The following is a 56,932-nucleotide window of genomic DNA, read 5'->3' on the forward strand; positions in this document are numbered from 1 at the left end:
CGGGCTGATCCGGACCGGGAAATCACGCATGCGGCATTTTCTGGTCCGGAAGCGACATAGCGCTTGCAAGGTCGCCGAATTCGACATAAACATATGTTTATATCTTTTCAAAGAGAATACGCTGATGCATGTCTCGCTCGACACCATGGTGGATACGCTGAAGGCGGCGGCCGAATCCAGCCGCCTGCGCATATTGGCATTGTTGTCGCGTGGCGACCTCACCGTTTCCGACCTTACCGAAATTCTCGGCCAGTCGCAGCCGCGTGTCTCGCGCCACCTGAAGCTGCTGCTCGAGGCGGGGCTGATCGGCCGCTACCAGGAAGGGTCGTGGGCGTTCTTCCGCCTGTCGGACGCCGATTCGGCGCGAGACTTCGTGATGAGGCTGGTTGCCGGCATTCGCGGCGCCGATCCGCAGGTCGAGCGTGATCTGGAGCGACTGACCTCGGTCAAGCGCAAGCGCCAGGACCGCGCCACCGCGTACTTTTCGCAGAACGCCGCAAGCTGGGATCATATCCGCTCGCTGCATGTGCCCGACCGTGCGGTGGAGGCCGCGATGCTGAAGCTGGTCGGCAAGCGGCCGTTCCAGTCCATGCTCGACCTTGGCACCGGCACCGGGCGGCTGCTCGAAATCTTCTCGCCGCTCTACCGGCGGGGGATCGGCATCGACATGTCGCGAGAGATGCTGACCGTGGCGCGCGCCAATCTCGACAAGGCCGGCGTTTCGAACGCGCAGGTGCGGCAGGGCGATATCTTTTCGCCGCCGGTCGAGCGCGATGCCTTCGATCTCGTCACCATCCACCAGGTGCTGCACTATCTCGACGACCCGGCCCGCGCCATCCATGAGGCGGCGCGGCTGCTTCGGCCGGCCGGCCGTCTCGTCATCGTCGATTTCGCGCCGCACACACTGGAATTCCTGCGCGACGAGCATGCGCATATGCGGCTGGGCTTTTCCGACCGGCAGATCGGAGAGTGGTTCTCCGAAGCCGGCCTCGATCTCGAGGATGCCCAGGAGTTCGAACCGCGCGGCGGCAACGAGGCCAGGCTCACCGTCAAGCTTTGGCTTGGCCGCGACCGGCGCCTGCTGATCGCCGATCCTGCCAATGCCAGCCAGCAGACCAGAGTGAGCTCGATAGGGGAAATCGCCTGATGAACCAGTTTCGTTTTTCCCGCCGGCCCGATATCGGCGACAAGGTCAGGGTTTCGTTCGAGTTCTTCCCGCCGAAGAACGACGAGATGGAGGCAAGACTGTGGGATACGGTCACAAGGCTCGAGCCGCTGCAGCCGAAATTCGTCTCGGTGACCTATGGCGCCGGCGGTTCGACGCGTGAGCGCACGGCGCGCACCATCGGCCGTATCCTGAAGGAGACCAGCCTGACGCCGGCCGCGCACATGACTTGCGTCGACGCCGCTCGCCATCAGGTCGACGCCGTGATCCAGGAATTCACCGACATGGGGGTGAAACGCTTCGTCGCCTTGCGCGGCGATCCGGCGGAAGGCGTCGGCGCCGCCTACCGACCGCATCCGGACGGCTACGCCAACGGCTCCGAGCTGGTCGGGGCGCTGAAGGACGCCGGCGATTTCGACATCTCGGTTTCGGCCTATCCGGAAAAGCATCCGGAAAGCCCTGACTTCGCCACCGACATCGACATGCTGAAGCGCAAGGTCGACAACGGCGCGACGCGGGCGATCACCCAGTTCTTCTTCGACAACGATCTCTACGAACGTTACGTCGAGCGCGCGCGCCGCGCCGGCATCTACATCCCGATCGTTCCCGGCATCCTGCCGGTGCACAATTTCACCCAGGTCGCCAATTTCTCGGCGCGCTGCGGCGCGCTGGTGCCGGCATGGCTGGCCGAGCGTTTCGACGGCCTGCAGAACGACCCACAGACGCATGCGTTGGTGGCATCCGCCGTCGCCGCCGAGCAGGTTCTGGACCTGGTCGAGCGTGGCGTGGGCGATTTCCACTTCTACACAATGAACCGGGCCGACCTCGTCTTCGCCGTCTGCCATATGATCGGCATCCGCTCGCATGAGGTGGCGGGCTCCGCTGCTGCCTGAGGGTCAGTCAGGTAAGCAAAAGGCCGGGTAAAAACCCGGCCTTTCGAATCGGTTGGACTATTTGCTGCTGGTCTTCCCCGTCTTGGCGGGTTCAGGGAAGGACGCCCATAATGAGGGCGCCGATGAAAGCAAACGCAGCACAAATCATCAATGCGTTGATTGGCCTCGTAAGTCCCATGACATAGCCTCCTCTTAAAGAGCTATGCCCTGGAGTCTAGGTTCATTTGTGCCACAGGCAAGCGGAAAATGTGCTGCATTGCGACGTGATTGTGGATTTTGCGACTTCGGTTTCGCCGTTAGCCGTTGAAACTCCTTGGCAAAACCCGCTTCATGCCTGTGAATAAATTATGGCGGTGGCGTGTCGATGCTGTGTCATGGCAGCGCTACCCTCGCGAAAGTCGCCTTCGACTTTCGCGATTGCACATGCCGAGCTCTAACGCCGTCCGAACACTCGCCCGTCGATTGTCAGAAGACCAAGTCCGATCAGCACCACACCGCCGATCTCAAACGATTCCAGCCGCTCGCCAAGGAAAAGAAAGCCGAGCAGCATGGCACTGGCCGGCACGATCAGCGTGACCAGCGAGGCGTTGGTTGCCCCGGCCGAGGCGACGAGGTTGAAGTAGAGGATGTAGGCGAAGGCCGTCGAAAGAAGCGCCAGCGCCAGCACCGCCGCCCACACCGGCGCCGAGGCGGAGAACAGGCCGGCCGGGCCATGGGCGAAGAGCACGATCGGGATCATGATGATGGTCGAAGCCGTCAACTGCCCGGTGGCGACGACTGGCGAGGGCCCGCCCTTGAAACGGCGGGCGACCATCAGCGCGATACCGTAGGACAGCGAGGCGCCGATCAGCGCGAATTTGGCCCAGACAGGGCCGCCGAGCCCCGCCAGCAGGCCGGGACCGATCATCACAGCGGTGCCGGCGACACCGAGCCCAATGCCGGCGAGCTTGTTCCAGGACAGCTTTTCATCTGATGTCAACGCATTGGCCAGGAGCAGCGTCCAGAACGGCGTCGTGGCATTGAGGACGGAAGCGACGCCGGCCCCCAATTGGGTTTGACCGGCAAAGATCAGCGAGAACGGGACGACATTGTTGGTGAAGGCCAGTAGGAAGAACAGGCCGGCATGCGGCAGAGCGGCGCGGAAGGACGGTCCGCGCAAGCCGAGATAGAGCTGCAGGGCTATCGCCGCGATGGCGACGCGAAACAGCACCAGCACCAGCGGTTGAAGCTCCGCCACCGCGATGCGGGCGAAGAAGAACGAGCCGCCCCAGATGGCGCCGAGCAGCAGCAATTGCCCCCAGTCCCTGAGCGTCATCGGTCCGCGTGGCGCAGATGCAGCGGTCACTGCCATATGAATCCTCTCCAGACAGCCGGAATGCCAGCCGACAGGCGGAAGCCATATCTGGTCCGGGGGCAAGGGCCACCCGAAACCCCACCGGCAGCCAAGCCTTTCGGCAAAGGCCAGTGCCGTGCCGTCAGGAGCACGAGACACAGAATTGTTTTCGTTGCAGCGCCGCGCGCCTCCAGAGATGCGCAAAGGACGCTTGCAAGGCTCATCCCTGGCGCATGATCCCTTCCGAAGTCGAAATTAACTTTCGGGGTCATGCGCTAGCCGCTAGCTTGGATTAATTGTGCGAGCTGAAGTCGAGGATTCGTCCATGCAGCGATTCGAGAATGCAAGCGAGGCTGCACTGGTGCTTCGCCCGGACGACCCGGTCTACTGCTTCCGCCCGCAGGTCTTGAAGGCGGATGCGAAGCAGTTCATGGGCATGTTCCCCGGCAAGACCGCCTACGCGGTCAAGACCAATGGCGAGCAGATCGTGCTGAAGACGCTGGTCGAGGCCGGCGTCACCGCCTTCGACGTCGCTTCACCAGGCGAGTTCGCCGCCGTGCGCGCCGTCTCGCCCGATGCGGAGATGCTCTACATGCATCCCGTCAAGGCGCAGTCGGACATCAAGCTGGCTTTGGAGAAATACGGCATTCGCGTCATCTCGCTCGACCATGAGGACGAGATCACCAAGCTGACCCGCGTGGTGCGGGCGCTCGATATTGACCCGGGCGCGGTCAGCGTCTTCGTGCGTGTGCAGACAAAGGGCCATGCCGCCTACGAGCTGTCCAAGAAATTCGGCGCCGGGCCTGCCTATGCGGTCGAACTCGCCGAGCGGCTGAACCGCACCGGCTACAAGGTCGGCCTGTGTTTCCATGTCGGCAGCCAGATCGAGGATCCCGACACCTATGAGCGGGCGCTGGCCTCGGCCGACTGGGTGCGCAACCGGCTGACCTTCGACATTGCCGGGCTCGATGTCGGCGGCGGTTTCCCGGCCGAATATGGCCATGATCCCAACCGCAAGCAGATCGAAATGCCGTCGCTCGGCCAGATCATGTCGCGGCTGTCAGGCGACCTGAAGGAGTACCAGTTCGATCAGATACCGCTGGTGGCCGAGCCCGGCCGGGTGATCGTCGCGCGCTGCCTGTCGCTGATCGTGCGCGTGCTGTTGCGCAAAGGCAAGCGGCTCTACATCAATGACGGTATCTGGGCGTCGCTGTCGGATTCGTGGACCGGCAAGATCACGCTGCCGGCGCGGTTTATCCCCGATCCGGCGATCCGTACGCGCAATGGCGACGAGAACAAGATCGTACCGTTCAAGGTGTGCGGGGCGACCTGCGATTCCGTCGACATCTTGTCGCGGCCGTTCTGGCTGCCGGAAACCGTCGACACCGGCGACTGGATCGAGATCGGCCATATCGGCGCTTACTCGCTGTCGCTCAGAACCCGCTTCAACGGCTTCTATCCCGACACCTTCGTCGAGGTCACGACGCCCTTCGACGAGGGCGACGCGCCGGTGGGGTTTGCAAGTTTGGAGACGATGGCGGATTAGGAAAAAAGGTGTGAGTAGTCAGTAGTCATGAGTAGTCAGTCGTCAGCAGGGAATCTCTATATCCCACTACCCACTACCCACTACCCACTACTCGCTCTCTTCACAATTTTCCCAAAAGCTCCGGGGTCGGCCAGCCATCGACCGGCATGCCGAGGCGCATCTGCTCCTTGCGGATGGCTTCACGGGTGTTGGTGCCCAAAATGCCGTCGACGGTGCCGACGTCGTAGCCCCTGGCCTCGAGCTTGGTCTGCAGTTCTTTCATCTGCTCATTGGTGAGGCCGGGCTCGGGATTGCGCGGGTCAAGCGGCGGCGCGCCCGCCAGCCGCGCGGCGAGGTTTGCCGCCGTCAGCGCGTAGGTGAAGGACTGGTTCCATTCGAGATAGACGTCGAAATTCTCGTAGGTGAGGAACGCCGGGCCCTTGCGGCCCATGGGCAGCGCCAGGCCGGCCTTCAGCCCCTTGTCGGCCAGCGGCGAGCCGTCGGGATTGGTGACGCCCCACTGCGCCCACTGCGTCAGCGGCAGCTTGTTGGTGCGCCCGGTCTGGTCCCACGGCATCTCTTCGGGCACGCGCACTTCCTGGATCCAGGGTTCGTCCCGTTTCCAGCCGCGCGACAGCACCTTGTTGCCCGTGGTCATGATCACGTCGGGCACGGAGCCGCGCAGATCGATTTTGCCGTCGCCGTCGCCATCGATGCCCCGCGCGAGATAGTCGGATGGCAGGATCTGCGTCTGGCCGATCTCGCCGGCCCAGGCGCCGGTGACGTCGGTCGGCAGCACGCCGCGATCGATCAGTTCCAGGAGCGGCACCAGTTGCTGGCGGAAAAGCTGCGGGCGGCGGCAGTCATGCGACAGCGTCACCAATGCGCTCAGCGTATGGAAATCGCCCTGCACGGCGCCGAAATCCGTTTCAAGCGCCCAGAAGGCGGTGATGACCGGGGCCTGGACGCCGAACTGCTGGTCGGCGCGGGCGAAGATGTCGGCGTATTTCTTCATGTTCGCCGCACCTTGCTTCAGCCGGTAGGCCGAGATCATGCGGTTGGAAAACTGGACGAAGGTTTGCGTGAAGACGCCCTGCGCACGGTCGCGCGCCAGAGCCCTCTCATCGATCCTGGCGTCCTCCAGCGCATCAAGACCGACCGCGCCGACACCGGCAGCCTTGGCTTCCGCCGCCACACCCTGCTTCCAGGTTTCAAAATCGCCGCCGCATTCCTGCGCCATCGCCGGCAAGGCCGTGGCGCACAAGAACAGCGCCGCGAGGGCTTGGGAACGCAGTCGCATCAGCTTCCTTTCGAAACGAGAGGGCATTGTCGTGCCTGAAAGCGCAACGCCCTGAATTACCAGCGGTTGCACCCTTTAGCGCTGGCTGTGTCGAAAGCAGGCGGCAGGCCCGGTGTCAACGGGTCTTCTGCCGCAACCACCATTCCCGCGGCCTCGCTGCCGTTGCCACGGTGTCAACGGCTGATCTGTCGCAATCACTATTCCCGCGGCTTGCTGCCGTTGTCACGGTGTCAACGGGTCTTCTGCCGCAACCACCATTCCCGCGGCCTCGCTGCCGTTGCCACGGTGTCAACGGCTGATCTGTCGCAATCACTATTCCCGCGGCTTGCTGCCGTTGCCACGGCGTCAACGGGTCTTCTGCCGCAACCACCATTCCCGCGGCCCCGCTGCCGTTGCCACGGCGTCAACGGGTCTGCTGCCGCAGTGCCTCTCCAGGCGGCTTGCTGCCGTTGCCACGGCGTCAGCGCGTGTTCTGCCGCAGCCACTTGTTCCAGGCGGATTCGGAGCCGTTGAAGACGTTGATGTCGGACTTGCCGGTCATGCCGGGAACGATGCCGGTTCCGGTGTACTGCCAGAAGGTGAAAGGGTGGCTGCCATATTTCTCGCGCGGGTGTCCGGCGACTGAGCGCAGCCAGTAGGGATAGCCGCGGAAGGTCGACAGTTCATTGTCGTCGAAGAAGTCGACCGAGGTGTAGATGATCGGCTTCTTGCCGTAATGCCGCTCGACGATTTCGAGGAAGGTCGTCATCTCCGCGCGCACCGTGGCGGCGTCGGGGCGCAGCCGGCAGGTCGGCGAGTTCGGGTTCCATTCCATGTCGAGAACCGGCGGCATAGCGGAGCGGTCGACGGGGACATTCTGGATGAACCAGCGCGCCTGGGTGGCTGCCGGAGTGCAGAAATAGAAGAAATGATAGGCCGCGCGTGGAATCCCGTTGGCTTTCGTGCGCGCCCAGTGTTCGCTGAAATACTCATCGAAACGGTCGCCGCCTTCCGTTGCCTTGATGAAGGCGAAGGAGATGCCGCTGGCCTTGGCCGCCGGCCAATCGACCGAGGTCTGGTATTTAGAGACGTCGGTACCATGGACGGCATAGTTCCACGGCGCACCGCTGTCCCACTCATGCGGCTTTGAATCGGCAAAGCGCGGCGCGCGCACGGCCACCGTCGGGCTGCTCGACGCGGATGGCGACAGCGGCGAGAGATCGTCCACGGTCGAGCAGGCGCCGAGCAGTGTCAGCATGAAAAGGGCCGCAAGACGGCGCATCGCAACTTCCAAGCCGGAATCAGCCGGTCGCTGATGGGTCTGTGCACTGATGGCCGAAGCTGGTCTGGCCCCCTCCAGGCGATCGCCCCACGCATCGCCTGGCATATTCGTTTTTCGTGCATGTCGTTGTCCCAAAACCGCTGAGCGCTTTTGGCCGACATGCACCCCTGTGATCGCCGATCATGGTTGATATCTGGTTTATGGCGGTCGACAAGAGGCCCGATTTTGCGGAAGCAATGGCGGCAATTCGATGACATAAGCGTCAGGCGAATGCCTGGGAGGCAATGGGATGCGGTTCGTCGTCAAGATCGTCAAATGGCTGCTTGGCCTGATCGTGCTGGCTATCGCCGCGCTGTTTGCCTGGCTCTATATCGCGCCGCCGGAACTGATCCGCGTCGGCTCGGGCTATTCGGCCAAGATCGTCTGCTCCAACGTCTTCATCGCCGGCCGCGACGCCAACGAGGTGCTGGCCGTCGATGTGCAGGCGCCGGGCCACCCGCTGCTGCGCTTGATGCGGGTTTCGGTCGACAAGAACCGGGGGACGGTTTCGGCCGGCCTGCTCGGCTTCCTCGGCAAGAGCGAGGCGGTTGCCCGCGACGGGCTGGGCTGCGCCTCCGTCCCCGACGGCGATGTCGGCAAGGCGCGGCGCACGGCAATCCATGCCTCGCCATCGCCGACCAATCAGGACGCGCTGTGGCCCGAGGGCGAGCGAGTCGATGCCTCGCAGAAGCCCGAGGTCTCGAAGATTGTCGGGGACGCCGCGCTGGCCGGCACCGGCATGCGCGCGATGGTGGTGGTCAAGAACGGCCGTGTCGTCGCGGAACGCTATGGCGACGGCTTTTCCGCCAGCACGCCGTTGCTCGGCTGGTCGATGACCAAGACGGTCAATGCCGCCATAGTCGGCACGCTGGTCAAGGACGGCAAGATGGCGATGACCAACCAGGGCCTTTTCGCGCCCTGGAAGGCCGATGGCCGCGCCGCGATCAGCGTTGCCGACATGATGGCGATGTCGAGCGGGCTGGAGTTCAACGAGGACTATGGCGACGTCGCCGATGTGACGCGCATGCTCTATCTCGAACCCGACATGGCCGGTTTTGCCGAATCCAAGCCGCTCACCGGCGAGGTAGGCAAGGTGTTTTCCTACTCGAGCGGCACGGCGGTGATGCTGTCGCGGCTCTGGCAGGATGCCGTTGGCGACAAGGCCAAGGCATTGACATGGCCGCGCACCGCGCTGTTCCAACCGCTCGGCATGCACAGCGCCGTGCTCGAAACCGACGAGCAGGGCACGTTCGTCGGCTCATCCTATCTCTACGCCACCGCCCATGACTGGGCCCGCTTCGGCCAGTTCCTGCTGCAGGGCGGGGTGTGGGACGGCAACCAGATCCTGCCGGCCGGCTTCGTCGACTGGATGCGCGAGCCGGCGTCGGCCTCGAAAGTCTACAGCAAGGGGCAATTGTGGATCGAAGCGCCGGGCGACGAGGAAAATCCCGGTGCCGGCGTGGCGGCAGGCCTGCCCAAGGACACCTACTGGATGGAAGGTCATGACGGGCAGACCGTCGCCATCATTCCGTCTGAGCAATTGGTGGTGGTGCGGCTCGGGCTTACGCCGGCCACGTTCAACTACCGCCCGCAAGCAATGGTGGGGGCGCTCGTGAAGGCGCTGCATTAAGCGGCAGTCGGTTGCTGTAGAGTTTCTTCTAGGCCGCGGTCGCCAAAGGCTTGGCGCGATCAATCCGCGCCCGCTCCTCGGGTGAATTCATGACCTGCCAAAGATCGCTGCGGCGCTGCACGTTGAGCCAGAAATCCGGGCTGTTGCCAAAGACCCGCGCCAGAATGAGCGCGGTCGCGGCCGTCACGTTGCGGCGGTCGTTGCACAATTCGTTGACATGCTTGCGCTGAACCCCCATCGCTTCCGCCAAAGCAGCCTGTGTCAGGCCAAGTGGTTGCATAAATTCTTCCGTGAGGATTTCACCCACCGTTGCCGGCTTGCGTGTGGTCATCAACATGTGTCGTCTCATCTGTAGCTATGATCGTCGAGATGGATATCCGACGCTTCACCACGGCCGCCATTCCACCGAAAGATCAGCCGCCATTGGTTGTTGACGCGGATTGAGTGGAAGCCATCGAGACTACCACGCAACTTTTCGAAATGATTGCTCGGCGGTACGCGCAAATCCTGATCGGTCGTCGCGTCATCGATCATCTGGAGCTTGCGGAACAACCGGCCTTCAAGATCGGACGGAATGTTGCGGGAATGGATGTCTTCCACGAAAAAGGCTCGCAGCCATCCGTCCCCGAAACCCGACGATCACTTTCTATCTCCAGCATGGAGATAATGTACCACCCTTTGGGTCATTCTGCAATCGCGAAGGGCGAACCCTGCTGATCGCGTTCACCGGATTGACCTTGGAATTGGAGCGTTGGGCCGCCGATGGCGAAAGCGCGCCGGGTTCTACGGCTGTTTTGTCTGCGATGTCAGATGCCGAGCTTGATCACAGCCAGCCAGGAATAACCGTGATAAAGCGTGCGGAAACGGAAGGTTGCGCCGGTTCGCTCGGCTTCCGATTCCAGAACGTCGCGCAGGGATTCACGCGGCGTGACGTGGAATTTTTTCAGCCAGCCGCGCAGCAAGGTGCGGAACCAGCCTGGCAGACCTTCCTGCTGGCCGAAATCGACGACGTGCAGCGAGCCCATCGGGGCCAGCGCGGCAAGTGCTGCCGATACCGTCTTCTCCCAGCCCGGGATCATCGACAGCGAATAGGATACGAAGACGCGGTCGAAGCTGCCTTGGCCAAACAGCGCCTTCGCGTTGAAATCCGTGGCATCGCCCCTTGCCAGCATGACGCGATCAGAGAGGCCTTCGCGGGCAACCGCGGCGCCTGCCGTCTCCAGCATTTCGGCCGAAATATCGAGGCCGAAGAAGCGCGCGTCTGGATAGGCGCGGGCGGCGAGGATGATGTTGCGGCCGGTGCCGCAGCCGAGTTCCAGTACGGTGCCGCCCGATGGCACGTCCAGTCCCGATATCAGCTTGTCGCGGCCGAGCAGGTAGTATTTGCGGGTCAGGTCGTAGATGTGGCGCTGCCAGCGGTAGACGCCGTCCATCAGTTCGGCGTGGCTGGCCGGCAGCTCCGTCGTGCTCATGCCGCGCGCTTCACATAGAGGTGGAAGCCGCCATAGATGGCCGAGCGGTCGCGGGCCGAGAATTCGCGCGAGGCCTCGTTCTGGTAATCCCACTGGTCGAGAAGCGAGGTGGAAACGCGGCCCGGCAGCAGGCTGGGCTCGGCAGCGGTGCGGAAAATGACGCGCGCCCCAGTGGAGGCGGAGCGGGTGATTTCCGACCACAGTGCATTGAGCTGGTCATCGGTCATCCAGTCCTGCGCGTCGAGCAGGATGAAGCGGTCGACGGCGCCGGCATCCTTGCCGGCGAGGAATTCGATCAGGTTGGCGTGATGGATGGCGACGCGGTCGACATTGCCGCGGATGGTCTCGTAATTGTGCTTTTCCAGATAGGCGGGCAGGGCGGCCTCGCCTGGTTCCGGGTAGCGGCGAGCAAAGGCCTGCCAGGCGAAGTAATTGTTTTCCAAGGGGAAGTCGCAGGCAAGCTTTTCCAAGCGGGCCTTAAGCACGCTGGCCATGGTGCCGTCGCCGGAGGTGATCAGCGAATCATACTGCGCCGGCGGAATGCCGAGACCGAACAGCGAGGCTTTTCGCGAGGTCGCCCATTTCAGAAGCTTCCTGTCGAAGACCGGCGCCAGCTCCTCGTTGAAGAAGCGGCGCTGTTCGCCGATATTCCTGGCTTCCATCATGCGGGCCGGGTTGACGCCGAACAATTTCGCCGTGCGGTGGCCCATGGCGATGAACAGGCCGAGCAGGCCGGTCTGGTAGAAATTGCGGTCGAAGACACCAATACGCCGGCGGCCGCGCCAGTTGCGGTGTTCCCAATAGTGGCGGCTGACCGGGTCGAGATGCGGCGCGATGAAACGGTCGTAGGCTTCCGAATTGTGGCTGGTGTCGGCGGCGCCGAAGAAGCGGAACAGGTCGCTCTGCGAAGGCAGATGGCGGACTGCCTCAAGCTTCATGCGGTTCAGCGCGATGTGAGCGGCGTTGAGGTCGACAGCGTCGATCCGTGCCGGCGAACGGGTAAGGTAGGCCAGGATGTTGCAGCCGCCGGAAGCGATGGTGACGACGCGATGACCCTGGCCAAGTTGCATCGCGTCCATGTCGACGTCAGGATCTTCCCAGATCTGCGGATAGACAAGGCCGGAAAACAGGAAGGCGAACAGCCGCTCGGAAATGCCAGCTTTCGAAAGCGCGCGGTTCTGGTAGACGGCTTTTCCAACTTCCTTGCCGCGGCGAAAAACCAGGTCCGAGGAGACGTCCGTCATGGCAAAGTGATTCCCCATTTGCTTTGCCGCAAGCGGGTATCGCAGGGTCATGACAGGCCGGTGACAGCCTGTTGACGTCTCTCTTACAGCTTGCCAAACCCGCCCGGCGTCGGCGTCGTCACGATGACGGCCTCGCCAGCGTCGAGAACGGTCTGGTCGCAGGCCTTCAGCACGTCGACCGTGCCGTCGTTGCGGCGGACCTTGGTCGAGCCGACTTCGCCGTCGCCGCCGCCATCCAGCCCCCGTGGCGGGCGGTTGCGGTGCGAGGACAGGATCGCGCATTCCATTTTCTCGAGGAAGCGGATGGTGCGTTTGGTGCCGTCGCCGGCGTTCCATTTGCCCTTGCCGCCCGAGCCTTCGCGGATGTGAAAATCCTCCAGCACGACGGGAAAGCGCAGTTCAAGCACCTCCGGATCGGTTAGGCGCGAATTGGTCATATGGGTGTGCACGCCGGAGGTGCCGGCAAAGCCGCGGCCGGAGTTCATATGGCCGGCCGGCGAGCCGGAACAGATGGTCTCGTAATATTGGTACTTCTTGTTGCCGAAAGTCAGGTTGTTCATCGTGCCCTGCGCATTGGCCATCGCGCCCATGGCGCCGAACAGCGCATTGGTTACGTGCTGCGAGGTCTCGACATTGCCGGCGACGACGGCGGCAGGATAGGCGGGCTTCAGCATGCAGCCGTCGGGAATGACGATGTTGATCGGCCTGAGGCAGCCGGCATTCATCGGGATCATGTCCTCGACCATGACGCGGAAGGCGTAGAGCACGGCCGCGCGCGCCACCGGCTCAGGGGCGTTGAAATTGTTCTTCATGACAGGCGACGTGCCGGTGAAGTCGACGGTCGCCTCGCGCTTTTGGCGATCGACCGTGATCTTCACCTTGATGACCTGGCCGGTATCGGTCGGATATTCATATTCCGACGTGTCCGGCAGCCGCTCCAGCACCCGGCGCACGCTCTCGGCGGCATTGTCCTGGACATGGCCCATATAGGCCTCGACGACATCAAGTCCGAAATGGGAGACCATCTTGCGCAGTTCGGCGACACCCTTCTCGTTGGCGGCAATCTGTGCCTTGAGATCGGCGATGTTCTGGTGCGGGTTGCGGGCGGGGTAGCGATGATCGGTGAGCAGCGTATGCAACTCCGTCTCGCGGAATTTTCCGCCGTCGACGATGCGGAAATTGTCGAACAGAACGCCTTCCTCGTCGACCGTGGTGGCGAGCGGCGTCATCGAGCCCGGGGCGGTGCCGCCAATGTCGGCATGGTGGCCGCGCGAGGCCGCCCAGAAGAGGATGTTTTTCCTGATGTCGTCGAACACCGGTGTCACCACGGTGATGTCGGGCAGATGCGTGCCGCCATTATAGGGGGCATTCAAGGCAAAGACGTCGCCGGGATGGATGTCGCCGGAGTTGAGCCGGATAATGGTTTCGACCGAACGGTCCATGGAGCCGAGATGCACCGGCATGTGCGGCGCATTGGCAACCAGCGCCCCGGTGTGGTCGAAGACAGCGCAGGAAAAATCCAGCCTTTCCTTGATGTTGACGGAATAGGCGGTGTTCTGCAGCGTCACGCCCATCTGCTCGGCGATCGACATGAAGAGATTGTTGAAGACTTCGAGCATCACCGGATCGGCTTGCGTGCCCAGGGCAGCGGCGCGCGCTTTCTTTTCCGTGCGGCGTATAACGACGTGATTGAGGTTGGTGATTTCGGCCCGCCAGCCCGGCTCGACGACGATGGTCTGGTTTGGCTCGATGATCAAGGCGGGGCCGGCGACCAGATTGGACGGTCCGAGGGTCTCGCGACGGTAGGCGCCAGCTTCATGCCACTGGCCTTCCGTGAAGATTAGCCGGGTCTCGGAAGCGGCTGGATGGACCCTTGCCGGTCCGGCAGGCGCATGGGCCTCGGCGCTGGTCTGGCCGGTTTCGGTGCCCTCGACGCCGACGGTCTCGACCACCATCGGCTTGTCGTCATAGACGAAACCGAATTGCGCTTTGTGGGCGATTTCGAAATCGCGCTTTGCCTGGAAAATCGAGTCGTTCTCAAAATTTACCGGCAGCGTCGTATCGGTGCCGTCATAGCGAATGTGCAGCACCGGCCTGGTGGCAACCGCGTCCTCGGCGATGCCTTGCGCCGCCAGCTCCGCGATAACGGCCTTTTTCAAGGTGGCGACGAGGCCGCCAATCTCCGTTCTGGACTCTTCGGCGAGCGGCTTGAGCAGCGCCTGCTGGCGCGAGGCGAACACCGAGGCCAAGCCGATGCCATAGGCCGAAAGCAGGCCGGAGAAGGGATGGATCAGCACGGCCTCCATGCCAAGCGCGTCCGCGACCAGGCACGCGTGCTGTCCGCCGGCGCCGCCGAAGCAGTTCAGGAGGTATTCGGTGACGTCGTAGCCGCGCTGCACGGAAATCTTCTTGATCGCATTGGCCATGTTCTCGACCGCGATGGTGACGAAGCCCTCGGCGACCGATTCGGGCGGCCGGCCATCGCCGATCTCGGTGGAAAGTGCCGCGAATTTCGCACGCACGGTTTCCGCGTCGAGCGGCGCGTCCTGGCTGGAACCGAAGATCGACGGGAAGAAGTCGGGCTGCAGCTTGCCGAGCATCACATTGGCATCGGTCACCGCCAACGGGCCGCCGCGCCGGTAGGCGGCGGGGCCGGGATTGGCGCCCGCGGAGTCCGGTCCGACGCGGAAACGCCCGGCCTCGTAGTGCAGGATCGAGCCGCCGCCGGCGGCGACCGTGTGGATGCGCATCATCGGCGCGCGGACGCGCACACCGGCGACTTCCGTGTCGAAGGCCCGTTCATACTCGCCGTCATAGTGGGCGACGTCGGTGGACGTACCGCCCATGTCGAAGCCGATGACCTTGTCGAAACCGGCGAGCTTCGCCGTCTCGACCATGCCGACCACGCCGCCGGCCGGGCCCGACAGCAATGCGTCCTTGCCCTGGAACATGTCGGCGGCGGTGAGCCCGCCAGAAGACATCATGAACATCAGGCGAGGGGATTCGTTGTTTTTTCCCGCCGCACCCGGTTCTCCCGCCACCCCCAGTTCTCCCGCCACCCTTTGCACATAGCGCGACAGGATCGGCGACAGATAGGCGTCGACCACCGCGGTGTCGCCGCGGCCGACCAGCTTGATCAGCGGCGAGACCTCGTGGCTGACCGAGACCTGTCCGAAACCAAGCTTGCGGCAGACCTTGGCCACCGCCTTCTCGTGATCGGGATATTTCCAGGCATGCATGAAGACGATCGCCACCGCATCGATGCCATCGGCTTTCGCTTGTTCTATGGCCGGCCGGCAGGCTGATATGTCGAGCAGCCGTTCGACGCGGCCGTCGGCGAGCACACGCTCGTCGACCTCGATGACGCGCTCATAGAGCTGTTCGGGAAGGATGATCTCCTTGGCGAAGATGTCCGGTCGCGCCTGGTACGCAATCCCTAACGCATCGCGAAACCCCTTGGTGATGAGCAACAACACGCGGTCGCCCTTGCGCTCCAGAAGGGCGTTGGTGGCCACGGTCGTGCCCATCTTGATGTCGCCGATCAGGCTGGACGGGATCGCGGCGGTCGCTTCAAGGTCGAGCAGGTCGCGGATGCCCTGAATGGCCGCATCGGCATAGGCTTCAGGATTCTCCGACAGCAATTTGCGAGGATGCAACCCGCCTTGCGGGTCACGGCCAATAATATCGGTGAAGGTGCCGCCGCGATCGATCCAGAAATCCCATTTCGCGGTCATGCGGCTGTCTCCGGTATTTCGTTTCCGTTATCGTTGTTAAAGCGCCTAAGCGCCGGCAGCAATGTCGCCTGCATGCCATTGATGTTACAGGCGGAAACGCAACGTTATGAAACCCATGGCCGTCCGGGGCATTTCTCCTTCGACCGTTCACCGCAACGTGAACGTGTGTTGAAGGAGAGACGTAATGAAAAAGCTCATTCTTGCTTCGGTGTCCGCCCTGGCCCTGCTGGGCGTTGCCGCCTGCAGCGACAGTGGCACAGGCACTGACAACACCACCACGCAGAGCACCAATCCGCCGGCTGCCGAGCAGCCGATGAAGCCCGCGGCCCCGGCCGATAATTCGACCAAGCCTGCCGAGCCGGCTCCGGCAACGCCCGCTCCTGCGCCCGCGCAGTAGTTTGTAAGCAGTAGGTGTCTTGGGAGGAAGGCCGGCTTCATGCCGGCCTTTCTCGTGGAGACCGCGCTCGGGACCGTGGATCGTCGGTGGCCACGGACCCGATAGAGAGTGGCCGTTATTGGCTTGATAGCGGGGACCGGTTGGCTCTATGAAGCTGGCCATGTCGATTTGGGACCGCCTCGGCGACTTCATCACGCGGGTTTCGTCTTCAACCACGTCAGGCGTCGCCGACGTGGTCGAAGCTGTGCGCACGGTTTTCTCCGGCGATGCCGACCTGCGCCGCCGCGTCGCCTTCTCGGTGGCGATGATCGCGCTGTCGGCCAAGATGGCCAAGGCCGACGGTATCGTCACCCAGGATGAGGTGCGCGCCTTCCAGGAAATCTTCGAAGTGCCGCCGAAGGAGACGCGCAACGTCGCGCGGCTGTTCGATCTGGCCCAGCGGGACGTCGCCGGTTTCGAGACCTACGCCGAGCGCATGGCGCAGCTCTGCGGCTCCGGGCACTCCAATTGCGTGATGCTGGAAGACATACTCGACGGCCTGTTCCACATCGCCAAGGCCGATGGGTTGGTGCATGAGCGCGAAGGCATCTTCCTGCACCGTATCGCCGAGATCTTCCGCATTGACGAAACGCATTACGAATCGATCATGGCACGGCACGTCAATCTTGGTGCCGGCGACCCCTATGTCGTCCTCGGCATCGAGCGGGGCAAGCCGTTCGAGGAGGTCAGGAAACGCTATCGCAAGCTGGTGTCGGACAACCACCCGGATCGGCTGATCGCGCGCGGGCTGCCGCAGGAATTCATCAAGATCGCGACGACCAGGGTCGCGGCGATCAACGCCGCCTACGAGATGATCGAGCGGGGCCTGCGGCACGCATGAGCGGCTTCCTGCCCGACGAGCCGAGCGCCGAGGTCAGGGTATCGCCGAATTTCGGGCCAAGGCGCGACTCGCAGAAGCCCGACATGATTGTGCTGCACTACACGGGCATGGCTACCGGGGCCGCGGCCGAAGCCTGGCTGTGCGATCCGGCGAGTGAAGTCTCGTCGCATTATCTCGTCCATGAGAATGGTCACGTCGTGCAGATGGTGCGGGAAAGCGATCGCGCGTGGCACGCCGGCCAGAGTTCCTGGTTCGGACGCACCGACATCAATTCCTGCTCGATCGGCATCGAAATCGTCAATCCCGGCCATTCACTGGGCTATCCCGGCTTTCCGAAACGTCAGATCACGGCGGTCATCGAGCTGTGCAAGGGGATTGTCACGCGGCACGCGATCACCCCCCAGCGGGTGTTGGCGCACTCCGACGTGGCGCCGGGGCGCAAGATCGATCCCGGCGAGAAGTTCCCATGGGCCGCGCTGTTTAAGGCCGGTGTCGGTCATCTCGTGCCGGCCGCTCCCGTCAGGCGCGGAGCCGCGCTGAAGTCCGGTGACCGCGGTGCCGATGTGGAGACGCTGCAGTCGATGCTGTCGCTTTATGGCTATGGCGTCGAGATATCGGGCATTTTCGACGACCGGACACGAATTGTCGTTGAGGCCTTTCAACGGCATTTTCGACCGCGCCGGATCGACGGAATCGCCGACGGCTCGACGATGCGCACGCTGCAGAAACTGCTTGCTTCCGCGAGGAATTGACCTCAGGTCAAGAGCGGGTCCAAGTAATCCTCGCTGGTCATAAAGTTACAAACTGTCACTGAAAGTGACTTGCCTCGCCTTCATTGGCGCCAAATCGGACTTCAAAGGGCGTTTCGTACAGTTTGTCGGACGTCCATCCCCCCGGGTGTTCCGATATTGATCAAGCGATGCCACGCGAAGATCTTCGCGTGGCCCCAACAGAACAGGATCACATGCAGAAATTGACCGTTTTAACGGCAGCTCTTGCTGCCGGGGTAATGAGTTTTGCCTTCAGTGCGGCCGACGCCGCGCCGTTAAGTCCACGGGCCGACCAGGGCCTCGTCGCGGCATCCGCCAAAGGCAAGGCCATTTCGGCCAAAAGCAACAAGACGACGAAGCAGGTTTCCGCGAAAGTGGAAAAGGCAAGCTGGGCCAAGGCAAGTGGGACCAAGGCAAGTAAGACCGGGGCAGGGAAATCCTCCGCCAAGAGGCAGACAAAGCGCGGCCGCAAAACCGTGGACATGACGACGACAGCATCGATCGGTCTCGGCAACCTCGCTGCGGCGACCGCGGCGGTGACGAGCGGTGGCCAGTATTCCGCGATTGTCGGCCGCTACGCGGCCACCTACGGGGTTCCGGTGTCGCTGGCCCAGGCCGTGATCAAGATCGAAAGCAACTACCGGCCGAACATGGTCGGCGGCGCCGGCGAGATCGGACTGATGCAGATCAAGCCGGCAACCGCGCGCATGATGGGTTACAGCGGGTCGGCCAAGGGCCTGTTCGATCCCGACACCAACATCAAATACGGCATGAAGTACCTCGCCATGGCGCGCGACCTCGGCGGCGGCACGACCTGCGGCACCATCCTGAAATACAATGCCGGCCATGGCGCCACCCGCATGAACCCGGTTTCGGCGGCCTATTGCAGCAAGGTCAAGGTCCAGTTGGCGGCTGTCGGCGCACCGGCTTGACAAGAACCGGGCACGACGGCTTTTTCGGTTGCGTTTTGCGGTGTGAACCCCTTTATACGCCCTGCCAGCTGGCCGGGCGGCCGCACCCGCAAACGCCGAAAGGCCGCGGGTGAGGAAAGTCCGGGCTCCATGGAAACACGGTGCCGGTTAATGGCCGGCGGGGGCGACCCCAGGGAAAGTGCCACAGAAAGCAAACCGCCACGACTTTGTCGGGGTAAGGGTGAAAGGGTGGGGTAAGAGCCCACCGCGCGACTGGCAACAGGAGCGGCACGGTAAACCCCACCGGGAGCAAGACCGAATAGGGGCGGTGCGAGGGGGAACCCTCGAGGGCTGTTTCCGGCCCACCGTCCGGGTAGGTTGCGTGAGGCGCATGGCAACATGCGCCCAAGATGAATGGCCGCCACGTTCTCGCCTCGCAAGGGGCGAGGGCCATACAAAACCCGGCTTACAGGCCAGCTGGCAGTTCCTCTCCACGACATCTGGGATAAAGCCTTTGGTGCCAGAAGGTTACGCCCATGGGCGCAGCTTCTGATTCAAAGGCACGGGGCTGATTTGCCCCGCCGCAAGACAGAGATATCCGCCGACTTTCTTGAAATTGGTGCGATTAAATCGTACCGTCACGGCTCATCATCAGGAGCCTATCATGGGTCAGGTCGACAAACGCAGCATCACGCTTTCGCCGGAATTGGCTCAGGCGGTCGACGATGTGGTCGCGGCTGGAGAATACGCCTCGGCGAGCGAGGTGATCCGCGATGCGTTGAGGCAATGGAAGGACCGCCGCGACCTGATGGGCTACACGGTTGAGGAACTGCGCAAGCTGGTGCAGCAGGGGATCGACAGCGGGCCTGGTCGGTTTGCCTCGATGGACGAAATCAAGGCGGAGGCCCGCAGGCGTCTGCGATCTGACGACGCGGCATGAAGTTGCTGCCAATCGACCGCAGCGCTCGTGCGGAAGAGGATTTGGTTGCGATCTGGCTTCATATTGCGGGCAACAACGAGGCAGCAGCGGACCGGTTGCTTGATCGTTTAGCGGCAAGATGGCGGCAATTGTCGACTTATCCCTTCTCAGGTGCGCCACGCGACGACATTGCGCCGGGTATCCGCCATCTGATTGTCGGCGAATATCTCACCTTGTACCGGGTCGGCGGTGATGCGATCGAAGTTCTTCGCGTGCTGCATGGTCGTCGTAACATCGAAGCCAATGACCTCGGCTCCTAAGCAATCCAGGAGAAGCGCTAGTGCTTTGCGGAATCGCGTAATTGCGTAAAACAAGGAGTTAGGGCGGTTCAGCGATTCCATCAGACGCTGACCCGCTCGTGGTCGATTTGTCAGTCGCTGATCCTGTCCAGCGAGGCCTCGATCGCCTTCCAGAGTTCTTCCACGGGCTCACAACCGACCGATAGGCGAACGAAGCCAGCCGGAACCGCGTCGCCTCGCTTCAAGCGCCGCTCGGCCGAGGTGTGGACGCCGCCGAAGGAGGTTGCGGCCTGCATCAGGTCGCAATTGTTGATGAAATCCTCGGCTTTCTGCTCGGAAGCGAGTTCGAAGGAGATGAGGAAGCCGAAGCGCTCCATCTGGGCGCGGGCAAGATTGTGCGAGGGATCGCCTTCGAGGCCGGGATAGCGCAGGCCGTTGATCGCCCGATGGCCTTGCAGGCGCCGCGCGATCACTTCCGCCGACGAACACATGCGGTCGAAGCGCACATCCAATGTTTCCAGGCCGCGATGCACCAGCCAGGCTTCGAACGGCCCGGGGATGCTGCCCGAGACCTCGCGCCAGCCGGTCACGGCGGCGATGATATCCGCATTGCGGCTGGCAACATGTCCGAACAGCACGTCGGAATGGCCATTGGGTGCCTTGGTGTCGGCGGCGACAACGATATCGGCGCCGTGATCGAGAGGGCGCTGGCCGAAGGGCGTCATCGTCGTGTTGTCGACCACCAGCAGCGCGCCGGCCTTGTGGACGGCTTCGGCGACAGCGGCGATATCGCAGATGTCCAGCCCCGGATTGGCCGGCGTTTCGACGAAGGCCAGGCGGTAGCCCGCAAAACCGCCGTCAAGGAAAGTCGATGTCGGCCGGACATCGTAGGAGACACCGAGCGGTTGCAGGAAGCGATCAGCCAGCGCCCTGGTGGTGTGATAACCGTCCGAAGGCAGCAGGACATGGTCGCCGGCCTTGAGCACGGCAAAGAATGCCGCCGAGATCGCTGCCATTCCCGAGGGAAAGCCGACGCAGGGCGCGTCTTCCAAATGGGACAACATGTGTTCGACGGCATCCCAGGTCGGGTTGCTGAAACGGCCGTACTGGTTGAAGCCGGTGGCATCGCCCGGTGCATGGAAGATGGCGGCCATAGTCAGTGGCAGGGGAATGGAATCGCCCATGGCAAACCCGCTGCGACGCAAATGGGGAAGGGCCGCAGCGCGCGATTTGGCAGTTTCAGACATCGAGTTTCAAATCCCTTGGCGATCGGTGAGATGGGGGAGACGCTATGCCCGGCCGCGGCTCGCGGCAAGGCGTCTCCAGTTAGACCAGCGAGGCTCTAAACGGTTCGTTAGGCTTAATAGACCATAAAGACGAGACGTGCCGTCAAAGCCGTGATGCGCATGTTTGTGAAGCCCTATTCCCGTTGACGCCCATAGTGCCCCATGGTATCCCATTTCGACATCAAAGCCTTCGTTCCGCGTCAGGGTAAAGCGTACGCCAATCGGGCAGCCGCGGCGGCTGCGCGTTTGCCGTTTTTTGCCCCTGTGGACGAGGTTGGTGCGGGGCGGGCGCAGCGCTGCGGTGGCGCGTGCGACACGATGAAGAGGGGTGCGGTTGCGCAAGCGGCTGCAACGTGTGATGAACCGGTTTCTGTCGAACACGGTGAGCAGGATCGATGCGAAGGGGCGGGTGTCCGTTCCGGCGCATTTCCGTGCCGTGGTGCAGAAGCGCGGCTATTCGGAACTCTATGCGCTGCGGTGCCTGGACCTGCCGGCGATGGATGTCGGCGGGCTCGATCTGCTCGATCGCTACGAGCAACGCATCGCGCGGGAAGACCCGTTCCTGCAGACTGCGGACGACATGTCGTTCTTCTGCCATGGCGACGGAGCGTTCCTGAAGCTCGACCAGGACGGCCGCATCACCATGACCGATTTCATTCGCGAACATGCCGGCATTTCCGCGGAGGTGGCCTTTGTCGGGCGCGGCAATTTCTTTCAGATCTGGGAGCCGGGACGGCTTGCGACCTACGGCGCGCAGGCGCGGGCCAGGCTTTTGCAGCTTCGGCAGGGGACGAAGGCTCACGAGGCCAAGGCTGGGGAGCGACCGGAATGACGGTGGGCCACGGCGATGATATCAACGCCGTTGGCGGATCGGTCCGCCACATTCCGGTCCTCCTTGGCGAAGTGCTGGAAGCGCTGGCGCCGGCGGAGGGCGACATCGTCATCGACGGCACGTTCGGCGCCGGCGGCTACACCAAGGCCATCCTGGCGGCAGGCGCGTCCGTGATTGCCATCGACCGCGATCCGGATGCCATCGCGGCCGGCCGCGACCTCGAGGCGCAATCCGGCGGCCGGCTGAAGCTGGTGCAGGCGCCGTTCTCGACGCTCGACGAGCACGTCGAAAGCGTCGATGGCGTCGTGCTCGACATAGGCGTTTCCTCCATGCAGCTCGACCAGGCCGAGCGCGGCTTTTCCTTCCGCAACGACGGACCGCTCGACATGCGCATGGCGCAGGCGGGCCTGAGTGCTGCCGATGTCGTCAACAGTTTCAAGCCGGGCGACCTTGCCCGCATCTTCGGCTTCCTCGGCGAAGAGCGTCACGCCGGCCGCATCGCCCGCATGATCGAGGCGCGCCGGGAAAAACGCCCATTCGAGCGCACGCTCGAACTCGCCGATGCGATCGAAACCCATATTGGACGCGCGCCGAAGGACAAGATCCATCCGGCGACCCGCGTCTTCCAGGCGCTGCGCATCTTCGTCAATGACGAGCTCGGCGAACTGGCCAGGGCGCTGTTCGCGGCCGAACGCGCGCTGAAGCCTGGTGGACGGCTCGCCGTGGTGACGTTCCATTCGCTGGAAGACCGCATCGTCAAGCGCTTCATCGCCGACCGCGCCGACACCATGACCGGCTCGCGCCACATGCCGGAGGCGCAGGCGCGCACCGCGACATTCCGCAAGGCTGGTGGCGGGGTGACCGCAGGCGATGCCGAGGTTGCGGCCAACCCACGCGCCCGCTCGGCCAGGTTGCGTGCCGCGATCCGCACCGAGGCTCCGGCGCGCGGCGACGATTTTTCGATTTTCGGCCTTCCAAAACTTCCCGGCATCGACCGGCCGGGGGAGAGGTAAGCACGTGTTTCGTACCAGCGACATTGTCCTGATCGCCGTCATGGTTTCGGCGGCCGCCCTGACCTACAAGGCCAAGCGCGAGGCCGAGGACCAGTTGGCGGCCGTGCAGAAGATCCATGCCGAGATCCGTTACGAGGAGGACACGATCGACCTGCTCAAGGCCGACTGGAGCCTGCTCACCCAGCCGTCGCGCCTGCAGAAGCTGGCCGAACTCTATAAATCGCAGCTCGCGCTGGAGCCGGTCAGTGCTCGCCAGATCGTGGGCCTGGGCGACCTGCCGGCCAAGGCCCTCGATATCCAGGACATCCTGAACGGGCGCCAGGGCGCGATGGCCGACAATTCCGATAAGGCGCCTTCAGGCGACAAGGATCCCGTCGTGACCGGAGACATCGCCCAATGATCGGCAAACTGCTGAAGCGCTTCGCGTCGGTGAGGCGCGCCAGGACGGGCGAGGACAGATCGATCGTGGTCGAAGGCGCCCGCAAGGCGACAGGCGGCAAGGGCAAGGCGCGCATCGTGATGACGATGGCCGTGTTCTTCGGCATCTTCTCGACCATATCCGGGCGGCTGGTCTATCTCGGTTTCCAGACACCCGACCTGTCGGGCGGGCCGCAGAGCCGGGTGACCGCCTCGCGGCCCGACATTGTCGACCGCAACGGCGAAGTGCTGGCCACCGACATCAAGACGGCGTCGCTGTTCGCCGAGCCGCGCCGCATCGTCGATGCCGACGAGGCGATCGAGAAGCTGTCGACGGTGCTGCCCGAAATCGACTACGAGCAGACCTATCACAAGCTGAAGAGCGGCGCCGGCTTCGTCTGGCTGCAGCGGCAGCTGACGCCCAAGCAGCAGGCCGACATCATGCAGCTCGGCATTCCCGGTTTTGGCTTCCGCACCGAAAAGCGCCGTTTCTATCCAAGCGGCGAAACCTCGTCCTACGTTGTCGGCCTGACCAACATCGACAACCAGGGCATCTCCGGCATGGAGAAATATATCGATGAGCAGGGCTTGAGCGACCTGCAGGCGTCGGGCCTGGCGGTGGCGAAGGATCTCAGGCCGGTGAAGCTTTCGATCGACCTGCGCGTCCAGCATGTGGTGCGCGACGAGATCGCCGCCGGCCTGGAACGCTATCGCGCCATGGGCGCAGGCGCGGTCGTGCTCAACGTCAAGACCGGCGAAGTGGTGGCCATGGCCTCGGTGCCGGATTTCGACCCGAACAATCCCTACAATGCGCAGGACAAGGACCGGCTCAACCGGATGTCGGCGGGGCTCTATGAAATGGGCTCGACGTTCAAAAGCTTCACCTCGGCCATGGCGCTCGATTCCGGCAAGGCGACGATGTCGAGCCGCTTCGACGCTTCGCATCCAATCCGCGTCGGCCACCAGGCCATTCACGATTTCCACGGCAAGAACCGTGTGCTGTCGTTGCCGGAGGTGTTCCTCTATTCGTCCAACATCGGATCGGCCAGGGAGGCAGAGCTGGTCGGCATCGAGGCGCACCGCGAATTCCTGCACCGCCTCGGCATTCTGGAGAAGATGCAGACCGAACTGCCCGAAGTCGCCCGCCCGACCGAGCCGAAAGTCTGGAAGCAGGTCAATTCGTTCACCATTGCCTTCGGCCATGGCGTGTCGACGACGCCGCTGCAAGCGGCTGTCGGCTGCGCGGCGCTGGTCAATGGCGGCTTCCTGATGCAGCCGACATTCCTGGTCCGCAGCCAGGAGGACGCGATGGCGGCGGCCAAGAAAGTGGTTACCGAAAAGACCGTCGAGGGCATGCGCTACCTCTATTCGCTCAACGCCGAGAAGGGTTCGGCCAGAAACGCCCGCGTTCCCGGCTACCGCGTCGGCGGCAAGACCGGAACGGCCGAGAAGGTCATCAACGGCCGTTACTCGAAGGAGTTGAATTTCAACACCTTCGTCGCCGCCTTCCCGATGGACGATCCGCAATATCTGGTGTTCACGATCGCCGATGCCCCGCATCCGGAAAAGCCCGGGATGACCGACGTCGCCGCCAACAATGCTGGGGTTATGGCCGGCAATATCATCAGGCGTTCAGCGGCCATGCTTGGCGTGAAGCCAGATTTCAGCCATGAAAATGGTGCAACGCTGGTTTCCTATCAGTGATTCTTAGGGCGCGCCGGCAACTGCGCGCTATTTTGTTGCGGTGAACGGGACTCGATGAAGCTCAAAGATCTAGCCGGTATCCTGCCAGTCGAAGGAACAGCTTCCGCCGATCTGGAGGTTACCGGCATCTCGTCCGATTCCCGCCAGGTAAAACCGGGCGTCGTCTTTTTCGCGCTTGCCGGAACCAAGGCCGATGGCGCGAGCTATGCCGCCGACGCGGCCCGGCGTGGCGCCGCCATGATCGTCGTGGGCAAAGGCAGCGCCCTTACCGATTTGCCGGTTCCGGTGCTGGCGGTCGATGATCCGCGTCTTGCACTGGCGTTGAGCGCCGCCCGCTACTTCGGCAAACAGCCGCAAACCATGGTCGCGGTTACCGGCACCAGCGGCAAGACGTCGGTTGCCGCCTTCACCAGGCAGATATGGGAGCAGGCGGGATACGCCGCCGCCTCGATCGGCACCACTGGCGTGGTCGCGCCCGGCCGCAACGAATATGGTTCGCTGACGACACCCGATCCGGTCGCCCTGCACCGGTTGCTCAGGGAATTGGCCGATGCCGGCGTTACCCACGCCTCGATGGAGGCCTCCAGCCACGGGCTCGACCAGCGCCGCCTCGATGGGGTGAAGCTCTCGGCCGGGGGCTTCACCAATCTCGGCCGCGACCACATGGATTACCATCCGACGATCGAGGATTATCATCGCGCCAAATTGCGCCTGTTCGACACGCTGCTGCCGAAGGGCGCACCCGCCATCGTCTTCGCCGACGATCCGTGGTCGGAACCGACGATAAAGGCGGCGCGGGCCGCCGGGCTCGACGTGCTGACGGTTGGCCGCCATGGCGATTTCCTCAGGCTGAAGCGGGTCGAGCATGAGCGTCATCGCCAGCGTGCCGAGGTCGAGGCCGACGATGTGATCCACGAGATCGACCTGCCGCTCGCCGGCGATTTCCAGATCGCGAATGCGCTGGTTTCGGCGGGGCTGGCCATTTCCACTGGAACGCCTGTCGCCAAAGCCTTGGCGGCATTGGAGAAATTGAAAGGGGCGCCGGGCCGGCTCGATCTCGTCGGCACCACGGCGAGCGGCGCGCCGGTCTATGTCGATTACGCGCACAAGCCCGATGCGCTGGAGAACGTGCTGGCCTCGGTGCGTCCGTTCACCACCGGCCGTGTCATGGTCGTCTTCGGCTGTGGTGGCGACCGCGACCGTGGCAAACGACCGATCATGGGCGAGATCGCGACACGGCTTGCAGATGTCGTCATCGTCACCGACGACAATCCGCGCTCGGAAGTGCCCGAAACCATCCGCGCCGCCATTCTTGGGGCCGCGCCCGGCGCCATGGAGATCGGCGACCGGCGCAAGGCTATCCACGAGGCTGTCGGCATGCTGCATGCCGGCGATACGCTGATCGTGGCCGGCAAGGGTCATGAGGAAGGCCAGACGATCGGCTCGGAAACGCTGCATTTCTCCGACCACGAGGAAGTGCGCGCCGCGCTCCGGGAGCATGCCGCATGAGCTTGCTGTGGACGTCGGAAGCGCTGGTTGCCGCCACGGACGGGCGGCCGCTCGGCCCCATGCCCGAAGGCATATCGGGCATTTCGATCGACAGCCGCAGCCTGCAGCCGGGCGATGCTTTCTTTGCCATCAAGGGCGAGGCGATGGACGGCCATGACTTCGTCACCGCGGCCATCAAGGCCGGCGCCGGCGTGCTGGTGGTGGCCGAAGGCAAGCTGCCCTCACTTGGCCGGTTGACCGCGCCGATAATCGTCGTCGACGACGTCCTGGTTGCGCTGGAAAAGCTCGGTGTCGCGGCGCGCGCCCGCTCGCAAGCCAAGATCATCGCGGTGACCGGCTCAGCGGGCAAGACCACGACCAAGGAGGCGCTGCGCCACGTGCTTTCGGCTGTCGGCAAGGTGCATGCCTCGGCGCAGTCCTTCAACAACCATTGGGGCGTGCCGCTGACCTTGGCGCGCATGCCCGCCGATTGCGACTACGCCGTGTTCGAGATCGGCATGAACCATCCCGACGAGATCCGGCCGCTGGTGAAGATGGTGCGGCCGCATGTCGCCATCGTCACCATGATCGCGGCCGCGCATCTTGGCTTCTTCCGCAACCTGGACGAGATCGCCAAGGCCAAGGCCGAGATTTTCGAGGGCCTGGAGCCCGATGGTGCTGCCGTCCTCAACCGCGACGATGCGCGTTTCAAGCTGCTGTACAAGATGGCACAGGCTGCCAGCGTCGAGCATATCCATGGCTTCGGCGAGAATGCGCGCTCGACCTTCAAGCTGGTCAAGTGCGAGTTGCATGCCGACCATTCCGACATCGTCGCCAGGATCAGCGGCCACGATATCATCGCCCGTATCGGCGCGCCCGGCCGGCACATGGTGCAGAACGTGCTGGCGGTGCTTGGCGCCGCCCATCTGGTTGGCGCCGACCTCGACAAGGTTGCATTGGCGCTGGCCGATCTCTCGGCCGAGCGCGGGCGCGGCAAGCGCCACGTGCTGCGGCATCCCGGTGGCCCGATTTCGGGCCGGGCCGGGGGCCCGATTTCGAGCCAGGCCGGTGGCTCGATCACGCTGATCGACGAGAGCTACAACGCCAATCCTGCCTCGATGGCGGCCGCGATGGCGCTGCTCAACGCGACGCCGGTAACGGGCGAGGGCAGGCGCATCGCCGTGCTTGGCGACATGCTCGAGCTCGGCGATCACTCGGCCAAGCTGCACGCCGCTCTTGCCGATCTCATCGTCGGCACCGGCACGCGGACGGTCTTTCTCGGCGGCCCGGAAATGCGGTCGCTGGCGGAAGCGCTGCCGGACGATATCAGGACGGAATACCGCGCCGGCGTCGAGGAGTTGAAGCCGGTGCTGCTCGCCGCGCTGAAGCCGGGCGACGTGGTGATGATCAAATCGTCGAAGGGCATCGGTTTTGCAAAACTGGTCGATGCGCTGCTGGGCAAATTCCCGGCTGAAACGACAACAAGCAACCAGACCTAGTCGGGGGACGAAAGCGCATGTTCACACTGCTGGTCGATTTCGCGGACAAGGTCTCTGTCTTCAATGTCTTCCGCTACATCACGTTCCGCACCGGCGGGGCGCTGATCACCTCCGCCCTGATCGTCTTCATCTTCGGGCCGACCATCATCAATTCGCTGCGGCTCAGGCAAGGTAAGGGCCAACCGATCCGCGCCGACGGGCCGCAGACCCATTTCAAAAAGGCAGGTACGCCGACCATGGGCGGACTGATGATCCTGTCCGGCATCATCGGCTCGTCGCTTTTATGGGCGAACCTGTCCAGCATCTATGTCTGGGTGGTGCTTTTGGTGACACTCGGCTTCGGCTCGATCGGCTTTTACGACGACTATCTGAAGGTGACGAAGCAGTCGCATCTCGGCTTCTCCGGCAAGGCGCGGCTTGCGCTGGAATTCGTTATCGCCGGCATCGCCGCCTGGGCGATCATGCACAATGGCCAGGCGCCGTTCTCGTCGTCGCTGACATTCCCCTTCGCCAAGGAATTCATCATCAACCTCGGCTGGTTCTTCATTCCATTCTCCTGCTTCGTCATCGTCGGCGCCGGCAATGCGGTGAACCTGACCGATGGCCTCGACGGCCTGGCGATCGTGCCGATCATGATCGCGGCGGCGTCCTTCGGCGTCATCGCCTATCTCTCGGGCAACGCGGTTTTCGCCGAATATCTGCAGATCCATTTCGTGCCCGGCACTGGTGAACTGGCGGTCGTGCTTGGCGCGGTCATCGGCGCCGGCCTCGGCTTCCTGTGGTTCAACGCGCCGCCCGCGGCGATCTTCATGGGCGACACCGGATCGCTGGCCATGGGCGGCCTGATCGGCACGGTCGCGGTCGCCACCAAGCACGAGATCGTGCTCGTCATCGTCGGCGGCCTGTTCGTGGTCGAGATTCTCTCGGTCATCATCCAGGTCGGCTACTTCAAGATGACCGGCAAGCGCGTGTTCCTGATGGCGCCGATCCACCATCATTTCGAAAAGCTCGGCTGGACCGAAAGCCAGGTGGTGATCCGCTTCTGGATCATCGCCGTCATCCTGGCGCTGGTCGGTCTTTCCACCCTCAAGCTCAGATAGGCCGCCACTTGATCCCCGTCGCATCCTTCGCTGGCAAGCGTGTATCGCTCTTCGGGCTCGGCGGCTCGGGGATCGCCACGGCGCGCGCGCTGATCGAGGGCGGCGCCGAGGTGCTGGCTTGGGACGACAATCCCGGCAGCGTCGCCAAGGCGGCCGCCACCGGCATCGCCACCGGCGATCTGCGTGGCGCTGACTGGGCCGGTTTTTCCGCCTTCGTGCTGTCACCCGGCGTGCCGCTGACCCATCCCAAGCCGCACTGGACCGTGGAGTTGGCGCGCGGGGCCGGCGTCGAGGTCATCGGCGATATCGAGCTGTTCTGCAGGGAACGGACGCAGCGTGCGCCGGATGCTCCCTTCATCGCCATCACCGGCACCAACGGCAAGTCGACGACGACGGCGCTGACGGCGCATATCCTTCAAGCCTCCGGGCGCGACACGCAGATGGGTGGCAATATCGGCCGTGCGGTGATGACGCTCGATCCGCCGAAGCCTGGCCGGCATTATGTAGTCGAATGCTCGTCCTACCAGATCGACCTTGCGCCCTCGATCAATCCGACGGCCGGCATCCTGCTCAATCTGACGCCCGACCATCTCGACCGCCACGGCACCATGCAGCACTACGCTTCGATCAAGGAGCGGCTGGTGGCGGGCAGCGAGACGGCGATCATCGGCATCGACGATTCCTGGTGCGCGCAGATCGCCGATCGGCTGGAGCGGGCAGGGCGGCAGGTCGTCCGCATTTCCAAGCGCCTGCCGCTGACCGACGGCTATTTCGCCGATGGCACCAATCTGATGGAAGCCGTGCACGGCCGCTACAGCCGGGTAGCCCTCCTCGAAGGCATTGGCTCGCTGCGTGGTCAGCACAATGCGCAAAATGCGTTGGCCGCCGTCGCCGCTTGCCTCAAGGTCGGGCTCAACCTTGGCGAGATCCAGTCTGGGTTGGAAAGCTTCCCGGGTCTGGCGCACCGCATGGAGCAGGTTGGCCGCAAGGACCATGTGCTGTTCGTCAACGATTCCAAGGCGACCAATGCCGATGCCGCCGCACCCGCGCTGTCCAGCTTCAATCGCATCTACTGGATCGCCGGCGGCCTGCCCAAGGAAGGCGGCATCGAGCCGCTACGCGGTTTCTTCCCGCGCATCGCCAAGGCTTATCTGATCGGCGAGGCGGCGCCCGCCTTTTCGGCGACGCTCGGCGAGGCCGTGCCCTACGAGATCTCGGGCACGCTGGCGGCAGCGGTGGAGCATGCCGCGCATGACGCGGCCAAGGACGACAGTGGCGAGGCGGTGGTGCTGTTGTCGCCGGCCTGCGCCAGTTTCGACCAGTTCAAGAATTTCGAGGTCCGCGGCGAAGCCTTCAGGCAAGCTGCGAGCGCTATGGATGGCGTCAAACCCATCGGAGGGGCACGATAATGCAGAGCCGTCTCGACAAAAGTCCGGTCGCAACCTGGTGGTGGACCATCGATCGCTGGTTCCTGGCGGCGTTTCTGTCGCTGATGGGGCTCGGCATCGTGTTGTCCTTCGCGGCAAGTCCCGCGGTGGCCGAACGCATCGGCCTCGACAGTTTCCATTTCGCCACCCGGCAGATCATCTTCACCGTGCCTGCGCTCGGCGTGATGCTGGCGGTCTCGTTCCTGGATTCCAGGCAGATCCGGCGCATGTCGCTGATCATGCTGTGCCTGATGCTGGTGCTGATGGTGGCGGTGCTCTATGTCGGCGTCGAGGTGAAGGGCGCGCGCCGCTGGGTGTCGCTTGCCGGCCTGTCCATCCAGCCGTCCGAGTTCCTCAAGCCGGCCTTCGTCATCATGTGCGCGTGGCTGTTCGCCGAGCACAAGCGCCAGCCCGACATTCCGGGTAATCTGTTCGCCATGCTGCTCCTGGTGCTGGTCGTGTCGCTGCTGGTGGCGCAGCCGGACCTCGGTCAGACCATGCTGACCACCGGCACCTGGGGCATCATGTTCTTCATGGCGGGGCTGCCATGGCTTTGGATCATCGTGCTGGGCGCTGCCGGCGTCGGCGGCGTCTTCGCCGCCTATACGGTGTTTCCGCACGTGGCGCTGCGCATCGACAAGTTCCTCACCGGCGAAGGCGACACGTTCCAGGTCGACATGGGCCGCGATGCGCTGATCAATGGCGGCTGGTTCGGCGTCGGGCCGGGCGAGGGCACGGTCAAGCGGGTCATCCCCGACAGCCATGCCGACTTCGTCTTCTCGGTCGCGGGCGAGGAGTTCGGGCTGATCATGTGCTTCTTCATCATGTCGATATTCGCCTTCATCGTGCTGCGCGGTCTCAACACGGCGCTCAAGGAGCATGACGACTTCACCCGTTATGCGGTCGGCGGTCTGGTCACCGTGTTCGGCCTGCAGGCCGTCATCAACATGTGCGTCAACCTGCAACTGGTGCCGGCAAAGGGCATGACGCTGCCCTTCATCTCCTACGGCGGCTCCTCGCAGATCGCCATCGCCATCTCGATGGGGATGGTGCTGGCGCTGACGCGCAAGCGGCCGGAAAAGCGCAAGCAGATGGGCTTTACCCTGCCGCAGCGCGCCATGCCGGCGGAGTGACATGGCCAGAGGCGTTATCCTTCTCGCGGCGGGCGGAACCGGCGGACATCTGTTTCCAGCCGAAGCGCTGGCGCATGAACTCCTCGATCGCGGCTGGGCGGTGCATCTGGCGACCGACACCCGGGCCGAACGGTTTGCCGCCCATTTTCCTGCGGCGGCCGTCCATCCGATCCAGTCGGCGACGTTAGGCTCGAAAAATCCCTTCGCCCTGCTCGGCGCCTTCTGGAAAATCTGGAGCGGCGTGCGTCAGGCCTCCGCCATCATCGGCAGGGTCAAGCCGGAGGCCGTGGTTGGATTTGGCGGCTATCCGACCTTGCCGCCGCTCTACGCGGCGACGCGGCGCAAGGTGCCGACGCTGATCCACGAGCAGAACGCGGTGATGGGGCGCGCCAACCGGGCGCTGGCCGGCCGTGTCGACGCGATCGCCGGCGGCTTCCTGCCGCAGGATGAAAGCGCGGCCGGCGCCAAGACTGTGACGACCGGCAATCCGGTCCGGCCGGCTGTGCTCGAAGCGGCCAGGACGCCTTACGCGGCTTCAACCGGGGATGAGCCTTTCCGCCTGCTGGTGTTCGGCGGCAGCCAGGGCGCACAGTTCTTTTCCGATGCCATGCCAGGGGCCATCGCGCTGCTTTCCGACGCACAGCGCAAGCGCCTTGTCGTGACCCAACAAGCTCGCGCGGACGACGTGGCGCGGGTGAAGGCGGCCTATGCCACGCTCGGCGTCGCCGTCGAGGTCTCGCCGTTCTTCACCGACATGGCGGCGCGCATAGCGGCGGCGCATCTTGTAATCTCTCGTTCCGGCGCCTCGACCGTGTCGGAAATCGCCGTCATCGGCCGGCCGGCGCTGCTGGTGCCCTATCCCTTCGCGCTCGACCACGACCAGGCGGCCAATGCAGCCGCCCTTGCGGCCGCCGGCGGTGGCGAAGTGCATGTGCAATCCTCGCTTTCGCCCGAGCGCATCGCGGCACTGCTCGGCGCCCTGATAGACCAACCGGAGCGGCTGGCGACGATGGCTGCCGCGGCCAAGTCGGTCGGCAGGCCCGACGCGGCGCGGTTGCTCGCCGACCTCACAGAGGCTATTGCGTCCCGCAAAACAGTATCGGATTTCAGGAAGGGGACGCACCCATGAAGATGCCGCAGACCATCGGCCTCGTGCATTTCATCGGCATTGGCGGCATCGGCATGAGCGGCATCGCGGAGGTGCTGCACAATCTCGGCTACAAGGTGCAGGGGTCCGACCAGGCCGACAGCGCCAATGTGCAGCGGCTGCGCGACAAGGGCATCGAATGCTTCGTCGGCCACAAGGCGGAGAATCTCGGTGACGCCGAGGTCATCGTCGTCTCGACGGCGATCAAGAAGTCGAATCCGGAGCTGAAGGCGGCGCGTGAAAAGCTGTTGCCGATCGTGCGCCGCGCGGAGATGCTGGCCGAACTGATGCGTTTTCGCCAGGCGGTGGCGATCGGCGGCACGCATGGCAAGACCACGACGACCTCGATGGTGGCGACGCTGCTCGAGGCCGGCGGGCTCGACCCGACCGTCATCAATGGCGGCATCATCAATGCCTACGGCACCAACGCCCGCATGGGCGATGGCGAGTGGATGGTGGTCGAAGCCGACGAGAGCGACGGCACCTTCCTCAAGCTGCCGGCCGACATCGCCGTCGTCACCAACATCGATCCCGAGCATCTCGATCATTATGGCAATTTCGACAATGTGCGCGAAGCGTTCCGCCAGTTCGTCGAGAACGTGCCTTTCTATGGCTTCGGAGTGATGTGCACCGATCACCCGGAAGTGCAGGCGCTGGTCGGGCGCATTGAGGACCGGCGCGTCATCACCTATGGCGAGAACGCACAGGCCGATGTGCGCTTCACCAACCATCGCATGGCGGGGGCGACCTCGGAGTTCGACGTGATCATCCGCGACCGCAAGGGGCGCGGCCAGACGGCCATTTCGGGCCTGCGCCTGCCGATGCCCGGCCGCCACAATGTCTCCAACGCGACCGCCGCGATCGCGGTCGCGCACGAACTCGGCCTGTCGGCCGAGGCGATCAAGAAAGGCCTGTCGTCCTTCGCCGGCGTCAAGCGCCGCTTCACCCACACCGGTTCCTGGAACGGTGTCGACGTGTTCGACGATTACGGCCACCACCCGGTCGAAATCTCGGCGGTGCTGAAGGCGGCGCGCAGCGCCACCAACGGGCGTGTCATCGCCATTGCCCAGCCGCACCGCTTCACCCGGTTGCATGATCTGTTCAACGAGTTCTCCGCCTGCTTCAACGATGCCGACACGGTGATGGTCGCCCCGGTCTACGCCGCCGGCGAAGAGCCGATGGACGGCGTGACATCGGACGCGCTGGTGTCGCGTATCCGCGCCGGCGGTCATCGGGACGCCCGCTACATCGAGGGGCCGGCCGACATCGCGCCCGTCATCCGCGACATCGCCAAGCCCGGCGACTTCGTCGTCTTTCTCGGCGCCGGCAATATCACTCAGTGGGCCTATGCGCTGCCGAAGGAGCTTGCCGCCCCATGATGAACGGCCAGGCCCTGATCGACAGACTTGGCGACCGGCTAGCCGGCCTGCGCGGCCGCATCACGCCGAATGCCGAGATGGACAAGATCACCTGGTTCCGGGCTGGCGGCCTTGCCGAGGCGCTGTTCCAGCCGGCGGATGAAGAAGATCTCGCCGCCTTCCTCAGAGCGGTTCCCGAAGAGATACCCTTGACCATCGTCGGCGTCGGCTCGAACCTTCTTGTCCGCGACGGCGGCATTCCGGGTTTCGTCATCAGGCTTTCGGCCAAGGGCTTTGGCGAGGCCGAAGTCGTTTCCCCGATCAGGATCAAGGCAGGTGCCGCCACGCCAGACAAGCGCATGGCGGCGGTAGCGCTCGAGGCCGGCATTGGCGGCTTCCATTTCTATCACGGCATTCCAGGCGCTATCGGCGGCGCGCTCAGGATGAATGCCGGCGCCAACGGGGTCGAGACGCGCGAGCGCGTCGTCGAGGTGCGGGCGCTCGACCGCGCGGGCAACGCCCAAACGCTGAGCAATGCCGAGATGGGCTATGCCTACCGCCATTCGGCGGCGCCCGCCGGGCTGATCTTCACTTCGGCCGTTTTCGAAGGCTTTGTCGAGGACAGGGCGGTGATCAAGGCGGCGATGGATGCGGTGCAGAACCATCGCGAGACCGTGCAGCCGATCCGCGAGAAGACGGGCGGCTCGACCTTCAAGAATCCGGAAGGCACGTCGGCCTGGAAGGAGATCGACAAGGCGGGTTGCCGCGGGCTGATGATCGGCGGTGCGCAGATGTCGCCGATGCACTGCAACTTCATGATCAACACCGGAACGGCGACCGGCTACGACCTCGAATATCTCGGCGAGACGGTGCGCGCGCGGGTGCTCGAGCATTCCGGCATCCGGTTGCAGTGGGAGATCAAGCGCATCGGCAATTTCCGTTCCGGATATGCCGTCCAGGAGTTCCTCGGCCAGCTTCTCTAGCGCCTCTTGAAGTTCACGTGATGCGTGAACTTCAACCGGATCGAAATACCGTGAAATCGTTGCCGCAAAGACTCAGCGACACGGTTTTCGCATCCATTTTCTCAGAAAGTGAATCTCTCGGAATCATAAGTGCTTGCCAGTGAATCAACTCTCTGATTCTCTGCCCTGAAGCGTTTCCTGATTTGAGTCGTTCGACGCGTTTTCAGCGTTTTCCGTCTGGGGGGCAACCTGCTGGGAGACTCAGACTCAATGTTGCGGAAATCTTGTGTTTTTGGTCCGCGGTGAGAGGGGATGACGGGGAATGAAAAGCAAGCATGTGGCCGTATTGCTGGGAGGTTTCTCGTCCGAGCGGCCCGTGTCTCTGTCTTCCGGAAAGGCCTGTGCCGATGCGCTGGAGCAGGAGGGTTACCAGGTCACCCGCGTCGATGTCGGGCGCGATGTCGGCTCGGTGCTTGCCGAGCTCAAGCCTGACGTCGCCTTCAATGCGCTGCATGGGCCTTTTGGTGAGGACGGGACCATCCAGGGCATCCTCGAATATCTCGGCATTCCCTACAGCCATTCCGGCGTGCTCGCCTCGGCGCTTGCCATGAACAAGGAGCAGGCGAAGAAGATCGTCAAATCGGTCGGCGTCCCCGTTGCCGAATCGAAGGTCTCCAATCGGTTCTCCATCCAGAACAAGCATCCGATGAAGCCGCCCTATGTGGTCAAGCCGGTCAGCGAGGGGTCGAGCTTTGGCGTCGTCATCGTGTCGGAGGGGCAGTCGCACCCGCCGCAGGTGATCGGGTCGTCCGAATGGAAATATGGCGATACCGTCATGGTCGAGCGCTACATCCATGGGCGCGAGCTGACCTGCGCCGTCATGGGCGATGTGGCGCTTGGCGTCTGCGAGATCATCCCGACGGGCCATTCCTTCTACGACTATGATTCAAAATATGTCGCGGGCGGATCAAAACACGAATGCCCCGCAAAAGTTTCACCGAATATTTACCAAAAAATACAGACACTGGCGCTCAAGGCTCACCAAGCTGTCGGCTGTCGGGGCGTTTCCCGGTCGGACTTCCGTTATGACGATCGTCACTCCGAAAATGGCGAGGTTGTATGGCTCGAGGTCAACACTCAGCCAGGCATGACGCCGACGTCTCTGGTGCCTGAAATTGCCGCCCATGCCGGGCATTCGTTTGGTGAATTGTTGAGTTGGATGGTGGAGGACGCTTCGTGTCTGCGTTGAAATGGGGACAGGGTAAGGTGAGGGGCGCGGCCGGGCCGTCGCTGTTCGGCCTGCCATTGTCGTTGGACCATTTCGTTCTGCCGCGCGTGCTTCGTCGCCCGGTACGCATCCTGACGCGCTTGGGCGATGGTGAATTCCAGGCGCCGCGCTTCTCCGCCGCGATCATGTCGTCGGTACTGCTGGTGTCGAGTGGCGCCTATGGCGCCTACCTCGGCGGTCACGCCGACGGGATCATTCAAAGCATCACCGCCCGCACCGGCTTCGCGGTCGACCAGGTCAAGGTGGTCGGCAACCGTCAGACTTCGGAGATCGACATTCTCGACAGGCTGGAACTCGATGGCTGGACGTCGCTGATCGGCTTCGATGCCGAGGCCGCACGGGAGCGTATCGCCACCCTGCCGTGGATCCAGGTTGCCGCGGTGCGCAAGGTTTATCCGCACACGCTGGAAGTGCGCGTCGAGGAGCGCGCGGCTTTCGCGCTCTGGCAGCAGGGCAGCGACCTCTCCGTCATCGAGAAGGATGGCGCCGTCATCGCGCCGTTCTCGGGCGGCAAGCAGGTGCTCCTGCCGCTGTTGATCGGCACCGGCGCGCCCGCCAAGGCGCCCGATTTCCTGGCCAGGATCGAACATTATCCCGACCTCGCCAGCCGCATCAAAGGCTATGTCCGTGTTGGCGAACGGCGCTGGGACCTGAAGCTGGACAACGGCATCACCATCAAGTTGCCCGAGGATGACGAGGACCAGGCGCTCGCCGAACTCGTCAAGATGGACCATGACAAGGGGCTGTTGTCCCGCGACATCGCCGCCGTCGACATGCGCCTGACAGACCGGCTGGTCGTGGAACTGACGCCGCAGGCGGCGACGCAGCGCGAAGCCGCGCTCAACGACAAGCCGAAAACCCTCAAGCGCAAGCCGGAGACGAAGATATGAGCTGGCTTGGCGGTTCTGGCGATGCCTCGTCGCGCCGGTCGGGCACCCTGACGGTGCTGGATGTCGGCTCGAACAAGGTCTGCTGCATGGTGGCCAAGCTGAAGCCGAACGATGACGGCAAGCTCCTGCGCGGCCGCTCGCATCGCATCCAGGTCATCGGCATCGGCCACCAGAAATCGCAAGGCGTGAAGTCCGGCGTCATCGTCGATCTCGACCGGGCCGAGCATGCCATTCGCCTCTCCGTCGACGCCGCCGAACGCATGGCCGGGCTGACGGTCGATTCGCTGATCGTCAACATGACCGCCGGCCGGCTGAAGAGCGAAAGCTTCTCGGCGACCATCAATCTTGGCGGCCACGAGGCCGACGAAGCCGACATCAAGCGCGTGCTCGGCGCCGGTGCCAAGCAGGCGCTGAAGGCCGAGCGCGAGGTGGTCCATTCGCTGCCCGTCGGCTTCTCGCTCGATGCCGAGCGTGGCGTGCGCGATCCGCGTGGCATGGTGGGCGACACGCTTGGCGTCGACATGCATGTGCTGACGGGCGATGCGGCGCCGATGCGCAATCTGGAGCTCTCCATCAACCGCTCGCATTTGTCGGTCGAGCGCATGGTGGCGACGCCCTATGCCAGCGGGCTGGCGGCACTGGTCGACGACGAGCTGGAACTCGGAGCCGCCTGCATCGACATGGGCGGCGGCACGACGACGATCTCGGTGTTTTCGGAAGGCAAGTTCGTCCATGGCGACGCCATCGCCATCGGCGGTAACCATGTGACGCTCGACATGGCCAAGGGACTTTCGACCTCGCTCGACGCCGCCGAACGGCTGAAGGTGATGCACGGCTCGGCGCTGCCGGGCAGCGCCGACGACCGCGACCTGGTCTCGATCCAGCCGATCGGCGACGATGGCGACGTGCCGCTGCAGATCCCGCGTTCGGTGATGACGCGCATCGTGCGCGCCCGCATCGACGAGACGCTCGAACTCCTGCGTGACCGGTTGAACAAGTCCGGTTACGGCAATGCGGTCGGCAAGCGCGTCGTGCTCACCGGCGGCGCCAGCCAGCTGGCCGGCCTGCCGGAAGCGGCGCGCCGCATCCTGGGGCGCAATGTACGCATCGGTCGCCCGCTCGGCGTGGCGGGCCTGCCCGAAGCGGCGAAAGGCCCGGCTTTCTCGGCCGCGGTCGGGCTTCTGATCTATCCGCAGATGGCGAGCTTCGAGAGCCATCCGGCGAAAGGCATTTCCGGTCTCAGAATGACCGGAACGGGTGGAAAACTGCATCGCATGAGTCAGTGGTTGAGAGACAGTTTCTAATTGACGGGGACAGCCCCATAGGCGGCCGCGGCGGCGAAGCGGCGTGAAAGGCAAAGGACGGAGACAATGACTATCAATCTGCAGAAGCCGGACATCACCGAGCTTAAGCCGCGCATCACCGTGTTCGGTGTAGGCGGCGGCGGCGGCAATGCCGTGAACAACATGATCACCGCCGGACTGCGCGGTGTCGAGTTCGTCGTGGCCAACACCGACGCGCAGGCGCTGACCATGTCGAAGGCCTCTCGGCTGATCCAGCTTGGCGCGCATGTCACCGAGGGGCTCGGTGCCGGATCCCAGCCGGAAGTCGGCCGCGCGGCGGCGGAAGAGTGCATCGACGAGATTCTCGACCATCTCACCAACACCCATATGTGCTTTGTCACCGCCGGCATGGGCGGCGGCACCGGTACGGGTGCTGCTCCGGTTGTTGCCCGCGCAGCGCGCGAGAAGGGCATTCTCACTGTCGGCGTCGTCACCAAGCCGTTCCACTTCGAAGGCCAACGCCGCATGAAGACGGCCGACTTCGGCATCGAGGAGCTGCAGAAATGCGTCGACACCTTGATCGTCATCCCCAACCAGAACCTGTTCCGGCTGGCCAATGACAAGACCACCTTCGCCGACGCCTTCGCGATGGCCGACCAGGTGCTCTACTCCGGCGTGGCCTGCATCACCGACCTGATGGTCAAGGAAGGCCTGATCAACCTCGACTTCGCCGACGTGCGTTCGGTGATGCGCGAGATGGGCAAGGCGATGATGGGCACCGGCGAGGCTTCGGGCGAGGGCCGCGCGATGGCGGCGGCGGAAGCCGCGATCGCCAACCCGCTGCTCGACGAGACCTCGATGAAGGGCGCCAAGGGCTTGCTGATCTCGATCACCGGCGGCCGCGACCTGACCCTGTTCGAAGTCGACGAAGCGGCGACCCGCATCCGCGAGGAAGTCGACCAGGACGCCAACATCATCCTGGGCGCCACGTTCGACGAGGAACTCGAAGGCGTCATCCGCGTCTCGGTGGTCGCCACCGGCATCGACAAGTCGGCGGCCGAAATCGCCGCCGCGCCGATCTCGATCCGGACCGCACCGCCGAAGCAGGCTGCCCGGCCGGCCGTCGCCCCTGTGGAAAGCCGCCCGGCGCCGGTCCAGCAGACGGTGTATGAACCACGCGCCGCCGATCCGGTTGCCGAGGCCATCCAGTTGGCCGAAGCCAATGCCGCGGCCATGGCACAGGCTCGTCCGGCTCCTGTCGCCCATGCGGACGATTTCCGCCCGCAGAGCAAGATCTTCCAGGCGCCGCCCGCACAACCGCAGCCTATGGTGCAGCCGGTCGTCCAGCAGATGATGCAGCCGGCTCCGCAGCCACGCGAAATGCTGCGTGAAGTCCAGCAGCCGGTGGCGATGGCGCCGCAGCGCATGCCGCGCGTCGAGGACTTTCCGCCGGTCGTCAAGGCCGAGGTCGACGCCAAGAGCCGCCCGGCCGACCACGAGAACAGCGGCCCGATGGGCCTCCTGAAGCGCCTGACCAATGGCCTGACCCGCCGCGAGGAGGAGCCCGCACGGCTGCAGCCGGCGCAGCCGCGCGAGCCCAAGCTGCGCCAGGCCGCACCGGAAGTGCGCCGCCTCGCCAGCCAGGACGCCCAGCTTTACGCGCCGCGGCGCGGCCAGTTGGACGATCAGGGCCGCCTGACGCCGCAGACCAGGGCGACTCAGGACGACGATCAGCTGGAGATTCCGGCGTTCCTGCGCCGCCAGGCCAACTGATCGGTTAACGGACTGTAACAATTGTTAACAGGCAGGCAAGAAATTGCTTGCCTGTTAACGTTTAAAATGCCGCGTAATCAAAGGGTTATGACGTCGTACATGTTCCAGTTCGCGGTTACAAAGAGTAAGAAACCGTGATTTGGACTCTCCCTGCCGGGACACTATCTTCGCTGCCTACCATGTCGGTTTGCCGGGATTCGGGGGAAGTCGCCCTGCCTGCCGATTTTACAAGAGCCGCGCCCTCGGGCTGGAGAAGCGGACCTAGGCATTACGGGCTCATGGGGATTGTCTTGCACGACCACCAGACGACAGTGAAGACGCGCGCGTCGCTTACAGGCACCGGCGTTCACAGCGGCAAAGAAGTTTCCATCAGTTTCCTGCCCGCGGATGCCGATACCGGCATCGTGTTCGCGCTCCTCAATGGAGACGGGCAGGGCCGTGAGTTCCGCGCCCTGTTTTCCGAGATCGGTGCCACCGACCTGTGCACCATGCTTGGCGATCCTTCGGGCGAGCACATCGCCACGGTCGAGCACATCATGGCTGCCCTGTTCGGGCTCGGCATCGACAATGTCATCATCGAGATCGACGGGTACGAGGTTCCAATCCTCGACGGCAGCGCCATGGCGTTCGTCGAAGCCATCGACCAGGCCGGCATCGAGACGCTGGCCGTCAAGCGGCGCTATATTAGGGTGGTCAAGCCGGTCCGCATCGAGAACGGCGCCTCCTGGGCGGAGTTCAGGCCCTATGACGGCACCCGTTTCGAGGTCGAGATCGATTTCGAAAGCCCGGCGATCGGCCGTCAGCTCTTCGCATCCGATATCAACGCCGATATTTTCCGCCGCGACATCGCGCGGGCCCGCACCTTCGGCTTCATGAAGGACGTCGAGCGGCTGTGGGCCGCCGGCTATGCTCTGGGATCCTCGCTGGAAAATTCCCTGGTGATCGGTGACGACAACCGCGTCATCAACATGGGCGGCCTGCGCTATCCCAACGAATTCGTGCGCCACAAGACGCTCGACGCCATGGGCGACCTGGCGCTGGCCGGCGCGCGCTTCATCGGTTGTTTCCGCTCTTATCGCGGCGGCCATCGGCTGAACGCCGCCGCACTGCGGCGCCTGCTGTCGGACCGCACCGCCTTCGAGATCGTCGAGACGACACGCCGCGAGCGTGGTCGCGCCGCCGAGATGAACGCCGTCAATGCGCCTCTCTATGCGCCCTGGATGATCTGATTTTCTTAATCTTTTTCGGATTCCATGGCGGTATGGGTGTTGCATGAATGCATCATCCATCGGCGAAATTGCGTAGATTTTCACGCCACGGTCCGCCGCCACAAAAATGTGCGATTGGCTGGACATAGCGTTGCCGGGCAAGGCGGTTATGGTTTATGGCTGCTGCCGTCGATTAGTGCATGTCGCTCAAAGGTGGGGACCAGTTTTGGGACAACTGCATGCAACGAGCATTAAAATAACGCCGAAAGGGCGCAATCCAATCATGTTCTTCAAGCGAGTCGGTCAATCGAAAGCGCCGCAGCGGTCTGTTTTCCTGGCGCTTTCGGTGGTTGTTCCATCGCTCTTTCTGGCGGCTTGCATGTCGTCGGAAAAAGACATCGACCTGTCGACCTATGTCGACCAGACCGAACCGGCCGACGTTCTCTACAATCAGGGCCTGGCCAATCTGAACGCCGGCCGCCTGGACGAGGCAAGCAAGAAATTCGACGCGGTCGACCGCCAGCACCCCTATTCGGAATGGGCCCGCAAATCGATGGTGATGGGCGCGTTCGCCGACTATCGAAAGGGCAGCTACGACGATGCGATCCAGTCGGCGAAGCGGTACCTGGCGCTCTATCCGTCCACGGATGACGCGGCCTATGCCCAGTACATCATTGGTCTGAGCTACTATCGCCAGATCAAGGATGTGACGCAGGACCAGAAGGAAGCACGCCAGACCCTGCAGACGATGCAGGACCTGGTGACGCGCTGGCCGACGTCGGAATATGTCGACGATGCCAAGGAAAAGATCCGCTTCGCCAACGACCAGCTCGCGGGCAAGGAAATGCAGATCGGCCGCTATTATCTGGAGCGCCGCGAGTACATCGCCGCCGTCAAACGCTTCCGCACCGTGGTCGAAAACTATTCCAACACCCGCCATGTCGAGGAAGCGCTCGCGCGCCTTACCGAAAGCTATTACGCGTTGGGCTTGACCTCGGAGGCCCAGACGGCGGCCGCGGTGCTCGGTACCAACTATCCCGACAGTTCGTGGTACAAGGATTCCTACAAGCTGCTGCAGAGCAACGGGCTGGCGCCGCGTGAAAATGCCGGGTCGTGGATATCCAAGGCCGGGAAGCTGATCACCGGCGCCTGACCGCGGAGCCTCCGAGCGAAGCGCGCAGCGCGCTTTTTCGGATTGATCCGAAGCTCAAACAAAAAGATAGTGCGGCGCTGCGACTCCAACTGTCGGGTGCCGCTTTATCCTTTTGTTTTTCGTGCCTGTCGTTATCCCGAAACCGGGTCCACTTTTTGGGCGGCATGCAATAGGTCCGGTTTCTCATGCTTTCCAGACTGTCGATCCGCGATATCGTCCTGATCGAAAAGCTGGACATCGACTTCCAGCCGGGCCTTTCCGTGCTGACCGGCGAAACCGGCGCCGGCAAGTCCATCCTGCTCGATGCCTTGTCGCTGGCGCTCGGCGCGCGCGGCGATGCCTCGCTGGTGCGCCACGGCGCGTCCCAGGGCCAGGTCATTGCCGTGTTCGATGTTCCGCGCAACCATCCGGTGCGTGCGCTGCTCGCCGAAAACGCCATCGAGGATGATGGCGACGTCATCCTGCGGCGCGTGCAGACGGCGGATGGCCGGACCCGTGTGTTCATCAACGACCAGCCGTCCTCCGTGACGCTGATGCGCGATGTCGGCCGCGCCCTGGTCGAGATTCACGGCCAGCATGACGAGCGCGCCTTGGTCGATCCCGGCGCGCATCGCGATGTGCTCGATGCTTTCGGCGGCCATCTCGGCGCCGTCCGCTCGACCGGCGAGGCATGGCGGCACTGGCGCGCCGCCCAGCAGGAGCTGACGCGCCATCGCGCCAAGGTGGAAGCCGCCGCGCGCGAAGCCGACTATCTGCGCGCCGCGGTTGCCGAACTGACCAAGCTCGATCCGCAGCCGGGCGAAGAAACCGAACTTGCCGAGCTGCGTGCCCACATGATGCGCGCCGAGAAGATCGCTTCCGAAATTCACGACGCGCAGGATGTGCTGTCGGGCCCGTCCTCGCCCTTGCCGCAACTGGCCAGCCTGCTGAGACGGCTGCAGCGCAAGGCGACGGAGGCGCCCGGCCTGCTTGAGGACGTGGTGAAGTCGCTGGACGAAGCCATGCTGTCTCTCGACGCGGCGCAGTCGGGCGTCGAGGCCGCGCTTCGTGCCACGGAGTATGATCCGCAGCGGCTGGAGAAAGCCGAGGAACGTCTGTTTTCGCTGCGCGCGGCGTCACGCAAGCACAGCGTCGCCGTCGACGACCTGGCGCAGCTGCGCGACACGATGGTTGCCGATCTCGCCGATCTCGACGCCGGCGAAGAACGCCTGCACGGGCTGGAAAAGCAGGCGGCCGCCGCGCGCGAAGCCTATGACATCGCCGCCGCACAGCTGTCCTCGCTTCGCCATGCCGCGGCGGTCGGTCTGACCAAGGCGGTGATGGCCGAACTGCCGGCGCTGAAGCTCGAACGCGCGGCCTTTATCGTCGAGATGAAGAGCGAGGCCGGGGCGCGCATGGAAGAGGGCATCGACCAGATCGAGTTCTGGGTGCGCACCAATCCTGGCACGCGGCCCGGGCCGATGATGAAGGTTGCCTCCGGCGGCGAGCTTTCGCGCTTTCTCCTGGCGTTAAAGGTGGCGCTGGCCGACCGTGGCTCGGCGCCGACACTGGTTTTCGACGAAATCGACACCGGGGTGGGTGGCGCTGTCGCCGACGCCATCGGCCAGCGGCTGGCGCGGCTGTCGAAGCGCGTCCAGGTGCTTTCCGTCACCCATGCGCCGCAAGTGGCAGCGCGCGCGGCAACACATTTCCTGATCTCCAAATCGGGCAGCACCGACCGTGTCGCGACCGGAATTGCCGAGATGGACAGGACTGCGCGGCAGGAGGAGATCGCCCGCATGCTGGCCGGCGCCACGATCACCGACGAGGCGCGCGCCGCCGCCGAGCGGCTGCTGCGCGAGAATACAAACGCGGCATGAGACGATCCGGCGTCATGAGACGATCAGGCGTCATGGGGCGAGTCAGGATATGGCTCCATCCTGCTGTTCAGGAATGATCTTTTCCGAAAACCGGTTCCCACCTTTCAAGATCATGCTCTATTGTGGCGCGCCACCGTTCAGGGACAAAAAGCATGGCCGAAAAACCTGTCGATTCGCTCAGCGAAAGCGAGGCTGAAGCCGAACTCCAGCGCCTTGCCGAGGAGATCGCCGGTCATGACCGGCGCTACCATGCCGAGGACGCGCCCACGATCACGGACGCCGAGTATGACGCGCTGCGGCGGCGCAATCTTGCCATCGAGGAGCGCTTTCCCGGGCTGGTGCGTGAGGATTCGCCCTCGCTCAGGGTGGGTGCCGCCCCGGCGGAAGGCTTCACCAAGGTGCGCCATGCCGTGCCAATGCTCAGCCTCGCCAAGGCCTATACCGACGCCGACGTCACCGATTTCATCGAGCGCGGCCGGCGCTTCTTCGACCGCGACAAGGATCTCGACATTGCCTTCACCGCCGAACCGAAGATCGACGGGCTGTCGGCTTCGCTGCGTTACGAAAAGGGCGTGTTCGTGCAAGGCGCGACGCGCGGCGACGGCGCTGTCGGCGAGGACATCACCGCCAACCTCAGGACCATCGCCGACATTCCCGCCAAGCTGAAGGGTTCAGGCTGGCCCGAGACCATCGAGATCCGCGGCGAGGTCTATATGACCTATGCCGAATTCGAGGCGCTCAAGGCGCGCTCGGCGGCTGTGGGGGGCCAGGATTACGTCAATCCGCGCAACACGGCGGCCGGGTCGCTGCGCCAGAAGGATCCATCCGTCACCGCCAGCCGCAACCTCAAATTCTTTGCCTACGCGTGGGGTTACACGACGGCGGATCCGGCACCAACGCAGTATGAAGCGGTGCAGAAATTCGCCGATTGGGGCTTCAAGATCAGCCCGCTGATGGTGCGGGCGAAATCGGTCGAGGAACTGGTCGCGCATTATCACCTGATCGAGGAGCAACGCTCGTCGCTCGGCTATGACATAGACGGGGTCGTCTACAAGGTCGACCAGCTGGAGCTGCAGCGCCGCTGGGGTTTCGTCACCGGTGAGCCGCGCTGGGCCGTCGCGCACAAATTCCCGGCCGAACAGGCGATGACGACCGTGCAGAGGATCGACATCCAGGTCGGCCGAACCGGCACGCTGGCGCCGGTCGCGCGGCTTGCGCCGGTGACGGTCGGCGGCGTGGTGGTGGAGAACGTCACGCTGCACAATGAAGATTATATCAAGGGCCTGGACAGCACCGGCCAGCCGATCCGCGACGGCATCGACGTGCGCATCGGCGACACGGTGGTGATCCAGCGGGCAGGGGACGTCATCCCGCAGATCGTCAGCGTCGTCATCGACAAGCGTCCGCCCGATGCCGTGCCGTACGAATTCCCGCACTCTTGCCCGATCTGCGGCTCGCCGGCGACGCGCGAGATCAACGAGAAGACCGGCAAGGAGGATTCGCGCCGCCGCTGCACGGGCGAACTGATCTGCCCGGCGCAGGCCGTGGAGGGGCTGCGCCACTTCGTGTCGCGCGGCGCCCTGGATATCGAAGGCCTGGGCGCGGAGAACATCGACACGTTTTTCAATGCGGGTTTGATCAAGACAGCCGCCGACATCTTCACGCTCAGGGAGCGCCGCCCCGCCGTGACCAAGGCGCTGGCCGAGCGGCGCGAGGAGCAGGCCAGGCAACGCGAGGCCGCATCCGGCAAGACCCGCAAGAATGTACGCAGCATCGAGGACCGCAATTACGAAGGCCTCGACAAATTGTTCGCGGCCATCGATTCGCGCCGCGAGCCGGAGCTCGACCGCTTCATCTTCGCGCTCGGCATCCGCCATATAGGCGAGACGACGGCCGCCGTGCTTGCGCGAACATTCTCGACCATCGAGGAGCTGATCCGGGTCGGCAAGGAGACGGCGGCGGCGGAGGATCCGCATGCCGTCTTCCCGTCGATCAATGGCATCGGCGACACGGTGATCGATGCGCTGCGTGATTTCTTCGGCAATGAGCGCAATGACGAGGTGCTCGAGAAGTTGCTGCAACAGGTCAAGCCGAAGCCCTATATCGTTACCGTCTCGGCCGACAGCGAAGTTGCCGGCAAGACGATTGTCTTTACCGGTTCACTGGAAAAGATGACCCGTTCCGAAGCCAAGGCGATGGCCGAACGTCTCGGCGCCAAGGTGGCCGGTTCGGTTTCGGCCAAGACCGATCTTTTGGTGGCGGGACCGGGTGCGGGCTCCAAACTCAAGCTTGCCAGCGAACTCGGCGTCGAGGTCATCGACGAGGACACCTGGCTGCAGCGGGTCGGCAAGTCGTGACGGACGGAACGTTCAAAGGTTTTGGTCCGAAAGCCATGCCGTTCTTCAAGGCGCTGGATTTCCACCAGAGCCGCGAATGGTTTGCGGAGAACCGCGCGCTTTTCGACAGCGATCTGCATGGGCCGATCGGCGATCTGGTCGAGGTCCTTACGGAGCGTTTCGCAACGGCGGGGCTTGGTCTGCGCGGCGACCGCAAGAAATCGCTGTTCCGCATCAATCGCGACGTCCGCTTTGCCAAGGACAAACGTCCCTATAATAGGCATGTTTCGGCCATTCTGTCACCAGACGGCAGCAAGACAGGCCTGGGCGTCTTCTACGTGCATATCGGGCTCGAGCGCTGCTTTGCCGACGTGGCCTGGTGGAACCCTGAGCCGCCGCTCTTGCTGGCGATCCGCAGGGCGATCACCGATCGGCCCGGCGAATTCCGCAAGCTGCTTTCAACGTTGAAGAAAAACGGCCTTGAATTCGAAACCGAAGGCCGCATGAAGCGGGCGCCGCGCGGTTTTGAGCAGATCGCGGACGCCGATCTCGCGGAGGCCGTGCGCAACCGGCATTTCGTCGTCCAGCGTGTCATCGATCCGACCGAAATTCACGCGCCGGCGCTGGTCGACGAGCTTGTCGAGTTTACATTACGCGCCAAGCCGCTGCTCGACTGGGGCAGGGCGATCCAGGGCAAGGTGACCGGTTAGTTTTCCGATCCGTTGGACAGGGCGGGCTACATCCGCATCAGGAGACCCCCATCGACGGCCAGCTCTATTCCGGTGATGTAGCTTGCCGCGTCGGAAAGCAGGAAGAGCGCCGCATTGGCCATGTCCTGCGGCGTGCCGATGCGGCCGAGCGGTGTGTAGTCGGCAACGGCGGCGCGCTTCTCCTCGGTGTCCCAGCGCGCCTGCAGCGGCGTCAGCGCCATGCCCGGGCAGATGGCGTTGGAGCGGATGCGCTCGCCGGCCAACTGCATGGCGAGCGACTTCGACAGCGCGCAGACGCCGGCCTTCGACGCCTGGTAGGCATCCTGTGGCTTCGGATCGCCGCGATACCACTGGATGGTCGAGAAATGTACCATGGCGCCGCCACGCCCGCCGGCGCGCATTTGCGGAACAACCGCGCGCGCCGTGTGCACGAAGGATTTCAGGTTGATGTTGAAGACCTGGTCCCAGACGTCGAGGTCCATCTCGAGAGCCGACTTGTCGCGGCCGAACCAGAGCACGCCTGCGACATTGGCGAGATAGTCGATACCGCTGCGTTCGCGGCCCGCAGCGCCGATGGTCCGTTCAACAAAGCCGGCGTCGGTGAGGTCGCCCTGGGCGAAGGTCAGCCGGTCGTCATAGGCGGCGAGCGCTGTCGGGCGCGGCTTGACGTCGATGGCGGTGACCGACGCGCCGGCATCGAGCAGCGCCAGCGTGATCGCCTCGCCCATGCCGCCACCGGCTCCGGTGACGACTGCGTGCCTGCCGGTGAAATCATAAGCGATCATTAAAATCCCCCTCGTGTATTTCTGCCAAAATGCCTGCCAGGGCGACAATAGAATATCGCGTAAATCCTAACAGGGATCATTTCCGCTGATCGTTTGGCTCAAGCGAATTCGTGTGACAAGCCGGGCAGTGCTTCCTACATCAGCCCTCTGACCGGGGAGAGACATGTCGGCGCAAGCAATTTCCGAGAACGGCGCGAAAAGCGATTTCTGGCAAGGCGTACGGCTCTCCATGCCGGTCGTGGTGGCGGCGGCGCCGTTCGGGCTGCTGTTCGGCGCGATTGCCGTCGACAACGGCTTTTCCGTTTTCGAAGCCTTCCTGATGAGCGCGCTGATCTTCGGCGGCGCCAGCCAGATGGTCGGCATAGAACTGTTCGGCCAGCATGTCGCGCCGTGGCTGATCGTGCTGTCGATCTTCGCCGTCAATTTCCGCCACGTGCTCTATTCCGCCGGCATTGGCCGGCGCATCGCGCACTGGCCCGGGGTGCAGCAGGCGCTCGGTTTCTTCATCCTCACCGATCCGCAATTCGCCGTCGCCGAGGCCAGGGCCCAGTCGGGCCAGACCGTCGGCTTTGCCTGGTATCTGGGACTTGGGCTGCCGGTCTATGTATTCTGGACCATCGAAAGCGCGCTCGGCGCGCTGTTTGGAAAGCTCATTCCCGATCCCCATGCCCTGGGCATCGATTTCCTGCTGCCGATCTATTTCCTTGGCCTGGTGATGGGCTTCCGCAAGCGGCCGCTGTGGCTGCCGGTGGTCGTCGCCAGTGCCTGCGCCTCGATCATCGCCTACAAGACAGTGGGTTCGCCCTGGCACGTTTCGATCGGCGCCATCGCCGGTGTGTTGCTCGCCGTCGTCCTGCCGCCGCATCACAGCGGTGTGGAGACAAGGCCATGAGCACGACCTTCTGGATCATCATCGCCGGCGCCATCGCCACCTATCTCACCCGTATTGGCGGGCATCTGGTCATCTCGCGTTTCGTCCACATCCATCCGCGCGTCGAGGCCGGGCTCAACGCCGTGCCTGCGGCGGTGCTGACGACGCTGGTGGCGCCGGCGGCGCTCGGCGCGGGCCCGGCGGAGTGGGCAGCGCTGGTCGTCTCCGCGCTGGTGGCGCTGCGTGGCGGGCTGATGGCGATGTTTCTGGCGGGCGCGGCTGTATTGATCGTAGCGCGCCAGTTCGTCGGGTAGGGCGTATCGATATCCAGGTGATTCCGGCCCGCAGACGGCCGACACCTGCGCTTCGGTGCTCCAATCCGGTTCTCCGTATCAACCGTTTTCGAACCGGCCTGGCCTGAACCTCGACACGCCCTTCAGCGCTTCAGAAAATCAAATCTTCGCGTCGTGCGGCAGCGGCGCCGTCGCCTTTTCCAGCCAGGCCAGCGTTTCGCCGTCGAGCATCGGTCCGATCTCGGCCAGCACGCGGGCGTGGTAAGAGTCGAGCCAGTGCAATTCGTCTCGCGTCAGCAGATCCGATCGCACCAGCCTGACGTCGATCGGGGCCAGCGTCAGCGTCTCGAAACCGTGCATGGCGATGTCGCCGCCCTCGATCTGTTCGGCCGGCGTCACCAGGATGAGGTTCTCGATGCGGATGCCGTAGGCGCCTTCCTTGTAGTAGCCGGGTTCGTTCGACAGCATCATGCCTTCGAGCAGCTTTTCGGTGCCGGTGCGGGCGATGCGCTGCGGACCCTCATGGACGGCCAGGTATGAGCCGACACCGTGGCCGGTGCCATGGGCGAAGTCGCAGCCATGCCTCCACAGCGCCATGCGGGCGACGGCGTCGATCTCCGATCCGCGCGTGCCGGCGGGGAAGCGCAGCGTGGAAATGCCGATCATGCCTTTCAGCACCAGCGTGAAGCGCTCGCGCATCTCTTCGGTCGGCTGGCCGATCGGCACGGTGCGGGTGATGTCTGTCGTGCCGTCCTGGTATTGCGCGCCGGAATCGAGCAGGAACAGCTCACCGGCCTGGAGCTTGCGGCTGGTGGTGCGCGAGACGCGGTAATGCATGATGGCGCCGTTCGGGCCGGCGCCCGAAATGGTGTCGAAAGAGACGTCGCGCAGCGGCATCTGCGTTTCCTCGCCGGTCTGCCGGCGGGTTTCTTCGAGCCTGGTGACAACCGCGATTTCGTCGAGTGAGCCGGGTTTCTGGCGCTCCAGCCAGCACAACAGCTTGGCCACCGCCGCGCCGTCGCGGCGATGCGCGGCGCGCGAGCCGTTGATCTCGGCCTGGTTCTTGGTGGCGCGCGGAATGCGGGCAGGGTCGGGCGCGGCAATCACCGTGCCGCCATTGTCCTCGATCAGCATGCGCAGCCGGTCGGCGGCCAGCACCGGATCGAGCGCGATTTTCGCGCCGCTTTTCGCAAGTGCGGCGATCGCCGCTTCGAATTCGCCGGGCTCATGCGGATCGGCGAGCTGGGTGAGGTAGGCCGCCACCTGGCGCGAGAACTTGCGCCGATCCATGAAAAGCTGGTGCGACCCGTCGGCGGCGAGTATGGCGAAGCCGAGCGCCAGCGGCGTGTGCGGCACGTCACCGCCACGGATGTTGAAGGCCCAGGCGATGGACGATGGGTCGGTCAGCACCGCATGGGTGGCGCCGTCCTTGCCGATCGCCGTCGCCAGCCGCGCCAGCTTGTCCTTGGCGAGTTCGCCGGCAAAGCCGATCGGATGCAACTCGATCGGGGTCACGGGTGCGGCGGGCTGATCCTTCCAGATGATATCGATCGGGTTCCGGTCGAGCGGCACCAGCACCGCGCCGGTCTTGTCGGCGGAGGCCTGCAGCGCCTTGACCTCGCCGATCGTGTGCAGCCAGGGATCGAAGCCCAGCCGCGCCCCCTTGCCGATGTTGTCCTTGAGCCAGACGGCGGGCGGATTGTCGACCAGACTTTCGATCGAAAAGATGCCGAGATCGACCTCATTGCGCACCTGCAGCGTGTAGCGCCCGTCGACAAAGACGAAGGCACGGTCGCGCAGCACGATGGCGACGCCGGCCGAGCCGCTGAAGCCGGTCAGCCATTTCAGCCGTGCCGACCGGTCGGCGACGTATTCGCCCTGGTGCTCGTCAGCGCGCGGAACGATGAAGCCATCGAGGCCATTGGCGCCCAGCCACTGGCGCAGCAGCGCCACGCGCGGCTTGCCGACCGCCGGATCGCCCGCGGAATCGAAGCTCTGGAACATGATGGGCCTCCTTGGTATCCGCTCGACCGTAATCTATGGGCCTGGAAAGCGGAATCGATTTTCCGGCTGGTGCAAATTGCTACAGCGTCCGCCGGGTGACAACCAAATGAGGCTGGTCCAGCCATGGATAAAGGGGCGGCGGCGGCATTCTCTTGCCGACACGCATCGAAGTCCAGCAACCGGGACCGTTGAGGGCCGGCCACCGCCTTGCCGGCCTCAACGCTTGAGATGGATCGTCACCCAGCCTTCGCGGTGCAAAGTACTGACGTGGCGGATATTCTGGCCGACATAGGCCGAGATCACAGCGTCGCGCTGGCGGTCGAGAATGCCTGACAGCACGATCGAGCCGCCAAGCGTGACATGCCCTGCCATTTGCGGTGCCAGCCGCATCAGCGGCCGCGCCAATATGTTGGCGACGATGAGGTCGAAGGGCGCGCGCCTGGCAAAGATCGGGTGGTGAAAGCCAGGCGCGGTCACCGTCTCGATCAGGCCTTTGACGTGATTCAGACGCGCATTGGCGGCGGCAACCTTGACCGCGACCGGATCGATGTCGGTGGCCAGCACCGGAATATGCGCCAGCTTGGCAACGGCGATCGCCAGCACCGCGCTGCCGGTACCGAGGTCGAGCGCGTTGCGCGGGTGCTCGCGCCGCACGACTTTCTCCAGCATTTCGAGGCAGCCCGCGGTGGTGCCATGATGGCCGGTGCCGAAGGCAAGGCCCGCCTCGATCTCGATGGCGAGTTCGCCGCTGTGGCGCTTCCTGCTGTCATGCGCGCCGTGGACGAAGAAACGGCCGGCGCGCACCGGCTTCAACCCTTCCAGGGACCGTGCCACCCAGTCGATGTCGGGCAACGCCTCGCGCTGGACCGGTCTCGACAAAGCGAGGCCGGCGAGAACATCCTTCAGCCGCGCCTCGACCGCTTCGACGTCGCCATCGGCGTAGAGCGAGACCTCGTGGATGTCGGCCTCTTCATCGACCTCCAGCACGGCGATCGGCAGGCCCTCATCCTCGAAGGCCGTTTCGAGCGCCGCGAAGATGCGCTCGGCCTCGATCTTTCCGGTGGTGAAATGGAGCCGCGTCTGGGTCATGTGAATTCTTGTCAGCCCTTCGCGGCGAGGCGCTTCAGCTTCTCCACGGCGGTGCTGGCATTCTCGCCATAGGCGATCGTGCCCGCGAAGTCGCCCTTGGCGTTGAGCAGCAGGACCGAGGCGGTGTGGTCCATGGTGTAGTCGCCGTCGCCGGTATCGACCTTCTTCCAATAGATGCCGAACGCCTTGGCCATGGCATGGACCTTGTCCGGATCGCCGGTAATGCCGGTGATGCGGTCGGAGAAATTGCTGACATAGGCGTTCATCACCGGCGGCGTATCGCGCTCCGGATCGACCGAGACGAAATAGGCATGCAGGTTCTTGCCGTCGTCGCCGAGCGTCTTCAGCCAGCCGGAGAGTTCGAACAGCGTGGTCGGGCAAACTTCGGGGCAGTGGGTGAAGCCGAAAAAGACGACGCTTGGCTGGCCCCGGAAAGCGGCTTCGGTGATCGGTGCGCCTTTCTGGTCGACAAGGGTAAAGGGCGCGCCGAACGGTTCGCCGCCATAGTGACCGCGATACCAGTCGAAAGTCAGCCAGCCGATGCCGGCCGCCATCAGAACGAGAATGCCGACCAGGATAGAACGCATCATCAAAAAAGTCCGTCCGTAATGTCACGGTGCGCCGGCCAGAACCATGCACCCGTTGTCGGCCACAGTCTTAGCGGTTCGACGGGGTACACGCAAAGATGCCGCGTTGACGCAACCGGCTGTGGCGGATGCCTGCGGTTTGATCCGACCTTCCGGCTTGCAATGTGCCAGCCTTGGCCCCACCTGAGACCCCGGCAACTCGAACCGCAGGAGGATTCTTTGCCGGGATTGACTGGGCCAGGATTGATAGGACGAGGCTTGATTGGGCGAAAACTGATCGGCGGTGCCTTGGCCGCGTGTGTCGTGCTTGCCGCCGGTAGCGCCATTGCCGAGGAAGTTGGCAAGGTCGGCGTCGACTGGATCGGCAACGACATCATTGTCGAGGCGATCAAGGATCCGAAAGTGGAGGGCGTGACCTGCCACGTTTCCTATTTCGATCGCAGTGTCATCGACCGCTTGCACAAGGGCAACTGGTTCGAGGATCCCAGTGATTCCTCGATCTCCTGCCGTCAGACCGGTCCGATCACCATCGGGGATATTGATACGAGCGAAGGCGGCGAGGAGGTTTTCAAGCAAGGCATCAGCCTGATCTGGAAGAAGCAAGTGGTGAACCGCATCTACGACAAGGCCAACGAGACCTTGATCTATCTGTCGCATTCGCGCCAAGTCCAGAACGGCTCGGCCAAGATGTCGGTTACGACGGTGCCGCTCTATGGCCAGAACGTGGTGTGGAGCAACGGCAAGCCGAAATAGGCGGGTCGAACTCTACCCTGTCCGTTCCGACTGACGATTCGCGCCGCTTGCGGGACCAATCGCTCTGACGTAAAGCCGCCGGCATGGACCGTTCTGAAGATCTCGTTGCGAAAGATCCCGAGCCGCGCATTCATCCAACCGCTGAGATGAAGGGCTGCAAGCTTGGCCGCTACGCCGCGATCGGCGAACGCGTCGTGCTGCGCGAGGTCATCGTCGGCGATTTCTCCTATTTCGAACGCCATGCCGAGGCGATCTACACGATGATCGGCAAATTCTGCTCGATCGCCGCCAACAGCCGCATCAATGCGCTGGAGCATCCGATCGAGCGGCTGACCCAGCACAAGGTCAGCTATCGGCCGAACGAGTATTTCCGCTGGCTGGGCGTCGATGCCGCGTTCCGCGACCGGCGGCGGTCGAAGGCCGTGACCATCGGCCATGATGTGTGGATCGGCCATGGCGCGGTCATCTTGCCTGGGATCGCCATTGGCAATGGCGCCGTCGTCGGCGCCAATGCGGTGGTGACGCGGGACGTGCCGTCCTACACGATCGTTGCCGGCGTGCCGGCGAAGCCGCTCAGGCAACGCTTTGCCCCTGAAATAGCGGTACGCATCGAAGCTCTCGCCTGGTGGGACTGGCCCGTCGAGAAACTCGCCAGGGCGGTTCCCGACATGCAGGCAATGCCGATCGAGGCTTTCCTCGACCGCTGGGAAAACGACGCCGTCTGACGGAATGAAACCCCTTCCGCCATGCGGGGGTGGCGCAGCGGAAGGGGCTGGAGGTAAACCGCTGTGAAGCGGAAGGAACAGGCTCTTTGCCTGCACGGCTACAATGACCTTAAACCGATAAGGTGTGTTTTGTTCCAGATGCGCGCTTTGCGTGCATTCGATTGCGTGGGCCGTATTTTTTACCGGCGGGAACCCGAAATGGCTGCTGGTTGTTTCTTCCGGCGGACCGCATGACGCGGCGCTGTTTTGAGGGACCACATGATCGAGAAGCTTTTCACCAAATTCGCCAACCAGATCGCCCATCTCACCGGACTGCCGCTGACATTTGCGGTGTGTTGCCTGATCGTTATCGTCTGGGCGGTGAGCGGGCCGTTCTTCGATTTTTCCGACACCTGGCAGTTGGTGATCAACACCGGAACCACGATCATCACCTTCCTGATGGTGTTTCTCATTCAAAACACCCAGAATCGGGACGGCGCCGCGATCCAGGCCAAGCTCGACGAATTGATACGGGTCAGCGAGGCCAAAAACACCTTCATCGGCATCGAGCACCTGACTGAAGCCGAGGTCCAGGAGATCCGCGCCAAATGCGAGGTCGCGGCGAAGCGGCATGACGACAAAGTCGCGACCATGGCCGCAAAGAAAGTCGTGGCGGCAAAACGCAAACCGAAAAAAGAGGTAGCACGAAGCGCCGGCGGCTGAACCCGCGGTCAATCTCGAGTGTTCCGCCGGTGTTCGAGTTATGTGATCCGCACAGCGGCCATGTTCGGGACATGCTCATCGCTTCATGAACGCCGCGAATGCATCCTTGTGGCCGGGGTGCCAGCGCGACAGGGCAGGGCGGTTTTCGATGATGTCGCCGATCGCCCAGGCCATGCGCTTTTCGTCCATGGGTCGCGCCGTCTCATTGTCGGGACACAGGATATAGAAGTCGCCCCCGGCCAGCGATTCCAGCATGAAATCGATCACCTGTTCGCCCGTCCACGCTCCCGCCGGCTTTTCGGTCGCGCCCTCGGTCAGGCCGGTATAGGTGAAGCCGGGGATGAGCAGATGCGCCGACAGGCGGGCGCCGGGTTCATTGCGCAGCGCATGCGCCAAGCCCTCGGTAAAGGTTTTCACGCCAGCCTTGGAAACGTTGTAGGCGAGGTTGCCAGGCGGTGTGGTGATGCCTTGCTTGGAGCCGGTGTTGACGATCAGGCCCGGCTTGGCCGACGCCAGCATGCGCGGCGCGAAAGCTTCGACGCCATGCACCACGCCCCAGAAATTGATGTCGAGCAGCCGCTTCCAGCCGTCGCGGTTTTCCCAGGGCTTTCCGGGGTTGTCGCCGACACCGGCATTGTTCATCAGCAGCGAGACCTCGCCGAAGGCGCCGAATGCCCGGTCGGCGAGGCGATCGACCTCATCGGCCTTCGAAACGTCCGATGCGACGGCAAGCACGGCGTCGTCACCGGCAATCGCGGAGACGGCCCGCGCGGCATCGTCGAGGCGCGGCCCGCCAATGTCGGCCAGCACGATCTTCATGCCCATCAGCGCCAGCCGTTTGGCCGCGGCAAGGCCGATGCCGCTGGCGGCGCCGGTGATGACGGCGGTGTTGCCAGGGGCAAGCGCTGGCAGGGCGGTCTGGATCTCGGTGTCGGCGATCATCGGCGATGGTTTCCTTTTTTGATGGCGCCGAACTTAGCGCCGGAACGGGCCTGCGCAAGCCTCCGTCGGGCTTGTCGGGTTGACCGGCCCGGTCGGGGCTGCGCATGCTACGACGCCAAAAAGGAGATTTCCGATTGACGGATTGGGTTGCAATTCTGAAGGAACAGACCGCCACCGGCGACCGGATGGGGCGCGAGGTGCCGCAGATGCTGGCCAACCCCGATATCAGCGAAGCCCAGGTGAAGACTCTGTTTTCGGCGCTCGAAAAACAGGCCGAGTTCGTCGAGAAACTGCGCATGGCGCTGGAAAAATTCGGCCATGATTTCTCGATCATCAAGGCGGCGGAGCGGCTGGAAGAGCGCTATGCCGACCTGGCCGCTTCCGTGGCGGAAAAGCTGAAGGCGATGCGCGGTTAGGCAATTCCACGAAACGTGTGAAGCGGTTTGCCCTCCGGGATTGGGTCAGGCAGATGGCTATTTTTCGATCACCCGCGCAAAGCGCGTGTCCGGCACCAGCCAGATCAGGGCGACTGCCACATAGAGC

The 56,932-nt window shown here is 63.7% G+C and carries 51 protein-coding genes, 1 other RNA gene and 1 pseudogene (1 of these 53 cut by a window edge); 38 read left to right on the plus strand and 15 right to left on the minus strand.

What is annotated here, in order from left to right:
* Positions 1-124: 124 nt before the first annotated feature.
* A complete protein-coding gene (locus tag MESAU_RS16515; protein WP_015317182.1) occupies positions 125-1,147 on the plus strand; it encodes an ArsR/SmtB family transcription factor in 1,023 nt (340 codons plus the stop codon).
* On the plus strand, positions 1,147-2,058 hold the full coding sequence (gene metF, locus MESAU_RS16520) for a methylenetetrahydrofolate reductase [NAD(P)H] (RefSeq protein ID WP_015317183.1): 912 nt from the start codon (positions 1,147-1,149) through the stop codon (positions 2,056-2,058). The genes MESAU_RS16515 and metF overlap by 1 nt, the downstream gene beginning before the upstream one ends.
* 433 nt (positions 2,059-2,491) lie before the next feature.
* On the opposite strand, the gene MESAU_RS16525 is transcribed toward metF, so the two are convergent.
* Positions 2,492-3,409 carry a DMT family transporter gene (locus tag MESAU_RS16525; protein ID WP_015317184.1) on the minus strand — a complete coding sequence of 306 codons (918 nt, stop codon included), beginning with the start codon at positions 3,407-3,409 and terminating at the stop codon, positions 2,492-2,494.
* A 307-nt stretch (positions 3,410-3,716) separates the two neighbouring features.
* Between MESAU_RS16525 and MESAU_RS16530 the strand changes: the two genes are divergently transcribed.
* Complete coding sequence (locus MESAU_RS16530; RefSeq protein WP_015317185.1) at positions 3,717-4,937, plus strand: alanine racemase; 1,221 nt, start codon at positions 3,717-3,719, stop codon at positions 4,935-4,937.
* A gap of 100 nt (positions 4,938-5,037) precedes the next feature.
* Here the strand turns inward: MESAU_RS16530 and MESAU_RS16535 are convergent, their stop codons facing one another.
* Positions 5,038-6,216, minus strand: coding sequence for a lytic murein transglycosylase (locus MESAU_RS16535; protein ID WP_015317186.1), 1,179 nt, complete (start codon positions 6,214-6,216; stop codon positions 5,038-5,040).
* A gap of 460 nt (positions 6,217-6,676) precedes the next feature.
* Positions 6,677-7,477 (minus strand): glycoside hydrolase family 25 protein, encoded by an 801-nt coding sequence (locus MESAU_RS16540; RefSeq protein ID WP_015317187.1) that lies wholly within the window; start codon positions 7,475-7,477, stop codon positions 6,677-6,679.
* Positions 7,478-7,766: 289 nt separating this feature from the next.
* Here MESAU_RS16540 and MESAU_RS16545 point away from each other — a divergent pair, with 289 nt between their 5' ends.
* On the plus strand, positions 7,767-9,146 hold the full coding sequence (locus MESAU_RS16545; protein WP_015317188.1) for a serine hydrolase domain-containing protein: 1,380 nt from the start codon (positions 7,767-7,769) through the stop codon (positions 9,144-9,146).
* Positions 9,147-9,174: 28 nt separating this feature from the next.
* Here MESAU_RS16545 and MESAU_RS16550 read toward each other — a convergent pair whose 3' ends face one another.
* From MESAU_RS16550 to MESAU_RS16570, 5 genes and pseudogenes are all read right to left on the minus strand, one after another.
* The gene (locus MESAU_RS16550) at positions 9,175-9,483 is read right to left on the minus strand and encodes a HigA family addiction module antitoxin (protein WP_015317189.1); all 309 of its coding nucleotides are present in this window, start codon (positions 9,481-9,483) and stop codon (positions 9,175-9,177) included.
* An 8-nt stretch (positions 9,484-9,491) separates the two neighbouring features.
* Positions 9,492-9,779 (minus strand): annotated as a pseudogene (locus MESAU_RS16555) (type II toxin-antitoxin system RelE/ParE family toxin); the annotation flags it as partial.
* Between the two features lie 173 nt (positions 9,780-9,952).
* Entirely contained in the window at positions 9,953-10,618 is a 666-nt protein-coding gene (locus MESAU_RS16560) for a class I SAM-dependent methyltransferase (RefSeq protein ID WP_015317191.1), read from the minus strand.
* Complete coding sequence (locus MESAU_RS16565; protein ID WP_041163423.1) at positions 10,615-11,913, minus strand: BtaA family protein; 1,299 nt, start codon at positions 11,911-11,913, stop codon at positions 10,615-10,617. The genes MESAU_RS16560 and MESAU_RS16565 overlap by 4 nt, the downstream gene beginning before the upstream one ends.
* 32 nt (positions 11,914-11,945) lie before the next feature.
* On the minus strand, positions 11,946-15,596 hold the full coding sequence (locus tag MESAU_RS16570) for a hydantoinase B/oxoprolinase family protein (RefSeq protein WP_015317193.1): 3,651 nt from the start codon (positions 15,594-15,596) through the stop codon (positions 11,946-11,948).
* A gap of 184 nt (positions 15,597-15,780) precedes the next feature.
* On the opposite strand from MESAU_RS16570, the gene MESAU_RS16575 reads away from it, so the two are divergent.
* The 7 genes from MESAU_RS16575 (at position 15,781) to MESAU_RS16600 (ending at position 19,793) form a co-directional block, all read left to right on the plus strand.
* Positions 15,781-15,993: a hypothetical protein gene (locus MESAU_RS16575; protein ID WP_015317194.1), complete on the plus strand. Its 213-nt coding sequence runs from the start codon at positions 15,781-15,783 to the stop codon at positions 15,991-15,993.
* A 160-nt stretch (positions 15,994-16,153) separates the two neighbouring features.
* The gene (locus tag MESAU_RS16580) at positions 16,154-16,873 is read left to right on the plus strand and encodes a J domain-containing protein (protein WP_041163805.1); all 720 of its coding nucleotides are present in this window, start codon (positions 16,154-16,156) and stop codon (positions 16,871-16,873) included.
* Entirely contained in the window at positions 16,870-17,625 is a 756-nt protein-coding gene (locus MESAU_RS16585) for an N-acetylmuramoyl-L-alanine amidase (RefSeq protein WP_015317196.1), read from the plus strand. Before MESAU_RS16580 ends, MESAU_RS16585 begins: the two co-directional genes overlap by 4 nt.
* Positions 17,626-17,837: 212 nt before the next feature.
* The gene (locus MESAU_RS16590; protein ID WP_015317197.1) at positions 17,838-18,575 is read left to right on the plus strand and encodes a lytic transglycosylase domain-containing protein; all 738 of its coding nucleotides are present in this window, start codon (positions 17,838-17,840) and stop codon (positions 18,573-18,575) included.
* A gap of 64 nt (positions 18,576-18,639) precedes the next feature.
* Positions 18,640-19,039: RNase P RNA component class A (rnpB, locus tag MESAU_RS29715), an RNA gene on the plus strand.
* A gap of 179 nt (positions 19,040-19,218) precedes the next feature.
* Positions 19,219-19,494, plus strand: a complete 276-nt coding sequence (locus MESAU_RS16595; protein WP_015317198.1) for a type II toxin-antitoxin system ParD family antitoxin — start codon at positions 19,219-19,221, stop codon at positions 19,492-19,494.
* On the plus strand, positions 19,491-19,793 hold the full coding sequence (locus MESAU_RS16600) for a type II toxin-antitoxin system RelE/ParE family toxin (RefSeq protein ID WP_015317199.1): 303 nt from the start codon (positions 19,491-19,493) through the stop codon (positions 19,791-19,793). Before MESAU_RS16595 ends, MESAU_RS16600 begins: the two co-directional genes overlap by 4 nt.
* Positions 19,794-19,903: 110 nt before the next feature.
* Here MESAU_RS16600 and MESAU_RS16605 read toward each other — a convergent pair whose 3' ends face one another.
* Entirely contained in the window at positions 19,904-21,019 is a 1,116-nt protein-coding gene (locus MESAU_RS16605; protein ID WP_015317200.1) for a cystathionine gamma-lyase, read from the minus strand.
* Positions 21,020-21,416: 397 nt separating this feature from the next.
* Here MESAU_RS16605 and mraZ point away from each other — a divergent pair, with 397 nt between their 5' ends.
* The 21 genes from mraZ (at position 21,417) to MESAU_RS16710 (ending at position 47,638) form a co-directional block, all read left to right on the plus strand.
* Positions 21,417-21,890 carry a division/cell wall cluster transcriptional repressor MraZ gene (gene mraZ, locus MESAU_RS16610; protein WP_015317201.1) on the plus strand — a complete coding sequence of 158 codons (474 nt, stop codon included), beginning with the start codon at positions 21,417-21,419 and terminating at the stop codon, positions 21,888-21,890.
* Positions 21,887-22,903 (plus strand): 16S rRNA (cytosine(1402)-N(4))-methyltransferase RsmH, encoded by a 1,017-nt coding sequence (gene rsmH / locus MESAU_RS16615; RefSeq protein WP_015317202.1) that lies wholly within the window; start codon positions 21,887-21,889, stop codon positions 22,901-22,903. The genes mraZ and rsmH overlap by 4 nt, the downstream gene beginning before the upstream one ends.
* A gap of 4 nt (positions 22,904-22,907) precedes the next feature.
* Positions 22,908-23,303 carry a cell division protein FtsL gene (ftsL, locus tag MESAU_RS16620; protein ID WP_015317203.1) on the plus strand — a complete coding sequence of 132 codons (396 nt, stop codon included), beginning with the start codon at positions 22,908-22,910 and terminating at the stop codon, positions 23,301-23,303.
* Positions 23,300-25,024, plus strand: a complete 1,725-nt coding sequence (locus tag MESAU_RS16625; RefSeq protein ID WP_015317204.1) for a peptidoglycan D,D-transpeptidase FtsI family protein — start codon at positions 23,300-23,302, stop codon at positions 25,022-25,024. Before ftsL ends, MESAU_RS16625 begins: the two co-directional genes overlap by 4 nt.
* 54 nt (positions 25,025-25,078) lie before the next feature.
* Positions 25,079-26,533, plus strand: a complete 1,455-nt coding sequence (locus MESAU_RS16630) for a UDP-N-acetylmuramoyl-L-alanyl-D-glutamate--2,6-diaminopimelate ligase (RefSeq protein ID WP_015317205.1) — start codon at positions 25,079-25,081, stop codon at positions 26,531-26,533.
* Complete coding sequence (locus tag MESAU_RS16635) at positions 26,530-28,011, plus strand: UDP-N-acetylmuramoylalanyl-D-glutamyl-2,6-diaminopimelate--D-alanyl-D-alanine ligase (RefSeq protein ID WP_015317206.1); 1,482 nt, start codon at positions 26,530-26,532, stop codon at positions 28,009-28,011. Before MESAU_RS16630 ends, MESAU_RS16635 begins: the two co-directional genes overlap by 4 nt.
* A gap of 17 nt (positions 28,012-28,028) precedes the next feature.
* On the plus strand, positions 28,029-29,111 hold the full coding sequence (gene mraY / locus MESAU_RS16640) for a phospho-N-acetylmuramoyl-pentapeptide-transferase (protein WP_015317207.1): 1,083 nt from the start codon (positions 28,029-28,031) through the stop codon (positions 29,109-29,111).
* Positions 29,112-29,119: 8 nt separating this feature from the next.
* Complete coding sequence (gene murD, locus MESAU_RS16645; RefSeq protein WP_015317208.1) at positions 29,120-30,520, plus strand: UDP-N-acetylmuramoyl-L-alanine--D-glutamate ligase; 1,401 nt, start codon at positions 29,120-29,122, stop codon at positions 30,518-30,520.
* The gene (gene ftsW, locus MESAU_RS16650) at positions 30,520-31,671 is read left to right on the plus strand and encodes a putative lipid II flippase FtsW (protein WP_015317209.1); all 1,152 of its coding nucleotides are present in this window, start codon (positions 30,520-30,522) and stop codon (positions 31,669-31,671) included. The genes murD and ftsW overlap by 1 nt, the downstream gene beginning before the upstream one ends.
* 1 nt (position 31,672) lies before the next feature.
* Positions 31,673-32,800, plus strand: coding sequence for an undecaprenyldiphospho-muramoylpentapeptide beta-N-acetylglucosaminyltransferase (gene murG, locus MESAU_RS16655; protein WP_015317210.1), 1,128 nt, complete (start codon positions 31,673-31,675; stop codon positions 32,798-32,800).
* Positions 32,797-34,197, plus strand: a complete 1,401-nt coding sequence (gene murC, locus MESAU_RS16660; RefSeq protein ID WP_015317211.1) for a UDP-N-acetylmuramate--L-alanine ligase — start codon at positions 32,797-32,799, stop codon at positions 34,195-34,197. The genes murG and murC overlap by 4 nt, the downstream gene beginning before the upstream one ends.
* On the plus strand, positions 34,194-35,159 hold the full coding sequence (gene murB, locus MESAU_RS16665) for a UDP-N-acetylmuramate dehydrogenase (protein WP_015317212.1): 966 nt from the start codon (positions 34,194-34,196) through the stop codon (positions 35,157-35,159). The genes murC and murB overlap by 4 nt, the downstream gene beginning before the upstream one ends.
* 301 nt (positions 35,160-35,460) lie before the next feature.
* On the plus strand, positions 35,461-36,387 hold the full coding sequence (locus MESAU_RS16670) for a D-alanine--D-alanine ligase (RefSeq protein WP_015317213.1): 927 nt from the start codon (positions 35,461-35,463) through the stop codon (positions 36,385-36,387).
* Positions 36,375-37,316, plus strand: coding sequence for a cell division protein FtsQ/DivIB (locus MESAU_RS16675; RefSeq protein WP_015317214.1), 942 nt, complete (start codon positions 36,375-36,377; stop codon positions 37,314-37,316). The genes MESAU_RS16670 and MESAU_RS16675 overlap by 13 nt, the downstream gene beginning before the upstream one ends.
* Positions 37,313-38,620: a cell division protein FtsA gene (ftsA, locus tag MESAU_RS16680; RefSeq protein WP_015317215.1), complete on the plus strand. Its 1,308-nt coding sequence runs from the start codon at positions 37,313-37,315 to the stop codon at positions 38,618-38,620. The genes MESAU_RS16675 and ftsA overlap by 4 nt, the downstream gene beginning before the upstream one ends.
* A 66-nt stretch (positions 38,621-38,686) precedes the next feature.
* Entirely contained in the window at positions 38,687-40,372 is a 1,686-nt protein-coding gene (ftsZ, locus tag MESAU_RS16685) for a cell division protein FtsZ (RefSeq protein WP_015317216.1), read from the plus strand.
* Between the two features lie 278 nt (positions 40,373-40,650).
* Positions 40,651-41,601, plus strand: coding sequence for a UDP-3-O-acyl-N-acetylglucosamine deacetylase (lpxC, locus tag MESAU_RS16690; protein ID WP_015317217.1), 951 nt, complete (start codon positions 40,651-40,653; stop codon positions 41,599-41,601).
* 262 nt (positions 41,602-41,863) lie between these two features.
* On the plus strand, positions 41,864-42,733 hold the full coding sequence (locus MESAU_RS16695; protein ID WP_015317218.1) for an outer membrane protein assembly factor BamD: 870 nt from the start codon (positions 41,864-41,866) through the stop codon (positions 42,731-42,733).
* 185 nt (positions 42,734-42,918) lie between these two features.
* Complete coding sequence (recN, locus tag MESAU_RS16700; RefSeq protein ID WP_015317219.1) at positions 42,919-44,592, plus strand: DNA repair protein RecN; 1,674 nt, start codon at positions 42,919-42,921, stop codon at positions 44,590-44,592.
* A 152-nt stretch (positions 44,593-44,744) separates the two neighbouring features.
* Positions 44,745-46,949, plus strand: coding sequence for an NAD-dependent DNA ligase LigA (gene ligA, locus MESAU_RS16705; RefSeq protein WP_015317220.1), 2,205 nt, complete (start codon positions 44,745-44,747; stop codon positions 46,947-46,949).
* Positions 46,946-47,638, plus strand: coding sequence for a DUF2461 domain-containing protein (locus MESAU_RS16710; RefSeq protein WP_015317221.1), 693 nt, complete (start codon positions 46,946-46,948; stop codon positions 47,636-47,638). The genes ligA and MESAU_RS16710 overlap by 4 nt, the downstream gene beginning before the upstream one ends.
* A 26-nt stretch (positions 47,639-47,664) precedes the next feature.
* On the opposite strand, the gene MESAU_RS16715 is transcribed toward MESAU_RS16710, so the two are convergent.
* Complete coding sequence (locus tag MESAU_RS16715; protein ID WP_015317222.1) at positions 47,665-48,423, minus strand: SDR family NAD(P)-dependent oxidoreductase; 759 nt, start codon at positions 48,421-48,423, stop codon at positions 47,665-47,667.
* Positions 48,424-48,586: 163 nt separating this feature from the next.
* Between MESAU_RS16715 and MESAU_RS16720 the strand changes: the two genes are divergently transcribed.
* Positions 48,587-49,315, plus strand: coding sequence for an AzlC family ABC transporter permease (locus MESAU_RS16720; protein ID WP_015317223.1), 729 nt, complete (start codon positions 48,587-48,589; stop codon positions 49,313-49,315).
* Complete coding sequence (locus MESAU_RS16725; RefSeq protein WP_015317224.1) at positions 49,312-49,608, plus strand: AzlD family protein; 297 nt, start codon at positions 49,312-49,314, stop codon at positions 49,606-49,608. The genes MESAU_RS16720 and MESAU_RS16725 overlap by 4 nt, the downstream gene beginning before the upstream one ends.
* Positions 49,609-49,746: 138 nt before the next feature.
* Here the strand turns inward: MESAU_RS16725 and MESAU_RS16730 are convergent, their stop codons facing one another.
* From MESAU_RS16730 to MESAU_RS16740, 3 genes are all read right to left on the minus strand, one after another.
* Positions 49,747-51,591: an aminopeptidase P family protein gene (locus MESAU_RS16730; RefSeq protein ID WP_015317225.1), complete on the minus strand. Its 1,845-nt coding sequence runs from the start codon at positions 51,589-51,591 to the stop codon at positions 49,747-49,749.
* 216 nt (positions 51,592-51,807) lie between these two features.
* Positions 51,808-52,680, minus strand: a complete 873-nt coding sequence (locus tag MESAU_RS16735) for a 50S ribosomal protein L11 methyltransferase (protein WP_015317226.1) — start codon at positions 52,678-52,680, stop codon at positions 51,808-51,810.
* A gap of 11 nt (positions 52,681-52,691) precedes the next feature.
* The gene (locus MESAU_RS16740; protein ID WP_015317227.1) at positions 52,692-53,270 is read right to left on the minus strand and encodes an SCO family protein; all 579 of its coding nucleotides are present in this window, start codon (positions 53,268-53,270) and stop codon (positions 52,692-52,694) included.
* Between the two features lie 255 nt (positions 53,271-53,525).
* Here MESAU_RS16740 and MESAU_RS16745 point away from each other — a divergent pair, with 255 nt between their 5' ends.
* The 3 genes from MESAU_RS16745 to MESAU_RS16755 all read left to right on the plus strand — a co-directional run bounded on the left by MESAU_RS16745 (position 53,526) and on the right by MESAU_RS16755 (position 55,447).
* Complete coding sequence (locus MESAU_RS16745) at positions 53,526-54,020, plus strand: CreA family protein (RefSeq protein ID WP_015317228.1); 495 nt, start codon at positions 53,526-53,528, stop codon at positions 54,018-54,020.
* 83 nt (positions 54,021-54,103) lie between these two features.
* Positions 54,104-54,745 carry a DapH/DapD/GlmU-related protein gene (locus tag MESAU_RS16750; protein ID WP_015317229.1) on the plus strand — a complete coding sequence of 214 codons (642 nt, stop codon included), beginning with the start codon at positions 54,104-54,106 and terminating at the stop codon, positions 54,743-54,745.
* Positions 54,746-55,003: 258 nt separating this feature from the next.
* On the plus strand, positions 55,004-55,447 hold the full coding sequence (locus tag MESAU_RS16755) for a low affinity iron permease family protein (RefSeq protein ID WP_015317230.1): 444 nt from the start codon (positions 55,004-55,006) through the stop codon (positions 55,445-55,447).
* A gap of 75 nt (positions 55,448-55,522) precedes the next feature.
* On the opposite strand, the gene MESAU_RS16760 is transcribed toward MESAU_RS16755, so the two are convergent.
* Positions 55,523-56,389 (minus strand): SDR family NAD(P)-dependent oxidoreductase, encoded by an 867-nt coding sequence (locus MESAU_RS16760; protein WP_015317231.1) that lies wholly within the window; start codon positions 56,387-56,389, stop codon positions 55,523-55,525.
* A 134-nt stretch (positions 56,390-56,523) separates the two neighbouring features.
* On the opposite strand from MESAU_RS16760, the gene MESAU_RS16765 reads away from it, so the two are divergent.
* Positions 56,524-56,805, plus strand: coding sequence for a hypothetical protein (locus MESAU_RS16765; protein WP_015317232.1), 282 nt, complete (start codon positions 56,524-56,526; stop codon positions 56,803-56,805).
* Positions 56,806-56,862: 57 nt separating this feature from the next.
* Here MESAU_RS16765 and MESAU_RS16770 read toward each other — a convergent pair whose 3' ends face one another.
* Positions 56,863-56,932, minus strand: partial view of a TMEM175 family protein gene (locus tag MESAU_RS16770; protein ID WP_015317233.1) — the 3' portion only. Its footprint extends 506 nt past the window's final position; 70 of the gene's 576 nt are visible here — the last part of the coding sequence; the start codon falls outside the window, past its right edge — the gene reads right to left on this strand; it ends in the stop codon at positions 56,863-56,865.

Origin of the sequence: Mesorhizobium australicum WSM2073 (assembly GCF_000230995.2) — a bacterium.
Classification (GTDB): domain Bacteria; phylum Pseudomonadota; class Alphaproteobacteria; order Rhizobiales; family Rhizobiaceae; genus Mesorhizobium; species Mesorhizobium australicum.

Excerpts from the sequence above, each read along its gene's own strand:
- MESAU_RS16515 (WP_015317182.1), top strand. The coding sequence starts at position 125 with ATGCATGTCTCGCTCGACACCATGGTGGATACGCTGAAGGCGGCGGCC.
- metF (WP_015317183.1), top strand. The coding sequence starts at position 1,147 with ATGAACCAGTTTCGTTTTTCCCGCCGGCCCGATATCGGCGACAAGGTC.
- MESAU_RS16525 (WP_015317184.1), bottom strand. The coding sequence starts at position 3,409 with ATGGCAGTGACCGCTGCATCTGCGCCACGCGGACCGATGACGCTCAGG.
- MESAU_RS16530 (WP_015317185.1), top strand. The coding sequence starts at position 3,717 with ATGCAGCGATTCGAGAATGCAAGCGAGGCTGCACTGGTGCTTCGCCCG.
- MESAU_RS16535 (WP_015317186.1), bottom strand. The coding sequence starts at position 6,216 with ATGCGACTGCGTTCCCAAGCCCTCGCGGCGCTGTTCTTGTGCGCCACG.
- MESAU_RS16540 (WP_015317187.1), bottom strand. The coding sequence starts at position 7,477 with ATGCGCCGTCTTGCGGCCCTTTTCATGCTGACACTGCTCGGCGCCTGC.
- MESAU_RS16545 (WP_015317188.1), top strand. The coding sequence starts at position 7,767 with ATGCGGTTCGTCGTCAAGATCGTCAAATGGCTGCTTGGCCTGATCGTG.
- MESAU_RS16550 (WP_015317189.1), bottom strand. The coding sequence starts at position 9,483 with ATGTTGATGACCACACGCAAGCCGGCAACGGTGGGTGAAATCCTCACG.
- MESAU_RS16560 (WP_015317191.1), bottom strand. The coding sequence starts at position 10,618 with ATGAGCACGACGGAGCTGCCGGCCAGCCACGCCGAACTGATGGACGGC.
- MESAU_RS16565 (WP_041163423.1), bottom strand. The coding sequence starts at position 11,913 with ATGACCCTGCGATACCCGCTTGCGGCAAAGCAAATGGGGAATCACTTT.
- MESAU_RS16570 (WP_015317193.1), bottom strand. The coding sequence starts at position 15,596 with ATGACCGCGAAATGGGATTTCTGGATCGATCGCGGCGGCACCTTCACC.
- MESAU_RS16575 (WP_015317194.1), top strand. The coding sequence starts at position 15,781 with ATGAAAAAGCTCATTCTTGCTTCGGTGTCCGCCCTGGCCCTGCTGGGC.
- MESAU_RS16580 (WP_041163805.1), top strand. The coding sequence starts at position 16,154 with ATGTCGATTTGGGACCGCCTCGGCGACTTCATCACGCGGGTTTCGTCT.
- MESAU_RS16585 (WP_015317196.1), top strand. The coding sequence starts at position 16,870 with ATGAGCGGCTTCCTGCCCGACGAGCCGAGCGCCGAGGTCAGGGTATCG.
- MESAU_RS16590 (WP_015317197.1), top strand. The coding sequence starts at position 17,838 with ATGCAGAAATTGACCGTTTTAACGGCAGCTCTTGCTGCCGGGGTAATG.
- MESAU_RS16595 (WP_015317198.1), top strand. The coding sequence starts at position 19,219 with ATGGGTCAGGTCGACAAACGCAGCATCACGCTTTCGCCGGAATTGGCT.
- MESAU_RS16600 (WP_015317199.1), top strand. The coding sequence starts at position 19,491 with ATGAAGTTGCTGCCAATCGACCGCAGCGCTCGTGCGGAAGAGGATTTG.
- MESAU_RS16605 (WP_015317200.1), bottom strand. The coding sequence starts at position 21,019 with ATGTCTGAAACTGCCAAATCGCGCGCTGCGGCCCTTCCCCATTTGCGT.
- mraZ (WP_015317201.1), top strand. The coding sequence starts at position 21,417 with ATGAACCGGTTTCTGTCGAACACGGTGAGCAGGATCGATGCGAAGGGG.
- rsmH (WP_015317202.1), top strand. The coding sequence starts at position 21,887 with ATGACGGTGGGCCACGGCGATGATATCAACGCCGTTGGCGGATCGGTC.
- MESAU_RS16625 (WP_015317204.1), top strand. The coding sequence starts at position 23,300 with ATGATCGGCAAACTGCTGAAGCGCTTCGCGTCGGTGAGGCGCGCCAGG.
- MESAU_RS16630 (WP_015317205.1), top strand. The coding sequence starts at position 25,079 with ATGAAGCTCAAAGATCTAGCCGGTATCCTGCCAGTCGAAGGAACAGCT.
- MESAU_RS16635 (WP_015317206.1), top strand. The coding sequence starts at position 26,530 with ATGAGCTTGCTGTGGACGTCGGAAGCGCTGGTTGCCGCCACGGACGGG.
- mraY (WP_015317207.1), top strand. The coding sequence starts at position 28,029 with ATGTTCACACTGCTGGTCGATTTCGCGGACAAGGTCTCTGTCTTCAAT.
- ftsW (WP_015317209.1), top strand. The coding sequence starts at position 30,520 with ATGCAGAGCCGTCTCGACAAAAGTCCGGTCGCAACCTGGTGGTGGACC.
- murG (WP_015317210.1), top strand. The coding sequence starts at position 31,673 with ATGGCCAGAGGCGTTATCCTTCTCGCGGCGGGCGGAACCGGCGGACAT.
- murC (WP_015317211.1), top strand. The coding sequence starts at position 32,797 with ATGAAGATGCCGCAGACCATCGGCCTCGTGCATTTCATCGGCATTGGC.
- murB (WP_015317212.1), top strand. The coding sequence starts at position 34,194 with ATGATGAACGGCCAGGCCCTGATCGACAGACTTGGCGACCGGCTAGCC.
- MESAU_RS16670 (WP_015317213.1), top strand. The coding sequence starts at position 35,461 with ATGAAAAGCAAGCATGTGGCCGTATTGCTGGGAGGTTTCTCGTCCGAG.
- ftsA (WP_015317215.1), top strand. The coding sequence starts at position 37,313 with ATGAGCTGGCTTGGCGGTTCTGGCGATGCCTCGTCGCGCCGGTCGGGC.
- ftsZ (WP_015317216.1), top strand. The coding sequence starts at position 38,687 with ATGACTATCAATCTGCAGAAGCCGGACATCACCGAGCTTAAGCCGCGC.
- lpxC (WP_015317217.1), top strand. The coding sequence starts at position 40,651 with ATGGGGATTGTCTTGCACGACCACCAGACGACAGTGAAGACGCGCGCG.
- MESAU_RS16695 (WP_015317218.1), top strand. The coding sequence starts at position 41,864 with ATGTTCTTCAAGCGAGTCGGTCAATCGAAAGCGCCGCAGCGGTCTGTT.
- recN (WP_015317219.1), top strand. The coding sequence starts at position 42,919 with ATGCTTTCCAGACTGTCGATCCGCGATATCGTCCTGATCGAAAAGCTG.
- ligA (WP_015317220.1), top strand. The coding sequence starts at position 44,745 with ATGGCCGAAAAACCTGTCGATTCGCTCAGCGAAAGCGAGGCTGAAGCC.
- MESAU_RS16715 (WP_015317222.1), bottom strand. The coding sequence starts at position 48,423 with ATGATCGCTTATGATTTCACCGGCAGGCACGCAGTCGTCACCGGAGCC.
- MESAU_RS16720 (WP_015317223.1), top strand. The coding sequence starts at position 48,587 with ATGTCGGCGCAAGCAATTTCCGAGAACGGCGCGAAAAGCGATTTCTGG.
- MESAU_RS16725 (WP_015317224.1), top strand. The coding sequence starts at position 49,312 with ATGAGCACGACCTTCTGGATCATCATCGCCGGCGCCATCGCCACCTAT.
- MESAU_RS16730 (WP_015317225.1), bottom strand. The coding sequence starts at position 51,591 with ATGTTCCAGAGCTTCGATTCCGCGGGCGATCCGGCGGTCGGCAAGCCG.
- MESAU_RS16735 (WP_015317226.1), bottom strand. The coding sequence starts at position 52,680 with ATGACCCAGACGCGGCTCCATTTCACCACCGGAAAGATCGAGGCCGAG.
- MESAU_RS16740 (WP_015317227.1), bottom strand. The coding sequence starts at position 53,270 with ATGATGCGTTCTATCCTGGTCGGCATTCTCGTTCTGATGGCGGCCGGC.
- MESAU_RS16750 (WP_015317229.1), top strand. The coding sequence starts at position 54,104 with ATGGACCGTTCTGAAGATCTCGTTGCGAAAGATCCCGAGCCGCGCATT.
- MESAU_RS16755 (WP_015317230.1), top strand. The coding sequence starts at position 55,004 with ATGATCGAGAAGCTTTTCACCAAATTCGCCAACCAGATCGCCCATCTC.
- MESAU_RS16760 (WP_015317231.1), bottom strand. The coding sequence starts at position 56,389 with ATGATCGCCGACACCGAGATCCAGACCGCCCTGCCAGCGCTTGCCCCT.